This window comes from Flammeovirga sp. OC4 (assembly GCF_000812565.1).
In the GTDB taxonomy this organism is placed as follows: Bacteria; Bacteroidota; Bacteroidia; order Cytophagales; family Flammeovirgaceae; genus Flammeovirga.
The window spans coordinates 173,014-230,684 of record NZ_JTAM01000002.1; the positions used below are offsets into that span (position 1 = coordinate 173,014).

Genomic DNA, 57,671 nt, shown 5'->3' on the forward strand with positions numbered 1-57,671 from the left:
GGGCGAGATAAAATGTAATGTTTTAGCGTGAAGGCAATGACGTCCTATCTCATTTTGAATTTTTCTATCCAATACTAAATAAGGTACCTCATAGCGCACATCTCCAACTAAGGGGTGTCCCATAAATTGCATGTGTACTCTAATCTGATGCGTTCTACCAGTTTCTAACCTACATTCTACCAAAGTGAACTTCGAATAACGCTGTAGTACCTTGTAATGCGTTATAGCCTCTTTACCAAAAGACTTATCTTCTGAAACCTCAATGCTTCTTTCATTTTCTGGGTGTCTCCCGATATGTTGATGTATTGTTCCTTGATCTTCTTTTATATTTCCCCATACTAAGGCATTATAAATTCTGAAGGGTTTCATTTTCTTAAACTGCTGACTTAAAAAATGTCTGGCCTTCTCAGTTTTCGCTAAAACCAATACTCCACTTGTATCTTTATCCAAACGTTGGACAATACAGTCTTTTAAGAGTACCTCTTTCTGATTCGTTTTTCTATAATACGTCTTTAATGCGTTTTGAACAGTATTGCCATAATTCCCTAGTCCAGGGTGCATCGGCATTAGTGCAGGTTTATTGATTACAATACACTCACTGTCTTCATGGAGTACTTCTAAGGGGTAATCATACTCTAGCAGTTCAGTAAGCTTATTGAAAGGCTCATACCATCGTATGACGTCATCAGGTTTTACAAGGTAACTTGCTTTTGACTTTTTATCATTGACAGTGACCATTTCAGTTTTTATTTTCTTCTGAATGATATTTCTACTCTTATTGGGTAAGTTTAAAGAAAGAAAATGATCCAAGCGTACCTGTTTTCCTGCTTTTGGTACGGTAAATTCTTCATGAAGGTGCTTCTTTTCTATCATTCTCTTTTTTTGTTGTATGATCCAAGCTACAAAGTTAACTTGCAAGACTTATTGATGGAATAAAAATATGGAAGAAAATAAAGAGCCGAAGCAAGATATAGAACAACCCCAATTTGAACCTACTCCAAAGGAAGAAAAAGTAGGAATGGTATGGTGGAAACACCTTTTACTATTTGTAGTTACTTTAATGGCAACCACATTTGCGGGTTTGGAGTGGTTATATGGTAAATCCATTCTTTTTTCACCTATTACTCCTGAAGAGTGGTTGGGCGCTCTTTCTTATTCAGTTTCATTTCTTGGAATATTGACAGTACATGAATTCGGACATTACTTTACAGCTAAATACCATAAGCTTAAAGTTACCTTACCTTATTATCTTCCTGTATGGTTTTTTAGTTTAGGTCCGTCAATAGGGTCATTTGGTGCTTTTATCAAAATAAAGAGCATGATCAAAACAAGAAATGCATTTTTTGATGTAGGAGTTTCAGGTCCATTAGCAGGCTTTGTAGCAGCTTTGATCATTTTGTTTTATGGTTTTACTCATCTTCCTCCTGCAGACTATATTTATCAGATTCACCCCAACTATGAGGAATACGGAGCTAATTATGCAGAATATGTTTATGATGAGTTAGAAGAAGGTGAGGATTTTATGCTGGGAACCAATTTATTATTTGAATTTTTCAAGCATTATGTCGCTTCAGATCCATCATTAGTGCCTAATCCGCATGAAATGATGCATTATCCTTATTTATTTGCGGGCTTCTTGGCTTGTTTTTTCACTGCTTTGAATTTACTTCCTTTTGGGCAACTCGATGGAGGACATGCATTGTACAGTATTATAGGTTATAAGCGATTTAGACAGTTATTACCTTTCACATTTGCAGCCTTTTTATATTGGGGAGGGTTAGGTTTATTTTCAGCCAATGATAATCATGAGTACCTTTTGAGTTATGCACCGTTATATCTTCTCTACTTGTACTTTGTTTCCATGAAGTTATTCAAAGATAAAGTAACGATTGCTCTTTATGCAATGGGGATTTTCACTGCACAATTTATTACTGTTACTTTTATCCCTACTGCCATGGGATATACAGGTTGGCTATTTTTTGGATTAATCTTGTCAAGGTTTATCGGATTACATCATCCGCCGGCCTTATATAATAAAGGTGTTGATACCAAACGAAAGATTGTCGGAATCATCACCTTGATTGTTTTTATTTTATGCTTTACACCTACTCCATTTATTATGAATTAATAATTGGGAGTAGAGAATTAAATTACTGAGAATTTTCTTCGTCTACGATGTAGGGTTTCTTTTCTGGATTAAAATATGGGATATCTAACATACCAAATCCATGAGCAGTTAATTCACCAAAACCATTATGGTAAATAAATTCCTGCACTTCTGGAGCTGCGAGTATCTCAAATGGTAAAGTATATCCTCTTGCTTCCTTGATTTCTCCATTTTTAATAACAGAGTAGATTCGGGCAAACTTCTTGTCCATTCGATTAATTCTGGCCAAATAATCTTGATCAGGAATCACTTGGAATCTGAAAAAAGAAGCGATTTGCTCTTGCGTATACAAACCTGAACTTTCCATTCTAAACATTGTAGAATCATACAACATGTCTGAAAAGTCATCACTTATTGGATTGACAAACATCTTATTGTTTAACCCTTGAATATCGTGAAAAGGTACAATGGGAGAAATGCATAGGTATTTCATTGACTCACTGAATTGAGGAACTTCTTCTACCTCAACACTGTCAGCTTGTAACATTAAATTACCTAAGAGAATGTGAGACTCTCTGAATAACCCATTTACGATACTATCAACGAATTCTTTGTTTGGGCTGGTTAATACGATGGTCGCTTTTTTTGAAAAATAATGTAATCCTTCTCGGCCAACTTTAGTCTGCCCTTTAAGTCCAGAAAAAGTAAAATTGGCATTATCAAATAAGTTATTATCAGCACATGCTATCTTTAGCATATTCTGAACAAGTTTTTGGTGGTGGAAGGGTAAAATAGCACCCTTGTTACGGAGATTGAAGATTATTCTTATGCGCACCTTCTAAAAAATTTGTAGTTGGTAACTTTCAATAGGATAAATCCTAGATAGATAAAAAAATTAATAAAGTGTTTAAACACTCGTAAAATACCTCATTGAGGTAGATTACTTAATATCATTAATTTATCCGAATTAAAGTAATTTTTTTGATAAAAATATATTTTTAAGCTTTATTTAACGAAGGATTATATTTTTTCCACCAATTCTGCAATACCAAAATTGACCACACTTGATTTTGATCATAATTGGAAGAATTGAAGATTGTATTTTTTAAACTTTCGGTATAGTTAACGTCAAAGATACCTTGACTTTCCACAAAGTCCTTGTCTAACATCTCATTAACCCAACTCCTAAGTGCTGTTTTATAGCCATTCATCAATGGTACTTCGAACCCATGTTTGGGACGTTTATATAATTCTTCTGGGAGTAAAGTCCTAAATGCATCTTGCAGAATTCTCTTTTTCATGTTACCATGAATTTTGTATTCCGAAGGTAATCTCATTGCAAATTCCACCACTCTATGGTCTAAAAATGGAACACGGACTTCAAGACTATTAAGCATACTCATAGAGTCTACTTTATGAAGCATATCATTTACGAGTAAACCATTGAGGTCAGAGAACAGAACATCATTGATACCATTTCCATCAATGTATTGTGTTAAATGCCCCTTTCTTTCTGCGAATGAGTGTTCATCAATTTGGCTTTTAAAACTTTGTGAAAGAATACTTCTCGTAGTGTCAGTATCTCTCCAACAGCATTGAAACCAATATCTTTCTTGAGGTGAAAGCATTAATCCATCTCCAAATTTAATGGCTTGTCTTATTTTATTTCCTAAAGCCGAATTCCTACTTTGAGGGAGTTGTTTCAATATGGGAAGACCTGCTTTAATTACTTTAGCAATTGTACCCTGATATCTTGATTTCCATTCCCCAAGATGCTTATTATACCCTGCAAACATTTCATCAGCACCATCACCGGATAAGGCTACTGTTACTTTCTTTTTGGTCTCTCGGCAGAGAATGTTCACGGCTAATGCTGAGGCATCTGCGAAAGGTTCAGCATAACTGTCCAACATACCAAATAAATGATTGTAGAAATCATCTGGAGTTAATTTGAAAGCTGTATGATCTGTATTGTATTTTTTTGCGACCAACTCGGCATAGTGGGTCTCATCAAAAAGCGGTTCATCCTTATAACCAATAGAAAAAGTCTGGAGTTGTTCAGTATGTTTTGAAGCCATGGCTACTACTGCAGAAGAATCAATTCCACCGCTCAAGAAAGCACCCAAAGGAACGTCTGAAATCATTCTCTCTTGAATAGATGCTTCCATTACATTCAAAAGTTCTTTTTGAGCCTCTTCATAAGTAAGCTCCAACGGTGTTGAGCATTGTTCTTTGAGTTGATAATAAGGCTCTACAATTACCTCTTTTCCTTTGATGAACATATAATGTCCTTGAGGTAATTTCTTGATATTCTTAAAAATGGAATCAGGAGTTGGAATGTAGGTGAGCTGAAGTAATTGGAAAATTGAAGTAGGATCAACTTCTTTCTCGATTCCAAATTGTAATAGTGAGATCATTTCACTACCAAAAACTACTTTATCTTCATCAACAGCGTATAATAATGGTTTAATACCCATTCTATCTCTCGCTATGAAAAGACTATTTTCTTCATTGTCATAGATTGCAAATCCAAAGAAACCATGAAATTGATTCACGCAGTCCTTTCCGTAATGGATATAAGCATAAAGTAAAACTTCAGTGTCAGAGCTTGTTTTGAAATTAACGCCTTTATTTTTTAATCGCTCTTTTATCTCCTGGTAATTATAAATTTCACCATTGAAGACAATAGTATAACGACCAGAATCATCATGCATAGGTTGATTAGCACCTTCTGATAAGTCAATAATAGAAAGGCGTCTATGCCCCAAATGAACAAAATGACTACTATAAACATCAGATGCATTAGGACCTCTATGGGCAATAACTTCTGTTGCTTTATGCATATGAATTGCTTGCATTCGTCCAATTTCATTGAAGGCAAATAAACCTGTAATTCCGCACATGATCTTCTACTGGAGGTTAAAAAATGGTTGATTAAAGAACTTTACAAAACGAAATTAGCAACAAAAATCAAAAAGCCAACGAATAAAATCCATTGACTCTGATAATTATTAGAAAAGGCAACGACAGACTTAAATAAATGACAACAGATAACCAAGTATACTACCTCCTAAGATGATCCACATACTGTTGATCTTTTTAAATTTGAAAGTGATCACAATACTTAAGATTGCAATAGTAATACTTTGCCAATCCTGTAAAGAGGTAATGGTCATTTCAAAAAGTACTTTCACCATTATAGCAACTGATGCAATATTTACAGCATCTAAGAAATATCCCACTTGTTTTGAGTTTCTTAATTTTGAGATAAATGGATTTAAAATTAAAACAAGAATAAAAGAAGGGAGAAAAATACCCAAAGTAGCCATAATAGCTCCACTTACCCCGCCTAATTGAAACCCTACAAAAGTTGCAGTTGAAAGGACTGGGCCAGGAGTGAATTGTCCAATTGCAATTGCATCCATTAATTCTTGTCTTGAAAGCCAACCATTACCGACCAATTCAGCATCTAAATAGGCAAAAAGTACATATCCACTACCATACAATACCGCACCTACTTTTAAGAAGGTTAAAAAAATTGATGAAGTAGATAGACCTACAATCCCTTTTATTGGACTTGAAGTGAGTAATAAAGGTAAAAAGGCTTTTTTGTCTGTACTTTCCTTATGCTTAACATTAAAATAGAGGATACCCATTAAACCTGTACCTAATAAAGCTACGATTTCATTGACTCCTAAAAATGAAGCTACGAAAGTAATCATTCCTAAAATTCCGATTTCAACACCTTTCAAAGCCTTCTTCCCTAATTTTAAGATTGCACTCATGATGATCGCTAATACGGCAGGTTTAATACCAACAATAAAAGGAGCTACATTGGGAAGTTCTCCATATTCAGTATAAAACCACCCCAAAACCCCAGTAATGATCACAGCAGGGAAAATGAAAGCAATTCCTCCAAAAACTAACCCTAAAAAACCAGCTCTTTCATGTCCCACATGCATGGTCATTTCCGTTGAGTTTGGACCAGGGATTAGATTTGTAGCTCCTATTAGATCTAGGAAGTGCTCACTACTCATCCATCTCCTTTTTTCAACAATTTCTTTTTCTAACATGGCAATATGTGCAGCAGGTCCACCAAAGGCAATACACCCAAGACGAAACATTACGAAAACAACTTCTAGTAGCTTTGATGATTTGTTCATTTATAAAGATTGTTTGATTGATAATTATAGTATTGGTATTTCCTCTATAAGAGGAGTTATTAATGAATGATGCAAAGTAAATACAATTGAATGGGTATTTTGTGGTCTATTTGAAAGGATAATAGTAAAAAAATAGGCATCGAGCACTTAAACCGCCCGATGCCTATCTGTGTCACGCTTTAGAAACTGATTTTTATTATAAAAATATTTTCAGTTTGCTAGCATTATCTCATCTCATAACTTTCAATAACAAATTAAGCGTATTTTAAACACATACAGAGGTGATGTAGATGTAGATAAATGTTGATTGTTGTCATTGTTTTAAGTTAAGTGACTGATAATCTATATTTTTGCTCTGAGTCCTAACTCAACAACTTTTAAATCTTTTGGTTTCCCATCCTCTATTCTTAGTCGAATAAGTGTCCTCATTCTATGAAAACCATGTCTTCCTGCTGCTCCAGGATTGATATGTAGTAATTTCCTTTCTGGATCGGGGATTACTTTTAAAATGTGAGAATGACCACATACAAACAGATCAGGTTTTACCTCACTTAATCGTTTTTTGAGCTTAGCGGTATATTTTGGGGGGTATCCACCAATATGTATGATGTAAACTTTTACGCCGTCTATTTCAAAAAGAGCTTCTTCAGGATATTCAGCTCTGATGGCTCCGTCATCAATATTTCCATAAACAGCTTTAGTAGGGGCTATGCTCTGAAGTTGTTGCATAACATGTATATCTCCTATATCACCTGCATGCCAAATTTCATCGCAACCTTCTAAATTTTTTAATATATGATCATCAATATAACTATGTGTATCGGATAGGATACCTATTTCTTTCATGCTTGAAATGTTAATATGCTTGAATTGAATCAACTCAAAAAACTATTCAATCGTTCAATTGAATATAAAATGATTTGAAAAACTATAACGCTGAAAATACTATGAAGAACTTAATAAAAATATTAATCGTTTCAATTTCTTTTATGATTAGCTCTAACTTATTTGCTCAAGATGCAGCATTTGAAGAGCAGCCATTAACTAAACAGGAGATAAGAGCTCAAAAAAGATTAGAGAAAAAGAAGGAAAGAGAGCAAAGAAAAATGTTAGCAAAACAAATGGAGATGATTGCTCATGAACAAGCGGTTTATGGCATTGATAGCTCAAGTTTTGTTTTGGAAGCGATTCAAGTGTATGATCGATATGGTAATATTGAAAACGTAAATAGTAATATCAACTTTGTTAAAATAGCTGGAGATGTTGCTATTTTCCAATTAGGTTTTGATGGAGTAGTAGGCCTCAATGGTGTAGGAGGTATTACTATGGAAGGTAGAATCTCAGGATATGAGGTTGAAAAACTAGAAAATGGTAGAGTAAATGTAAAATTTAATGTGCAAGGACCAATTATGTCTGCTAGTATGAATTTTACAATGGATGGCGAAGGAAACTTTGCGAATGTAAAGGTAAGAGCACAGACTGAAAACATTGAATTAAATTTTAGAGGTCAAATTAAACACCTCAATCAATCAAGCGTTTATGAGGGTATGAAGTTATTCTAGTGCGTTAGTACAGAGTGAATAAACGTGTAATAAAGTAGGCATATAAAAAAAGAGCAGTTTCTTAGAATCTGCTCTTTTTTGCTTCATTTCATTTCATTTCTTTTGTATAACAAATATAGGATTTAGTTTGATTATCTCATGATGATAAGGAAATTATTTCTAGTGATTTTTGTCATTGAAAGTGAATTTTGATGCTGTTATTTTAGGTGTGTGAATTACACTTATAGTGTGATAGATGCTGAGATTGTGTTTAAAATAAATTGTCAATCCTAATAAAACTGAATCATTATGAAACAATTTGAAGATTTAAGAGACTTATTTATCCATCAAATGAAAGATCGATATGATTCTGAAACACAGCAAGTTGAGGTGTATCATGAATTGAGTGTGAGAGTGAAATCAGTAGGTTTAAAAAGAATTTTAGCAATATGTGAGAAAAGTGCTCAAAAACATATAGACTTTTTAGATGAGTTATTTACTGATCTACATGAAAACCAAGTGGGAGATATTTGTGAATGTAGTTTGGGTATGATCAAAGAGATGAATATGATTTTAGGTAATACCTCTAATCATAATATTACTGATATTGCTATTTTATCTACTATTAGACAACTTCATTCTAACGACCTTACGGGATATCAAAATATTTTGATGTATGCAGATCAAGTACATGATGATGCTATATTGGATGTGTTGAAGCAAATGCTTAAAAACGAAAAAGATTTAGACCAATTACTCGATGAAACGATGTTGGCACTCATTGAAAAAGAACATGTGCTTGAAGCTGATATTTGAATTAAAATATGCTATGGCAACAATTGTTTGTGGGGTTTCCTTGCTTGGTTTTCTAATACAGTAACTATGAAAGCATCAGGAAACCCTTTTTGTCTTACGGAAGTTAAGATCTTCTGTGCTTCTTCTTTTGAATAGGTTTTTCCTACAAGGACCTGATATTTGTAAGCATTTTTTGATTCATCATCATAGAAAAGAAAAACAGGGTAGCCTAAGGATTTAAACTCCCTTTTATTCAGGTTTACGTCATCTACGCTTGACATAATCTGAATTCTATAAAAATGGAGTTTAGCTAATTTTTCACTTTCCTTGTTAGTCGTAATTGAGTCTTTTGGTGTATCATTCTTCACGACTACTATTTTTGCTTCTTTTACTTCTGGTACAACCTCTTTTTTAGGTGTTACAGGAATTGTTTTAGGTTTTGGTGCATCAAACCTTCTTACATAAGCATCTTTAAACCCTTTCTTTTGAATTGTTTTTGCTAATTTATCGGCTACTTTTTTCTCATATTCTCTTCCAACCAAAAGAGCATAGTGCTGACCATCTTTATGAGGGTCAACTTTCATTTTTAAATTTCTAATTTTCTTAGATTTTAAATCAGCTGTTGGGTTCGTAGTAGATCCAATTTGCACTCTATAATAAGGGTATCGATTGTCTTTTGCAGGCCTAGGTCTTTTGTTTTCAAAATCGCGAATGGCTCTAAAAAGAGCAGAAGCAATATAAGTTTGTCCTTTTCCAGAGTTCAAGTAAGCTTCTTCTTTAGCATTACTCATAAAACCACATTCCACTAATACACCAGGCATTTCGGTGTATTGAATTACTTGAAGATTATGTCCTCTATCGTTTCTATCCTTTATTCCTCTACTTTTTCGTCCTGCTCTTACAAAATCTTGATCAATTTGTCTGGCCCAGCCATATGAGGTTGGAAATTTCTTGCTTTGAATATGTACTTGAGTTCCATGGTAACTTTTATGAGCAAGACTATTGCAATGTATACTTATAAAATAATCCGCTTTTACACTATTCGCATAATTTACTCTTTCTTCTAAAGAAACCGTACGGTCCGTTTTACGAGTATACTTTACAACAACATTATTTACCCTTTCTTCTAAATATCCACCTAACCTGAAGGCAATATCTAAATTAAGGTCAGATTCATGCTTGTAATAACTTTTACTTCGAGGTTTACCAACGTCAGTACCACCATGACCCGGGTCAATGACAATCACTACCTTTCTGTCAAAACTATATTGTTTGTAGGATTCACTTTGTCCAAATACAGTGGGACTAAATAGGACAAAAATGGAGACTAAGTTTAAAAAAAGATATTTAAGACGATTGGATAACATAAAAATTCCCTCCGGATATTATTAATTGAATATACGAAATTACTCAGAATGCATTAGTATTTACAAGTATTCTTATTTAGTTCTTTTAATTATTATGCCATTTCGCACAAAATGTCGAACTTTGGTGCCGAAATTAAATAAGAACTCATACAAACGAATGGCAGATAATAACGAACAGCAGGAAATGTCATTCTTAGATCATTTAGAAGAACTAAGATGGCACGTGTTGAGAGGAGTAGCTTCAATTTTTATTTTCTCAGTAATCGCATTTATAGCAAAATCTTTTGTTTTTAACGTCATTATATTAGGACCTTCACGCTTAGACTTTCCAACATATACATGGCTTTGTGAACTTTCACATTATCTGGATACAGAAGCTTTGTGTATAAAAAGCTTACCTTTTACTATTCAGAGTAGAACTATGACAGGGCAATTTGCCATGCACATTATGTCGTCCATCGTGATTGGGTTGATTTTCGCATTTCCTTATACTTTCTGGGAAGTTTGGCGATTTGTTAAGCCAGGTTTATACCAAAACGAACAAACAGCAACCACGGGTGCTACTTTTTTTGTGAGTCTTTTATTTATCACGGGAGTATTATTTGGGTATTATGTAGTTTCTCCGTTGGCCATCAACTTCTTGTCCAATTACCAGATTGATGAGAGTGTACTCAATGAGTTTGATATTTCTTCATACATCTCTACTTTGTCAATGATTGTCCTTTCGGGCGGAGTGATGTTCCAATTACCAATGGTGGTTTTCTTTTTATCAAAATCTGATTTGGTTACTCCAGATAGTATGAAAGATTATAGAAGACATGCTATTGTTATCATTTTGATTGTTTCAGCTATCATTACTCCTCCGGATCCGATCACTCAAATTTTGATTGCTGGGCCAATTGTGATTTTATATGAAATAAGTATTTACATCTCAGCAAGAGTATTGAAAAGTAAACAGAAGAAGGCAAAAAAGGAATTAAGAAAGGTGTAAAACCTTTTTAAGAAGCATAAAAAAAAGCTGGATATATTTTAAAATATATCCAGCTTTTTCTTTGGAAAGAACTTTACCTAAAGGGAGGTTCTTTCAGAAATAGACCTTCCGAGCGTTAACTCATCAGCAAACTCAAGAGCACCACCAACCGGTATACCTCTTGCAATATTTGTTACTTTTAAAGAAGGAATATTTTCTAGTTGTTGTCTTATAAAAAAAGCAGTCGTATCTCCATCCAGACTTGCATTTAAGGCGAATATTACCTCATTTATATCTTCTGAATGAACACGCTCAATGAGATGTTCAATGGTAAGATCCATCGGTGTAATACCTTGTAATGGTGAAATGACGCCATTTAGGACATGATAAACTCCTTTATAAGCACCTGTTGATTCGATTGCCAAAACATCAGACATATTTTCTACAATACATAATGTAGAAAAATCTCTTGATGGGTTTGAACATACGTTACAAAGGTCATCATCAGAAATATTGTGGCATTTTTTACAATACTTTACATTCAGTTTTAATGAAGCTATGGATGTTGCAAGGTCTTTCGCAAATAGCTCATCTTCTTTCAAAATGAATAGAGCCATCCTTAAAGCAGTCTTTTTACCAATGCCGGGTAGTTTTGAAATTTCTTCAACGGCTTTTTCTAAAGATTTTGAAGGTAGGTTGGACACGGCTAAAAGTATTGATATGTAAAAATTATAAAATTTCGCAAGAAATTCCTCTGTCACACAATGCAGTTCGCATAGGTGTTAGTTCATCAAAAGTACCATTCTTAACGGCACATTTTCCATTGTAATGTATAATCCAAGTACACTGTTCTGCTTGATGTGTAGTATGATTACAAACTTGAACCAACGCATCAATCACAGTATCAAATGTATTTACATCGTCGTTAAAAACGACTAACTCTCGGTTAAGTTCAGAATCAACCAGGGTTTCCTCCAGCTCTTGAACTTCAGTATCACTTTGTGTTGAAAACTTAATCATATGAAAGTAAAAAGATTTGATACACAAAAATAGCAATCCTATCATTAATTAGCTAATTGCCTCTCTAATAACATTCGTTCTTTCAAATTAGTTTACGTAATTAGTGCAAATTCTACTAAAATTTATACAAAAATGAGAAAAACAGTTCTGATCACCGGAGCAAATGGATTATTGGGTCAGCATCTTACTCTTCAATTAGTGAAACAGGATAATTTTGACGTGGTAGCTACAGGTAGAGGAGACGATCGGCTAAAAGAAGAAGGCTATCAGTATTTCTCTATGGATGTTGCCGATGAGAATAGTGTAAGAAGTGTGATGCAAAAATTAAAACCTTCAATCATTTTTCATTGTGCAGCAATTTCGAAAGTAGAGCATTGTGAAGATGATCATGAAGAGGCCATTCGCCAAAATGTAACAGCCACTCAGATTTTATTAGAAATTGGAAAAGAAAATAAATTAGAGCAATTCATTTATCTATCAACGGATTTTGTTTTTGATGGAGAAAAAGGATTGTATGAGGAAGATGATCAAAGAAACCCTCCTAACTACTACGGGATAACAAAAATGATGTCGGAGGACTTTCTTTTAAAAGAAAAAGAGGTAAAGGTAGCTATTGTTCGGACTTGTTTAGTTTATGGGCAAGTAAAAGATATGAGCCGATCTAACATTATGCTTTGGGTTAAAAATAAGTTATGTAATGGAGAGGCCATAAAAGTAGTAAATGATCAATATAGAACTCCAACATACGTCGGAGATTTGGCTAAAGGGTGTATCCTTATTGCAGAGAAAAATGAGGAAGGGATATTTCATATTTCAGGAAAAGATTACCTAACACCTTATGCCATTGCGATACAAGTAGCAGAATATCTCGGTTTAACAACTTCTTTGATTTCACCTGTGAATGCTTCAACCTTTAAAGAACATGGTAGACGCCCTTTAAAGACGGGTTTTACTAATCAAAAAGCTTACAATGTGCTTGATTATCAGCCAATTTTGTTTGAAAAAGGAATGAAGAAAGTATTAGGTGAAAATTAAAAAGTTTAAAATTTTCTTAAAAAAATATCTCCTAAAAAGAGTTATAAATAGATACAAAACCTTATATTTGCTAGTGTGTAAACTACTATGCCTAACGTTTTTATACATTAATCCAAACAATTGCTCCTTCAATTAGTGTGAACAGACTGTTTGGCATAAAACATGTAATACTAAAGGTTGAAGAGTATTTCAGTAACGAAAATTGATAAGATTACTCCACCTGATTCATATAAAATATTTTTTCAGAATGAAATTTAAAACTTCACTTCAGGCTGTTTTATTTTTGATCCTTCTATGCTTTGCTTATACTGAAAGTAATGCTCAAGGTATGAGAAGTAGGGCTCGATTTACAACGAAAAAGAGATACATCAGTTTTGGTGGTATGATCACTACAGCCAATTTTATGGGGGATTTATCTCCTGCAAATAGCTTAGGAAGTATTGATTGGTCACATACAAAATTCCAATTTGGAGGTTTTATCCAAAAAAGAATGATGCCAAGAGTTACTGCTCGTTTATCGTTGAATAACAACATATTCTCCGGCAGCGACAAAGATGCAGGCCTAAATGTTGACAGAGGCTTGGAATTCAATACTTATGCTCTTCAGCTTAATGCGATGGGTATTGTAGATTTATTTCCAAACTCTGGGGTGTTCTACAGAAGGCCTAAAGTGCCAATTCCATATATTGGGTTAGGGATTGGAGCCTTATTTGCAACCTCATCTGTAAGACAAAAACCTGCAGCGGATTATCAAGGAAGTATAATCACTGACGAAATTAGGGTAAATACAGTAACTTATGTTGTGCCAGTAGCACTAGGTGTAAGATATAAGTTGACTTCTCATCTTGATATTGCATTTGAAGCTACGGCAAATTATACCGGATCAGATTTAATTGACGGAATTGATAATGAGATTAACTCAAGTCCTAGTACACGTGATGTAAATGATGTGTTTTTAACTCTAGGATTTCAGTTGAACTACATTGTAGGTGGATCTATAAAGATGCCTAAGTTCCGTTAAAGAATAAATAAATAAATTGAAAGTCCGTCAGGAAACTGTACGGACTTTTTTTGAACCTAATCTAAAGTATTAAACAAACGTAATCAGACTTTTTGTACTTCGTTGAAGAAGTGTTTGCCTTGGATGTTTCATAAAAAAGCATCAATATTATCCTTTATAACTTAATTGTGACTTGATAAATTATGTTTGCAAACAAAATGCACGATTGCTTTAGTTGGTACTTAGACTTGATTTTTTTAAATAAACAAAGTATGAAAAAGGAATTGAAATGTCTTTTGATCTCATGCTTCTTAATTACTATCACTTTTGTAAATAGTCATGAAGCAAGTGCACAGTATTGGGTATTAAGTGGCGGTGTTGGAACCACTTTTTATTCTGGAGATGTGTCTCCTATACCTCATCCTGCTGCCTTTAGAGTCGGAGGGAAATTCGCCGCTAAGTATAAAATAAGAAACCATTTCTTATGGAGAACAAGTTTAGATTTAGGTTGGTATACAGGAGATGATGCACTTTATGATAAGCCATTTCATCAAGCCCGAAATGCAAGTTTCGAAAATTTGATGTTCAATGTAGCAACAGGATTTGAATACAATTTTTTGAAGTTTAGAGAACACAAAAGAAAAATTGACAACTTTACGCCTTACTTTTTTATGCAATTGGGAGCGGGTGTTTTTCCAGTTTTAAACACAACTACTACTAATGCCAATAAAGCTTATACTGCAGTGACTCTTCCGGTTGGAATTGGTTTCAAAAAGAGAATTTCTTACTACTTAGATTTTGGTATGGAGTTTAGCATTGTGAAACCGCTATGGAATGATAATACTGATTCTATCTACAGGGGAGCAAGGACAGCTCCAGAAAGAGAACAGACGGTATATCCTTCTTGGAGAGATAATTATTACTTCTTAGGGTTTACATTAAGTTATCATATTTATAATGTTAACTGCCCAGAAGACGGGAAAAGAAGATAAAAAAATAAAGGCTATCAGTAAATGATAGCCTTTATTTTTATGTTTGAAGTTTTGATTATCCACCGAAGAAGTAACCAACACTTAAGATCCATTGAGTAGTTTTGATAGATGGAGTATTTAACTGTTGTGAAATTAACTCTGATCCAGACTCATATTTTACATCCACTGTAAGTTTTTTGATGTCCGCACCAATACCTGCTTGCCATCCCCAAGTGAAATTATTGTAATCTAAATCATCAGCGTCTTCAGGAAAGTTTGATTGAGCAACAGCACCACCAAATACACGGCCACTAATACCTAATAAACCGAATTTTAAACCTACAACGATAGGTACATCAAATCTATTAACATATCCATCATCTGATCCTTGACCTTGGAGAGTGATTGTACCACCAACTCTAGAGTATAATGCTTCAACTTGAGCGTAAATAGGTAATACAGGAATGTTAGTTCTAAACATACCACCAACATGCCAAGAGGCAGTTCCTTCTGTTGACCATCCTGTAACAGGACCACTTAAGTCGTAATTAGAAGCACCAATACCACCTTTAATACCAAAGCTAAATAATCCGTCTTGAGCTTGGGCTGTAGCTCCAATAAGTAATAAACCAATAAAAAGAGTTAAGATTTTTTTCATAATAAAATGATAGAGTTATTGTAAAAATATGTGTAATACCAAGACAATAAGAATTAGTATACAAGTTTAATTAAATCTTTGGACTTATGGTATAGACAATTAACATTAAATGATTGTCAATTATAAATGATAAAATATAAACATCAATCAATAAGCTTTGTTTGATATCATGTACCCTTTATCTTGCACACGATTAGAACAAAAATTTAACCAATCATATCAAAATGCATCGAAATTACTATACTTTATCCTTATTCTCATTACTCCTAATTTTCTTGTTAAATCAATCTGAAGTATGGGCATGGGGACAAACAGGACATCGTGCCGTAGCACATGTAGCTGAAAATCATTTAACAAAAAAAGCAAAGAAAGAGTTGGAGAATATTCTTGGAGACTCTGCTTACCTGCCAATGGTTTCTACATGGATGGACGATATAAAATCGGATAAAAAATATAGCTTCATGTACTCTTGGCATTATATCAATATTGATGAAGGAGAAACTTTTGAGTCTATTGAAAGAAGCCCAAAAGGGGATATTGTTAAAGCAATAGATGATATGACGGCAATTTTAGAAGATGAAACGGCTTCAAAGAAAAAGAAAGCAATGGCTGTGAAAGTATTGACTCATTTGATTGGGGATTTACATCAACCTTTTCATGTTGGTCATAAATCAGATCTTGGAGGAAACAAAGTTAAAGTTACATGGTTTGGTCAACCTTCCAATATCCATAGGGTATGGGACTCTGAGATGCTGAAATCAAAAGAACTATCTTATACTGAGGTAGCCTTATATGTAGATAGAGCGACTAAAGAAGAGGTTGAGAGGTTACAAAGTGCTTCTACTGTAGATATGATGAATGAGTCTTTTGAATTAGCTACAAAATATTATTCTGAAGTAGGAGATGGTAAATTAGGATACCGATACATGTATGATAATTATGCGGTATTGGAAGAGCGTATCAAAATTGCAGGAATTCGTTTGGCAGGGATTTTAAATAGGGCTTTTGCCTAAGTCTCCAAAACAATTCACTAGGGTACATTCTTTATAAGCTGAGGATGTACCCTTTTTTAATGATAAACTAAAAGAACAAATGACTCAAAATCAAAAAAAATATACTCTTAACTTCTGGTTACTATGTAGTAGTTCTCTACTCTTTTTTACCAGTTTTAATATGATCATTCCAGAATTGCCTGATTATTTAACTTCTTTGGGTGGTGAAGAATATAAAGGATACATCATTTCAATATTTACACTTTCAGCGGGTTTATCCCGACCTTTTAGTGGAAAATTGACGGATAGAGTAGGTAGAGTACCTGTCATGGTAGTAGGTGTAGTAGTGAGTTGTGTGTGTACATTGTTTTATCCACTGATAGGAAGTGTTGCTGCTTTTTTACTGATCCGGTTCTTTCATGGTTTCAGTACAGGGTTTAAACCTACCGGCACCTCGGCTTATTTGGCTGATATTGTTCCTTTTGAAAGAAGAGGAGAAGCATTGGGTATATTAGGGTTTTGCTCAAGTACAGGAATAGGTTTGGGACCAATCATAGGGAGTTGGTTGGCTTTAGAAACAGATCTTGACACCATGTTTTATTGTGCCTCTGGCATTTCTTTATTGTCGATATTAATTTTATCAGGCCTAAAAGAAACGCTTGAAAACCCTGAGAAGCTGAGATTAGAGCATTTTAATATTAAAAGAAATGAGATTGTAGATAAAAATGCATTATCACCTTCCATTGTCATGCTTCTATGTACCACATCTTATGGGGTAATCCTCACGCTCATTCCTGATTATAGTAAATCATTGGGAATAGAGAATAAAGGGATGTTTTTTATGTTCTTTACGGGGGCATCAATGTTAGTAAGAGTATTTGCCGGAAGGTTGTCAGATCGTTATGGTAGGTTGCCAGTTTTAAAGTTCTCTACTTTAATGTTGATGATTGCATTGGTATGGATAGGTTTTGTTAGCACAGATTTAGAATTGTATTTGGGAGCGATTGTTTTGGGGTTAGGAATTGGTACTAATTCACCAACATTATACGCCTGGACTATTGATAGAAGTAATCCATTGCATAGAGGGAGAGCAATTGCGACAATGTACATTGCTTTAGAACTTGGTATAGGTTTAGGAGCATTGGGTTCAGGGTACATTTATGCAAATGAGCTTTCACAAATTGGATGGTCATTTATCTTGTCCGGAATCTTTTGTCTATTGGCCTTTTTATATATTACATTTGCACCATTAAGAGAGAAAAAATTAAACTAATGAGATTCGAATATTTATTTTCTGATTGTGACGGTGTCATTATAGACAGTGAGATCGTTGCAGCTAGAGTAATGGTAAAATACATTAACTCGTTTGGGGTTCCAATGACAGTTGATGAGTATTTAAGTAATTTTGCAGGACAAACATTCAGTGGAATTATGACAAAGCTCTCAAAAGAGCATGGTTTTACTCTTCCTGAAGATTTTATTACTCAAATTACCGATCAATATAAGGAAGCTGCAAAAACGGAAGATAAACCCATAAAAGGTGCGAAAGCGGCATACGAAGCCATTGATCTTCCTAAGGCTATTATCTCAAATAGTTACAAAGAGCAAATTAACCATGCTGTTGATTTTACGGGATTGAGAAACGAATTTGGGGATAGAGTATACTCTGGAGTAGAAAGTGTGGATAATCCTAAGCCTGCACCTGATGTGTATTTATTTGCAGCAAAAGATTTGGGTGTAGATCCGAGTAAAGTAGTGGTGATTGAAGATAGTACTAGTGGAGCGAAAGCTGGACTAGCTGCAGGTATGTATGTAATTGGTTTTATTGGAGCTTCTCACTTAAAGAGTGATCATGAACATACCCTGAAAACATTAGGGGTTAAAAACGTTATTCAGGATATGTCTGATTTGCCTGCATTAATTGAAAAGTTAAATGCAGAAGTTGAGAAATAAGAATTAGCTAGCATGTACTTTTGTTTGGATTTTTTCTAAGTGTCTGATGTCATTGGCCTGTACTATTCTAAAGAGGCCATTTTTGTAAACTAAATGATATAAAGCAAGATTAGAATGTTCGTATTGGTCCATTTTACTTAAAGGTTCATCCATTAAATAAGAAACCAATATTTTCATCGCACGACCATGCGTACAAATAAGAACATTTTTTTCATCTGTTTTTGATAAGATTTGATCCATTATTTCCTTTTGACGTTTTACAACATCATTAGGAGATTCAGCATCTTCCAGTTTATAATCATAATTACCATTTTGCCATTCAAATAACAGCTTCATGTGGTTCTTATCATCTTGTTCTGTCAATTTTCGTCCTTCTTTTTCTCCCCAGCTGATTTCATTCAAACCATGGTGAGATTGAACAGGGACTCCTGATGCTGTAAATGGTAGAACTGTTTGATGTGTTCTTTTTAGATTAGAAGTATAAATCTTATCAAATGCGATGTGGTTGTATTTCTTGAAAAAGGCTTCGGATTGAAGCGTTCCTAGTTCATTTAGATTGGAATCTATACTACTACCTTGTACATATCCCTTTTTGTTAAAATCAGTCTCGCCATGCCTGATAATATAGATGTGTTTTGCATTCATAACTTAATTTAGATTTTTCTAATAAAATCATCTGATTAATGATTTAATGGTAAAACATATTTTTAAATTGCTTCCTCAAAGGAAAAGCTACTACCTTATTTTACGTAAAAAATGTTAGTTAAGTATAAAAAAAAATTAACCTTCATGTATGTTTAACAGTAAATTTACAATAAAAAATCTTAATAACTTGAGAGACAACATGCTTGGACACCTTGATATAGAATTTATTCAAGTTGAAAATGGACTAATCAGTGCTAAAATGCCGGTGGACCAAAGAACCAAGCAACCTATGGGTTTATTACATGGAGGTGCATCTTTAGTGTTAGCAGAAACATTAGGTAGTGTTGGAGCTCTAACTCATATAGATGATACTGAATTTGTGCCTGTTGGTCAAGAAATCAATGCCAATCATATAAAAAGTACAAGAAATGGATTTGTCATCGGAACGGCAAAACCTGTTCATCTTGGAAAGAATTCTCACGTCTGGGAAATTAATATTACTGACGAAGACGGCGAATTGGTTTGTATTTCAAGAATGACGGTCGCGATTTTGAGAAAAATGAAAAAAAAAGTTTAGCTTGATTCGTGGAATCAATGTAATATTTTAACCAAAAAAAAGTGCAAATTTTGAACTTTAGTAACACTTTTAGAGTTCTTCTTCGTTTTACGAAATTTGTTTTTTATCACTTATTGAAGATTTAATTTTATGGGAAATACCAAGGTATGGATTGTAATACTATTTATATTTATTTCATTGGGAATAGTAGGAATACAATCAGGTTGGTTTGTTGATATTCAGGTAAAAGAAAGAGATAATGAAGGTTGGGTTTTGTCTGGTTTAGAATATAAAGGTAAACTAGATAGTAAGAACTTTGCACAATTATATGATTCTATTTCGCTTGAAGTTAAAAAGGGTAAATTGAAAGGTGAATTGGCCGCATTGTTTTTTGAGAACCCTAACACCGATCAAGAAGTAAAAGCAATTGTTGGGGTAATTAGTAAAAATAAGCAATCAGAAGGGTACACTTACTTTGAACAAAGCCCTTATAAAGAAGTATATTCGGAAATAGTATTAGGAGAAATGTTAACGCCGAATCCTCAAAATGTGATTGAGGTACTTTCTAATAAAGCCGATAAAGATTACCCTAATTTTAAAAAGTTGTATTTAGAATACTATCCTAATGAGAGAAGTGTTGTTCAATCAATAATTCTACAATAATTAACCTAATTCAACCAAAGAGTGAAAGCACAGATTTATTCAAATAGAGTCACATTAAAAGTATTAGTAATTACTATTGGTTTAATCATTGGATTGACCTCTTTGGTGTATACGGAATTGTTGGTGGATGAATTAAGGTTGAGAGAATATGATCAAATAGACTTTTTTGCTAAGGTTCAGGCAAAGTTAGCTTCAATGGGAGCAGAAGATAATGCAGATGTCACTTTTCTATTAATGGAAGTGATCAAAGGTAACGATCTGATTCCTGTTATTCTTGCAGATGAGAATGGTATACCCATCTCTTCTAAAAACATTACTATTCCTAAAGGTCTCAATGTTGCAGAACAACAAGATTTCCTGATCAATAAAATCGAGGATATGAAGGAAGATTATGATCCAATCCGAATTGATTTTTCGAATGGCGAGATCCAATATATCTTTTATGCCGATTCAAACTTGGTAAGTAACCTCAGATTCGCTCCGATTATCCAACTTTCAGTATTAGGCATATTGGCTTTAACGGCCTATTTAGTATTCTCTACTTCAAGAAGAGCAGAACAAAATCAAGTTTGGGCAGGGTTAGCTAAAGAGACGGCTCATCAACTTGGAACACCGATTTCGTCATTGGTAGCCTGGATTGAATATTTTAAGACGGATGAAGATTTTGATCAATCCATTATAGAAGAACTTCAAAAAGATGTGACTCGATTGGAAATGATTACGCAACGTTTTTCAAATATTGGTTCTGAACCTGTTTTAAAGCCAGTCAATTTGGAACCATCAGTGAGAGGCGCTTTGGATTATATGTCGAAAAGAATTTCCAGCAAAGTAAAATTGGGTGTTCATTATGAAATCGACAGTCCGGTAGAAATCAATGTTAGTCTGCCATTGTTTGAATGGGTAATTGAAAACCTATGTCGAAATGCTGTAGATGCAATGAATGGGGTTGGAGAGCTCAATGTTTTTATTCGACTTACTCAACATAAAACAGCCGTTGAAATTGATGTAAAGGATACAGGTAAAGGTATTCCTAAAAATAAAGTGAGTAAGGTTTTCAATCCTGGCTATACCACTAAGAAAAGAGGTTGGGGTTTAGGGCTTACATTGGTAAAAAGGATTATTGAGGAATATCATGGAGGAAGAATCTATATTCTTGAATCTACACCAGGTGTAGGTACTACATTTAGAATAGTAATGCCAATTGTAGTCTGATAACTTGTGTTCACTACTGTTAATAATAGAATTTATGTTGTGAATTATCCTATTATTTATGACCTTTGTCTTGGGTCGGTCACATATTGGATTTTTCAACGTGAACTCATATAAGGTGTACTGATTTTTGAAGAGCAGGCCTCAACTTTACTTCGGTAAAGTCATTCCTAGAATGTTAACAGTGGAAGGTCGACATTGTTCAGGAAACCTAATCTTGTTATAAAAGGAAGAATTCCAACCGGCCCTTTTTTATAGACAAAGCGATGCAATGCATGGCTTTTTTTATTGTTCTGTTATTACTAAACGATCAAGCATTTCAAAGAATTTATATTTTTCTTTTGTAAGATGGATTATATCGTTGAACAATAAATTCAATTGATTACTTTTGTGTCCGTGAAACCGAAATATTTAACAGAAGAAGCCATCAATGCGTTTATTACAACGGCATTGAATGAAGATATAGGAGATGGAGATCACTCAACGCTTTCTGCAGTGCCAGAAGATGCTATTGAGTCAGCACAAATGATCTTCAAAGACAATGGTGTAATCGCAGGAATAGAAATTTCTAAGCGAATTTTTTTACACTTAGATCCTACAATGGAAATCGAAACTTTTGTAGAAGAGGGTGACCTTTTAAGCAAAGGTGATATTGTAATGAAAATTAAAGGTAATGCTCGTGCTATTTTAATGGGTGAGCGTCTAGCTTTAAACTGTGCACAACGAATGAGTGGTATTGCCACGCATACTCAAAGAGTTGTTAGCCTAATCAAAGATTCATCTACAAAAATTCTTGACACAAGGAAAACTACTCCCAATTTCAGATTGATGGAAAAATGGGCAGTGTTTATTGGTGGTGGACAAAATCACCGATTTGGTCTCTATGATATGGTAATGCTTAAGGATAATCATATTGATTATGCAGGAAGTATTGCAAAAGCAGTCAGCGAAACAAAAGCGTACTTAAAGGCGAAGAATAAAGACTTGAAAATTGAAGTTGAAACTCGTAACCTTGATGAAGTACGTCAAGCAATTGAAGCTGATGTAGATGTGATCATGTTAGATAATATGGATGTGCCAACAATGAAGGAGGCTGTTAGTATTATTAATGGAAAATCAGATACAGAAGCGTCAGGAGGTGTGACTGAAGAAAAAGTAGCCGAAATTGCTTCAACAGGTGTTGATTTTATCTCGTTAGGTGCATTGACACATTCAAGTTTAAGTAAAGATATCAGCCTTAAAGCTGTAAAATAAAGCATATTATGACAATTAAGACAAAAAAATACCAACTAGAATCGAGTACTTATGTAAAGTTGGGCCTAATGGGTGTGATGAAAGAATTATGGTGGTTTTGGTTTATTCCTGCTGCTATCATCATCATTCCATCATTAATATGGTCGTCTTCTATCTGGTGGATGGTAGGTTTATCCGTATTCATTTCCGTTTTATACATTTTATTTTGGTGGGCACAATTTATGGGTGCAACTCAAATGGAACAAAGTAAAATGTTCTTTGAGAAGTTATCTTACGAAATTGATAGCCGTTTTATCATGATGAAGCGTAATGCTAAAGAAGGTATGCCAGTAAAATGGGAAATGGTGAAAAGCGTAAAAGTAACGAAAGAAGCTTTCGTATTGATGCTTGGTAACGATAATATTGAGGCCAATAAAGTACAACGTTTCTTTGCAAAACGTTTAGGTATGCCTTTATACTTACCTTTCTCGATTTTCCCTACAGAAGTTGCTAAAGGTTTTATGTTTAAATTATTAGAGCGTAAAGGTTTAATTGAAGCGACTTCATCAGCTGAATAAAAAGAACTTTTATGTCATAAAAGACCTCATAGAGTTTACATCTGTGAGGTCTTTTTTTCAGTAATCCATTGTATACTTTCAATGAATACTTGAGAATGATTAGCATCAAAATAGATGATTTGATCATTGGGAAGTTTTCGTGCTACATCATTTACTTTTCGAACTGTAATGATTTTGTCTTTTTGGCCAACAAGTAAATACAATTTAGTATTATGTTGGGCAAGGATTGTGAGTAACTTTTTGTTTTCCAACTGAGTATCTTTCAACGCAATCCATGTGTTGGCAACTTTTTCACTTTCTTGTGGAGAACCTAAGCTTTTTGAAGCAAATTGAAATAAACTTCTTTTAATTAACTTCATGTTTGTCAAATATGTCAGTGTATTGTGAATAACTTTTTGATTTGACATTGCAAACCTAAAAAAAGGGGATACGAAAGTGTGAGTAACAATAGGAAATATTGGATTTTTTGCGATTCCATCAGGGGCAATGAGGTATATTTCCTTAAAAAGTTGAGGGGCTTGTGAATAAAAAAAAGTAGCAAGTCGGGAACCAATTGAGTAACCAATTAAGTTTATTTCATGAAAAAGTTCTTTTTCAAGATATACTTTAAGGTCGCTCCAAAGAAGATGAATATTGTGGTTAGAATTGCTACTACCATGAAATGGTAAATCTATGCTTAATATTGCAAATTGTGATAGTTTATTGGATAAGATCTTGAAAATCTCAGCACGCTGACCGTAGCCGTGTATGCATATAATGATTCTTTTATTATTTTGATCTGAATTATAATAATGAAATGATGGATTTTTAAGTAAATGATCTTTCAAAAGTTAAAACAATTTTAATGACAAAATGTTATTGGAGTACTAATTTAGAATATGTAAAGTAATATGAGTACTTACACAATAAAAGATTTAGAACACCTTACTGGAATAAAAGCACATACTCTAAGAATCTGGGAACAACGCTACAAAATAATTATTCCCAAACGTTCGGAAACAAACATACGCTACTATGATGATGATGACCTAAAATTAATGCTTAACGTATCGTTGCTTAATTCACATGGTATTAAAATCTCAAAAATAGCAAAGTTAACGCAAGAGCAAATTCGAGAGGAGGTTTTTAATGTCATGAGCTCAAGTGACAATTATTCCGATCAAATCACGCAGCTAACTACTTGCATGCTTAACTTTGATGAATTTCAATTCGAAAAGGTGATTTCAACTGCAATATTGAAATACAGCTTCGAAGAAAGTATGATCAATATAATATTCCCTTTCCTTACAAGAGTGGGTTTTCTTTGGCAAATTGGAGCTATTTCGCCTGCACAAGAGCACTTTATCTCCCATCTAGTACGACAAAAGATTATCGTAGCACTAGATGCGATTATGTTGAAGGATGATAAGGGTAAACCGCGATTTACACTCTTTTTACCCGAAGGAGAGTTACACGAAATTACTTTACTTTTTGCTTGTTATATCATCAAGTCTAGAGGTTTTAAAGTAACTTATTTAGGACAGTCGCTACCATTAGAAGAACTGCAAGAGGTTTACAAGACTACACCTTGCGAGTATATGCTAACGGTATCTACTTCACTTATCAAAACCGGTAATTTACAGGAGTATATTTTAAATCTTGGTAAGGCATTTCCAGACACAAAGGTCCTTCTTACAGGAAGACAGATCATTGGTATGGATTATGAAATGACCGACAATGCAGAGCTCTTACCTAGTTTACCAGGTTTTATTGGTTTGATTGATAATTTAGCTAAGAATTTTTCACTGAGTGATGCTGATGCTTGATGCATAACATACACCGCCAATAGGAGGATTATATTTTTTGACTTTTACGGTAACCTGAAAAGCTGTTTTAGGCCATTTTTGATATATTCTATCGACAATCTTTTGCCCTAGATGCTCTAGAAGTTTGCACGAAACACTCATTTCGCTATTCACTATATTATATAAATCCATATAATTGATAGTACCTTCTAGATTGTCAGTTTGTGCTGCATCATCAAAGTTAGTGTCCACAAAAAGGTCAACTCCGTATTTATTACCTATTTTTTGTTCTTCTTCAAAAAAACCATGGTAAGCAAAAAATTCTAGCCCTTCTAGAGCAATAGTATGTTTCATTATGAATTGATTAGTCAAGATTTAAATCTTCAAAAAAGTTGGTGTTTAAAGAATCGTCAACGGCAATTTTGTCCTGCATTTTCTTAGTTTGTTCTTTTTGAGCTTTTACAGCTTCTTGATCACTATATGCCAACTTTTTGATTGCTTTTAATCTTCTTGCTTCACCCAAAGTTTTCTCGGCCATATCACTTAGGGCTTCTAAAAGCTTATCAGAATAATTATCAATCGCTTGATAATCCCTTTTGATCATTTTAGTGTTTTTGCGTAAGGTATCCATTTCATGTTGATACCTTTTTTGCACCTCTTCCATTGCTTTTTGAGCTCTATCTTCCGCTTCTTGAACAATAAATTGAGCACGTTGCTGAGCATTTGCGAGCATGGCAGAAGTTTGAGATTTAGTATCATCTATTGCCTTTTGACGAGCATTTTCGGCATTATTGATACTATCTATCATCTTATCTTCAAGTTCTTCGAATTTTTGTAGCCTCTTTCTATTTTCTTCTAATTGTTGAAGCATTGTATCATTCTGAGATTTTAAATCTTCTACTTCTTTGGCTACTTTGTGTAAAAGTCTGCTAACATCTTTGGTGTCATACCCGCCAAAGATCTTTTTTTTGATATTACTGTTGATGATGTCGTTTGGTTCAATACTCATGATGATAGAACAATTCCGTGCAGTTTTTTATTTGTTTCCCTTAAATTAGTCTTCATCAAGACATTTTTCCAAATTTTTCTCAATATCTTCCCAATAAGAAGTATTTGTTTCTGGTACAGGGATAGGTTCTTCACCTGTTTGTACTCTCCAATAATTAGAATTGTACAGGCATTTTTTTTGGTATTCAGACAATTGATTAAACTTCGCGTAGTTTGTACTCTTGCCTTTTTGTGCAATTAAAGTTTGGTATATTTCTTTGCTCTTCATTTTCTAAAATCCTTTATTTTTCAAATTTAACTCTTCGTAGCCCACTTCATAAATGCCTTCTTCGATCCAAAAACCAATTGCTTTTTTATCATTAATGAAACAATATATGACCTCTCCGCAATATTGATTTTCTTCATCTCGATAATTGAATTGAATATTTAAGAAGTTATGATATAAGAAGCCTTTTCCTGATTGAATTTGACCGCTAATACCTAAATCCCATTTCGAAAACCATTGTCCATCGTTGAGTAAGGATAGATTTAAGTTTCCATTGTAAGTGCTATCAGTAGCCCATGTATTATGACCGTTTACAGCGTAATTTCCTTCGATAGAAGTGATCTTTTGTTGCGGAATTACTGCTGCAATTTTACCATGAAGTGAACAATAAGCATTATATAATTCATGAAAACGTTCTTCTATATTTTCTTCAGAAATTGCTTGTTCCCAATAATTTATGGATGATTGTGGTTTGAATATTTCTTTAATCCAATTTAAAAGTCTCATTCTGAAGATTGTCCAATATTGTAAGTAAACCCAAGGAATAGGCTTAGAGTATTCTCGCGTATTCCCATAGAGTGATCTCTTTTGCCTTGCAAAACTATACGATCTTCTGGAGAAAATTCAACAGGATTAGAAAAATTAGCAACTTGCTTTAGATTCTTTCCTCTAGAAAGGGAGTATTGGAGTCCTGCAATTATATCTGTTTTGAAAATTTTAAATTGTGCACCACCTGTAAAGTGATATTGATCTAATGAAAATGTAGTAATTTCTGAAGGGAATTTATTATCTCCTCCTCCAGTATAAGGTGTGTAAGTAAAGTCGGTTCTAAAACCTCCAATTAATTCAATATTTTGATTGATATTACCTCTCATTCCTACTGCAACATTTGTGACATTGCGATGCTGTGCTTTGTAGTTCAGCCAATTTTCAGTTTTAAAACCAATAATATTATTGGTTACGAATGCTTCTGGTGGCATATCAGTGATTAGATTATACTTTTTGATAGGAGCAAAATATTCAACCGTAAAATATAAAGATGATTTTTTTCTAAAATAGGTGGCACCAAAAGCAACACTAAATGGTTCTTTAAATCGAGTTTCTAATTCTTCTTGTTGTTCGGTTGCCAACATATTTGGAAGAGGCTGATGGTCTATATTATTTACATTTTGTACACTCACTTCTCTGTAAACCTTTGATGTGCCAGCATAAGCCATTGTTGGAGTTGTGATATTCAACCCTAAATGAAGGTCATTTACTGTATATTTAAATCCTATTTTAAGTAAGAATCTGGAAGTGTATCCTTTGATATTTTGAACATTAGCAAAATTAGCAATGTAAAAATCTTCAATATCAGCTGCAGCACCTTTCTCAATGTTGTAGGCTTTTGTTTCTAGGTTGTAATCGTAGTTAATGACTGCATAAGAATGAAATGCGCTAACACCGAAGCTAAATTTATCAGAGTATTTTTTGGCCATTCCTATTCCTATCCAATAGTCTTCATATTCCATTCTATAATAAAAATCTCCGATGTATTCTTCAATTCCTGGAAGAGACTTTATGACATCTATTTGTTGTGCCGTTCTGCTTCTTATTTCAGAGGAAATATTATCTCTCGTAAAACTGGCTAATTCAATGCTCGTTTTGTCCCAATTTTTGGGTCTAAGCAAAAAGGCAACAAAACGAGGTTGTACTTTAAAGTCCCAATCAGAGTAACTATCCCCACCTCCAAGTGCATTATCATATCTGAAAATATAGGTGCTAAATATATTCGCAGAAATGGAGAAGGTTTTATAGTCTATATCGGCAATTTGTGATGGATTGTAAAATATTGAGGCAATACCGCTACCTCCTCCAACCACAGCACCGGATAGTAAACTAGCGTCAGTGTTAAAACTATTACTCCAATATCTACCTGTTTGAGCGTTTAGTGTGGAGGAAAGGAATAATAAAAAAAAGGAAATCAGTAGCTTGTATGAAAGAGAGTGAGACATAAAAAACTATTGCTTTTAAGTTCTGATAGTAAGAAGAGATATGAATGATTTCAATAGAAAGTTAAAAGAAAGATAAAAAACAACTTTTCTTTTGCCTTAATATTCAAAATAAAATTAAGTATAAATCATGAATATTTTCCTTTTTATATATGAAAAAGGTTCATTAAATTGATAGATGATAATTACTTTTTTATCTATTCATCTAAATCAATTGAAATGAGTCTCACCAAGAGCTTACGAACACTAAGTGTCTTCTTATTGCTCTCTTATTTTACTTTACCTTTCGCTTATGGTCAATCTGACTCATTAAGTAATACCTCAAAGTATAGAGAACAATTTTTATTCTTCGGAACAACCCTAAACGTCTCCTCTAAATCTAGGGATGCAGCATTCTCTCCTTTATTGTATGGAGGTGCAGGTATAGGAGGAAACGGCGGTTTTATTACTAGAAATGAAAAGTTTGAATTCCTTTTTGATGGAGGTTTTACATTCGGAATAATGCGAACTGATTTAGCTGGTGATACCGATACAGGTGGTAATATTTTTTATACAGTTCCAATTCATACTCACGCCTTATGGACTATTAATTCAGTGTTTAAAGGTACACCTAATGCATTTTTAAGAGTGGGAGGAGCCGTTGATTTTACTGGTAACTTCAGAGGTAATTTTTCATACACTAACTCAGCACTGAATTTTGAATATATTTCTGGTATTGGTCCTGGAGCACAATTAGGGTGGGATGTACACCTCAACAAAACGGGTAAGTTTTTTAGGAAACGTGATAGAGATTTGACGTTTTTGTGGACTGTTTCACTTCCGATAATGGGAACTTATATGCGCCCTAGTTTCAACACAATTAGTGATTTTACAACTGGAGCTAATTTTATTTCAGGAGGTGCAAAACAAAATTTTGCTTTTATTGGAGACCTTGTTCAATTTAATTCAAGGCTAGATATGTACTATAGGTTGCATAATAAAAATGCTTTTAAGCTTTTTTACGAATGGAAGTATTTTGCAGTCAATGAAGGAAGTAGCGGAAATACTCAAGGTGCATATCATCAATTAGGTTTAGCATTTATGTTTAATGTCACGGGAAATAAATAAAAATGAAAACAAATCAATTTAAAACTGTTGTCTTAAGTGTTTTTGTAGCTGTTTTTTTATTTAGCTGTGAAAACTTATTTATAGAAAAAGATCCAGGAAGTAATCATAGAGCTTCCTTTGAATATTTATGGAATAAGGTCAATGAGCAATACTCATACCTTGAATTAAAAAATATAGATTGGGATAGTGTCTACACTGTTTACAATTCTAAGGTGGAAGATGATATGCCTCAAGAATTGTTTTTTAGTTTAATGTTTGACATGCTAAAAACATTAGAAGATGGTCATGTTAATTTGTACTCGCCATTTAGTGTTTCTCGATACCCTGAGTTAGCTGTTCCTGATTCTAATTACAGTACAAGAATTGTCAGAGCTTCCTATTTGAGTGAGCAATATTTTGTAACAGGTCCTTTACAACATGACTTTATTCATAGAATAGATGATAATGGTCAAAAAGTGATTGATACTTTACATGTAAATGGAAACCCCAATGATATTCGAGGAATTGGCTATGTGAGGTATAGTAGTTTTGCTTCTCTGATATCCAACTATGATATTGATTATGTGATCTCAAGGTATGGAAGGTCAACTGCAGGGTTGATCATTGATGTCAGAAGTAACGGAGGAGGTTCACCACTCAATATATTCCAGTTGTGTGAACGTTTTATTCCAGCTGATGCCGGAGAAACAACCTTGTATTATAGTAGAAATAAGGTAGGACCTGGTGAAGATGATTTTGACGATTGGGTATCTGCTACAATATCACCTTCTGGTCTTTATTATCCTGAAAAAATTATAGTACTGACCGATAGAAGCTGTTACAGTGCAACTTCTTATTTTGCAACAGCAATGAAAGCTGTTCAAAAGTTGAGAGATGTAAAAATTATTGGAGTGCCAACGGGAGGAGGGTTAGGTGCTCCAAGGGGGGGGCAGTTGCCTAATGGATGGTATTATAGAATGTCAGTGACTCAGACTAGATCCGTAGACGGTGATTTGGATTTTGAATTAGGTGTTCCTCCCGATATCTATCAAACTCAGAATCCTGCTGATACTCAGAAGAATATTGATACAATTTTAGAGATGGCAATTGAAGAAATAAAGCACGGTCAATGGTAGTTATTTTACATTTTGTTATACAGAAATGATCTTTTTTGTAAAAAATAAAATAAAAATCATTTTTCCTGTAACATTTTTTGTTCACATACCGTTAATATAATTGCGAATAATACTAAAGATAAGCTGTCTAACGACAGAGGACGATTAATCCAATCACAAAAAAAGCACAACATGTTTTTGTATGTTGTGCTTTTTTGTGTTTAAACCTATTTGAGATATGAGCTATATTTTCAAAAGTATAGTCATAAAAAAAGCAGCTTTACCAAAGTAAAACTGCTCTTAAATTTATTTTGAGATCTTAATTAAACTAAGATTCTAACTGGATCTTCCAATAAACCTTTCAATGTATGTAAGAAGGCTGCACCGATAGCACCGTCAACAGATCTGTGATCACAAGTAAGTGTAATTTTCATTACATTACCTGGTACGATTTGACCGTTTTTCACTACAGGAACCTGCTTAATACCACCTACTGCTAAGATACAAGAAGCAGGAGCATTGATGATTGAAGTGAATTGCTCAATTCCAAACATACCTAAGTTTGAAATAGTGAACGTTGCACCAGACATTTCATCTAAAGAAAGTTTCTTGTCTTTTGCTTTACCTGCCATTTCTTTCACAGTGCTAGAAATCTGAGATAAAGACATTAAGTCTGTATTTCTGATTACTGGAACTACTAAACCGTCAGGAATTGCAACTGCTACACCAACGTTTACATGGCTAGCAACTTTGATTGAATCACCTTCAACTAAAGAGTTTACCATAGGGTGTTGCTTCAATGAAGCTGCAACAGCTTTTACTACGATATCGTTGAATGATACTTTAACGTCAGGAAGCTCGTTCATAGACTTTCTTGCTTTAATAGCATTGTCCATGTCGATGTCCATTGTCAAGTAGAAGTGAGGAGCACCAAATTGAGAAGCAGTAAGGTTTCTTGAGATTGCCTTACGCATGCTGTTCATTGGTTGATCATCAAAACTCTCTACACCAACTGGAGCTGCTACAGCTGCAGGAGCCGCAGGTGCTGTTGTTGGAGCAGGAACATAAGCTTCAACGTCTCTTTTAATTACTCTACCGTGCTCGCCAGAACCAGGAATCATTGCGATGTTGAAACCTTTGTCTTCTGCCATTTTCTTTGCTAATGGAGAAGCAAAAACTCTCTTGCCGTCATGTTCAGGAGCCGGAGCTGCATCACGTGATTGTGGAGTAGAAGCTACTGGAGCTGCTTTAGGAGCCGGAGCTGCCGCTTTTGGAGCTGGTGCCGCTACAGGAGCCGGAGCTGGTGCTTCAGCTGTAGGAGCTGCCGCCGGAGCCGGAGCTGCTGATTTAGCTTCTTCAGCTTTAAGAAGTGTTTCAAAGTCAGCGCCCTCTTCACCAATGATAGCGATTACGCCATCAACAGGAACAGAACCACCATCTTCAACAGCTACATATAATAACTTACCTTCATCGTAAGATTCTAATTCCATTGTAGCCTTGTCTGTTTGAACTTCAGCAAGGATATCACCAGCCTCAACGTCGTCACCAACTTTCATTAACCATTGTGAAATGGTACCGTCAGTCATGGTATCAGACATTTTAGGCATTTTAACTACAACAGCATTAATACCTGAAGTATCAATTGCCTCTGCAGCAGGTGCAGGGGCTGCAGCTGGAGCTTCAGTAGGTGCTGGAGCTTCTGCAGCAGGAGCCGCATTACCACCATCAAGAAGAGATTGGAAATCTTCTCCTTCTTCACCAACAATAGCAATAATTCCATCTACAGGAACTGCTTCTTTTTCTTGAACCGCAATGTAAAGTAGAATACCATCTTCATAGTTTTCTAACTCCATAGTTGCTTTATCAGTTTCAACCTCTGCGATTACATCGCCTGAAGCGATTTCATCGCCTACTTTTACTAACCAAGATGCTATTACGCCTTCTGTCATCGTATCTGACATCTTAGGCATTCTGATTACTTCTGCCATAATCTAATTAAGACTGTATTTTTTTATTGTCTTTTACCAATTTTTCGTTTTCAAGCCAAAAATAAACAGATTATTTGAGAATATCAGAAAAATATTAGGTTTAAGTCACCAATAAAAAATGATCAAAAGCAGAAAATGGTCATCTTTTGTATTTTTTAGTAAACATTCGTCAATTTTTTTTATTAAATTAATTGTAGTCAATCTCGAAAAATATCTTAATTTCGATTTGGCTGATAGTAAGCTATCTTTTTATTAACTCTTTTTGTGATGTGCGGGATTAAGTTAAATCGTGTGCAGCATTATCTATCTATTTAAATATCTGACAGCTCCTAGAACGGGCAACCTTTATAATATGAACCGACACTGCAAATTATTTATTTCAATCTTAGTATTATTCTTGTTTGTTACAACAAGTATAAATGCTCAACATTTTTTCCGTTTGGAGAATTTCGGGAAAAATAGGGTACAATATGAGATTTTTGATTGGAGTTTCATCGAAACAGAACATTTTGAACTCTACTATTATGGCTATGGTATTACAATTGCCAAAATAGCTGGCGAAATAGCCGAAAGGGAATATCAAGATATTACCGAAACAGTAGGTTATGCTCCTTACTTTAAAACAAAGATTTTAGTTTATAATTCTATTCAGGATCTTCGTCAAAGTAATATTGGTATCAATCAACAAGGATACGCGATTACTGGACAAACAAGCTTTATCCGCTCGGAAGTAGAAGTGGCATTTAGTGGAGCAAAGTATCTTTTCGAAGAAGATGTTAAAAGGAGTATTGCTGATGCCCTTATTTTTGAAATGATGTATGGTGGGTCATTGAAAGATATGATCAAGTCGAGTTATCTGATGAATCTTCCGAATTGGTTCATAGTGGGAGCTTCAGATTACATAGCTCGTGGTTGGTCTAGAGATATGGACGATAAAGTCAGAGATTTCTTTTCGAGACATCCTAAGAAATTTCCTAACATTCGATATTTAGAAGGTGAAAATGCCAAAATAGTGGGGCAGTCTATTTGGAATTATCTTGTAGAGAAATATGGGAAAAGTAATATGGCATCGATTCTAAACCTTACAAGAATTGTAAGGGATGAGAAGATTGCTATTCAAAATACTTTAGGTTTGTCTTATGAAGAGTTTATTGAAGGGTGGAAAAAGTTTTATTTAGATGAACATGAATCTTTAGAACAAAACTATAAAGATATTGACGCAGATGAGGCTATCTCCAAAAATAGGAAGTCAAGAATATATAATAAAATAAATATTAGCCCTGATGGAACACGGTTAGCCTATACCGAAAATGAGAGAGGGAAATATAAAATCAATATTTATGACCTTCAGCAGAAAAAAATACGAACGATATTCAAAAGTGGTTATAAGGTAGTAAATCAACAAATAGATTATGATGTGCCGCTTGTAGACTGGATCAGTCGAGACGAGTTGGTTATTTTCTCACAGAAGAAGGGGCAGAACTACATGTTCATTTATAATTTATCAAAAGGTGGTTTCAATACATTCTTTAGATATCTGAAAAGGGAGATCGAATTTAAGTTTGATCATATCAATGATATTTCCGTTTCTCCGAACGGAAAGAAAATCGCAATGAGTGCTGAAAGAAGAGGACAAACAGATATTTATGAACATAACATTGCAAGACGTAGAACAAGGCAAATTACCAAAGACTACTTTGATGATGTAACACCTTCCTATCTTCCCAATGGTTCAGATATAATATTTAGTTCTAACAGATCAGTGGATTCTACTAGAACCAAAACAGGAGAATTAGAAGATATTACAGGTACTTTTAATTTATTTGTCTATTCTAAATCCAATCCTCAAAAGTTAGAAAGAATTACAAATAATTTAGGAAAGGATTTTAAACCTTCCATTTTAGATGAGAATCATGTTCTATTTCTCAGTGATAGAAAAGGGATTACTAACTTTTTTGTTTATGATTTAAAAGATTCGTTAGTAAGACAGGTTTCAAACTTCAAATACAGTGTTAAAGATTATACGACATATAAGGGTGACATTGCATATGTTGCTTACAATGAAGAAAAGGAACATATATATGTTGGAAGCCTTAATCCAGATAAGACCATTTTTACTCCTAAAACGAAGAGACAGCAAATAATGGATCTTCGAGAATTGAGAGAGATTAAAAAGAAGAAAGAGTTACAAGCAAAACGTAAACGTGAGGCAGAAGCGAGAATGGCTCTATTTAGAGAACAGCAAAGGCAAAAGGAACTAAAAAGAATTCAAGATTCAATTTTCCAGGCGAAGCAAGAGGAAGAGCAGCTCAGAAAGATTTTAGCAGATACAGTAGATACTGTTTATGAAGGAGATGATATTGTTTGGGATGATTCGATTCAGGTCGAAGATAAATCTTTGCCAGTGGTATTACAGGATACTGCAAAAAAGGTGAACGATCAACCTGATGTTGAAGTGGCAAAAAAAGAGGCTGAGCCGGTTGTAGAGGGAGATCCTTTTGATGAAGAAATTGATTTTGATAATTATTCTTTCGTTACTACAAAAGGAACAGGTAATAAGGGACCTGATATTGGTATACTTCCTCAGAAACCAACTTATACTAATAGTGAAGAAGAGGATAAAGCTAATACTGATAATTATAAGTTCTTCTCCTACAGTAAAAATAAAAGAGATGCATTTTGGAGTAAATACAATGATCGATTAAAAGCCAAACAAGAGGCTTCAGCAAGAAAATCGATGTTCTCTAAATCACAAGATTATGAGATACGTTTTTCTGTAGATGGATTCAATACAAATATGAGGTTTGACCCATTAATGGGGTCAGGTTTACAGTTTGAGGTAATGATGACAGATGCAATGGAAAACCACAAGATCAACGCTGGTTTGTTTGGCACATTCTCATTAAATAATGGTAACTTCTTTGCAGAATACCTTTATTTAAAACATCGATTGGATTATAGTGTAAGGTATGAAAGACAGTCTTTAGAAATTGAGCAGTTGCAACATCGTTATAGTAAAAACTATTATGAAGTGGGTGTAGCTCTGCCTGTTAGTATTAGAAGTAGAATAGAAGTACTTCCTTTCTTGACAACAACTCGTTTTACAGATACATCTATAAACGGTCTGAGTAATAATGATATCAATCGTTATTGGACAGGTTTTAATATTGAATATATATTTGATAATAGCTTAGAGAGAGGGAAAAATATGTTGATAGGTACGAGAGCTAAAATTAGATACGAAAACTATGTTGGTCTCAACAGTGTTTCTGACAATTTCCAAAATATCTCCTTTGATATAAGACATTATCAGAAAGTTTTAAGATCAATGACTTTAGCATTAAGAGGTTCGGCGGGATCATTCTTTGGAGAAAGTCCTAAAACATATCGTATGGGAGGTATGGAAAATTGGGCATTTGGTAGTATGGATAATGATCCAAGAGGCATACCGGAGAACAGCAATAGTATTCCAGATTTAACTGATCTGATGTTTACAAAATTTACAACACCGCTCAGAGGTTTTAACTGGAATAAATGGGAAGGCGAAAACTATATGGTTTTCAATGCCGAGTTAAGAATGCCAGTGATGAAGTTTTTGACTAAACGTCCAGTCAAATCAAAATTACTGAGAGATTTACAGTTTACAGTTTTCTTTGATATTGGATCAGCTTGGACAGGTGTTAACCCATTTGAGGAAGATAACAGTTTGAATACAGAAGATATTGGTCCAGTAGGGTCGTTTGATGCAACAGTGAAAAACTTTAGATATCCGTTTTTAATGGGACATGGTGTAGGTGCACGTACCACATTATTAGGATATTATCTGAAATTAGATGTTGCATGGGGAATTGAAGATGGATTTAGACAAACAGATCCTAAGTATTATGTATCTTTAGGACATGATTTTTAAACTCTAATTTATCTTTTTATGAAAACAACGAACTTACTATCAATTTTATCAGGGGTTATTTTATTAATTGTGACATCTAGTTTTAATGTCATCCCTAAATCTGAAAGCCCATTCGCTTTGATTGGTCTTCAGGTGACTGTATTAGATGAGAAAGGAAATGTGGTAAAAGGGGCTGATGTAGTTCTTTATTCTAACGAGGATGATGCATTTGATGAAACAAATGGTATCAAAGCCAAATCAAAGACTAACGATAACGGTAGAGTGAAGTTTACAAAAGGCCTAAAAGAAATATCTTATTATATAGTTGCCACTAAAGGTGATATGAGAAGTGAGGATGATTTGAAATCGTCAAAATTGAAAAAAAATAAAATGAACAAGGTAAATGTCATTATTTCAAAAGGCAATGGTATGTCAATGCCTAAAGTGACTGGAGGTAAAAAACAGTAATTTTATTTTTTATAGAAATATCTTGAATTCAAAAAAGGTCCTCTTAGTTGTATAAATGCTAAGAGGACCTTTTTATGTGCAAATTCAAAATTAACTATGATTTATTTTTGAATTTGTACTTATTTTTAAAAGCTAATATCAATTATTTGATATATCTGAAATCATGCTCATTAGGCAATTGTTTCAAGAATTCAGTCATCAGTTTAATTGTATTTTCAATATCATCAGCATGTGCTGTTTCTACCGTTGTGTGCATATATTTCAATGGTAATGAAATAAGAGCAGAAGGGACACCACCATTAGAGTAAGCAAAAGCATCAGTATCAGTACCTGTTACTCTAGAAGATGCAGCACGTTGGAAAGGAATTTCTTTCTCTTTAGCTGTATTTACAAGCATCTTAAAGAGGTTGTTTTGTACTGCTGGAGCTACTGTTAATACAGGTCCATTCCCACCTTTTGTATCACCTTCTAGTTGTTTGTTGTACATTGGAGCAGAAGAATCATGACACACATCAGTAACAATTGCAACATTAGGTTTGATAGTTTGTGTAATCATCTCGGCACCTCTTAAACCAACTTCTTCTTGGACTGCATTCACTACATATAATCCAAAAGGAACTTTATGGTTTTCTTCACTTAATCTTCTTGCTACTTCAGCAATCATAAAACCGCCTATACGGTTGTCTAAGGCTCTACCTGAGAAATAACGTCCTTTGTTAAGCTCACGAAGTTCATCTTCATAGGTGATGACAGTACCTACCACAATACCCATCTCTTCTACTTCTTCTTTAGAAGCCGCTCCAACATCGATAAATATATTATCTAATGAAGGATTTGCTTCTTTACCTGGCTTTCTTGTATGAATTGCGGGCCATCCAAAAATGCCTTCTACAACGCCATTTTCGCCATGAAGTAATACTCTCTTGGAAGGAGCAATTTGATGGTCTGAACCACCGTTTCTAATGACATATATATATCCTTCAGGAGTAATATAATTGACATACCAAGCGATCTCATCTGCATGTGCTTCAATGACAACTTTATAAGGAGCTTCCGGATTGACTACAGCTACAGCAGTGCCATAGTTGTCTACGAATGAAGAATCAACAAAGGGTTTTACATAATCTAACCAGATTTTTTGACCTTCTGCTTCGTGTCCTGTAGGTGATGGGTTATTTAAATATTTATATAAAAAGTCTTTACTTTTTTTATCCATTTTTCAAAAAAATTAATGGTGTATAATAGAATCAATTACGTTTATAGTTGTAGTCGTTTTTACTTTTAGGTATGATTTTGCTAATAGTAAAGTGACAAACCTATTTCAAGTTACATAGATACATTTATTCTAATAACAACTTTGTGCATTTTTTTAAATGTTATTGTAAATTGTCTTATTATTAAAATAAAATATTCAAACTTACATATGCGTGCATTGTTAATTGTTGATGTACAAAATGATTTTGTTTCGGGTGGAGCTTTAGAAGTACCAGAGGGGGATCAAATCATACCAACAATAAATAAAATATCATCAAAATTCGATCTTGTAGTAGCCACAAAAGATTGGCATCCTGAGGAGCACCTGAGTTTTGCCGATAATCATGATGGTAAAGAATTAGGGCAAATTATTGACTTAGATGGTCTTCCTCAAATTTTATGGCCTATACATTGTGTTCAAAACTCTGAAGGTTCAGAATTTGTATCGTCATTGGACACTACTCATATTGATGCTGTTTATAAAAAGGGAACAGATATTAGTATAGACAGTTACAGTGCTTTTTTTGATAATGGAAAAAGAAAGGACACCGGTCTTAGTCAATACTTGAAAAATAAAGAGGTAACGGAGGTCTATGTCACTGGACTGGCCACTGATTATTGTGTCAAATTTACAGCCTTGGATGCAGTGTCTTGCGGGTTTAAAACTTTTGTGATTGAAGATGCTACTAAAGGCGTCAACTTAAAACCGAATGATGTCCAGAATGCTTTCATAGATATGAAAGTTTCAGGAATAAGAGTGATACAAAGCACTGAGGTTTAAGCCTCTTTATGCACTCGAAATAATAAATAAAACAGAGGTAGCTTACGATTTTTGTTTTCGTAAGCTACCTTTATTTTTATGCTTCTGCAGATGGATCCTCTTCTGTTTGCTGTCCAATACGACCAATTTCTTGATCAATTAGCCATAAACCTTGTGGACTATCCTCACCAATTAAATCAAAAGCATCTAAAATTGTACGAGCTGTTTCTTCTTCTTCACGTTGTTCTGCAACGAACCATTGTAAGAATTGGAAAGTAGAAAAATCCTTTGCTTGAAAACAGCAATCTACAATTTCATTAATTGCCTTGGTTACTTTTACTTCGTGCTCTAGCACTAGTTCAAAGATTTGGCGTAACGATTCAAACTCATGTGGTACTGTAGTGATTTCAGCGGCTAAGGCATGACCTCCTACAGCATTGATATATTTAAAAAACTTCAACATATGTTGACGTTCCTCTTCTGCATGATCGTATAAAAACTCTGCTGATTTTACGTACCCCTCACGTTCACACCAAGAGGCAAATGAAAGATAAAATTGAGAAGATTGATCTTCAAGCTGAACTTGTTGGTTCAACATTTTTTCAACATTCCCATCTAACGCGGTTTGTAATCTTTTTTTTGCAATTCCCATTTGAATTTTTTTTTGAGTGTAAATGTTATTCTTCTTAACTTCTTTTCAGAATTCGATGGTTTTCGATTGATACAAATATATATGTTAATATAATTTTTTGTGTTTGAAAATGTTTAATACTATATCGAGAAACCACTTTTTATACAATCTTTTATATTTATTCTAAATAAAACTTGCAATTTATTATGCTTGCATACTATTTTAGCTCTACCAATAAAAGAATTTAAGATAATTATTGCTTTCTACCACAGAAAGTAATCACCAATTAATAACACAACACATGAAAATTTTAGTTTGCATTAGTCACGTACCTGACACCACTACTAAAATCAAGTTTGCAGATAATAAGCTTGACACTAACGGAGTTCAATTTATCATCGGACCTTATGATGACTTTGCGTTGGCAAGGGCTGTAGAAATAAAAGAAGCTACAGGCGGAACTGTTACTGTTCTTAATGTAGGAGAGGCAGACACTGAACCATCAATCCGAAAAGCATTGGCTATTGGAGCTGATAATGCCGTAAGAGTAAATGCAGCACCTACAGATTCATTATTTGTGGCGCAACAAATTGTAGAGCATGCAAAATCTGAAAACTATGATATGATTTTGATGGGACGTGAGTCCTCAGATTATAACTCAGGCCTAGTTCACGGTTTAGTGGGTGAGTTGATGGGGTGGCCTTCAATCGCTCCTGCTATGAAGTTAGAAGTAGATGGAACTACAGCGAAGCTAAGTAGAGAAATTGAAGGTGGACATGAAGATGTTGAGGTGACAATGCCATTTGTGGCAGGTTGTCAAGAACCAATTGCAGAGTGGAAAATTCCGAATATGAGAGGAATTATGATGGCTAGAAAAAAGCCACTTCAAGTTGTAGAACCTGTAGGAGTTGAAGGAGTTACTACTTACAAATCATTTGAATTACCGGAAGCTAAGGCCGAATGTAAAATGGTCGATGCAGGGCAAATGGATGAACTTGTAGGTTTGTTGAAAAACGAAGCTAGAGTCCTTTAATCATTATTATCTCAACTTAACACATAAAATAACAAAAGACATGTCAGTATTAGTATTTATAGAGGCAGACAATGGAGTCATTAAGAAATCTTCATTAGAAGCAGTAACATATGGATCAAAATTAGGTGAAGTAACAGCTGTTGCAATGGGAAGCATTGACGCTTCTGAATTAGCAGGAGTTGGTAAATATGGCGCTACTAAAGTTTTACACTGTTCTGATGAACGATTAAACGATGGTGTAATTTCAGCTACCGCCAAATTAATTGCAGAAGCAGCAGGTCAAGCAGGTACAGACGTAGTTATTATGTCTCGTTCTTCTTTAGTTGATGCTGTTGCGGCAAGAGTAGCCATTAAAATGGGAGCAAGTGTTGTTGCAAACGTACAAGAACTACCTGATACCTCTAATGGTTTTGTAGTGAAACGTGGTGTATTTACAGGCAAAGCCTATGCATTTGTAGAAGTACCAGAAGGTAAGAAAGTGCTTACTGTTACTAAAAATGTAGTGCAATTAGAAGAGACAGGCTCGGATGCACCTGTAGAAGAAATTTCAGTGGCATTTGATGATGCTGATTTCGGAGTGAAAAGAGTAGGTGTTCATAAGCAAGAAGGCGATATTTTATTACCAGAAGCGGATTTAGTAGTCTCTGCGGGAAGAGGGATGAAAGGACCAGAAAACTGGCAAATGATAGAGGATTTAGCATCTACTCTTGGAGCGGCAACTGCTTGCTCTAAACCAGTCTCAGATATGGATTGGCGTCCACATCACGAGCACGTAGGACAAACAGGAATCAAAGTAGCTCCTCAGTTGTATATTGCTGTTGGTATTTCTGGTGCTATCCAGCATTTGGCAGGGGTAAACTCTTCAAAGGTGATAGTCGCTATTAATAAAGACCCTGAAGCTCCTTTCTTCAAAGCGGCTGATTATGGGGTAGTTGGAGATGCTTTTGAAGTGGTTCCAAAATTGATTGAAGCACTGAAAAGCAATCAAAATTAATTTATAAGTGTAAAAGAAGAACTATTTTTAAGATTTATTTGTTAATTAACATTTCATCTGTTGATAATTATTAATAGTTCTATATCTTTGTAATACTTCGAAGGATTAATTGTCTTTTACGAAGATTTTTTAAACTTAGTCGGAACTTTTTCCTCATTCTGGCAAAACTACTGATGAAAATCGTATAAGAACCTTACCATGAAAGTGGTAAGGTTCAGTCATTTATAATGGTTTTGGTTTAATTTTTACCTAAGATATTATATCATTGATCTATTTGTTTTTTTGAGCTCAAAAGTCTTCTAATACTGATAGCTTTTGTTTGAAGCGATTTTAATTGATGTCTTTTTTTAATGTCAAAGACACAAAGTTGTATCGCTTTTTGATATTGCTCAAAAGCACTATTCAAATCACCCATTTTAGTGTAGTAATCTCCTTTTATTTCTAGGTTGATTGGATTGATTTGTAAATCCAAACTTTGATCAATCAGCTCAAGAGCATCTTGTAGGTTTTCATTTTTTAAAATTCTTTGTTTTGCAGACTCAGCATAAAAGAGCCACTCTGATTCATCGGAGAGTTTATCTTTTCTGCGTTCCTTGTCTTGCTTTGTTGTATCGTTTTTTGATGATAATGGAAAATCGGATTTAACGGGAGAGAATGAAAATAAAGAAACGATAAGAGGTAACAGTAACAGAAGTGAGACTCGGTGTTTCATGATGTTTTAAAGATGAGTGTTTAATTACAACACTATCATTTATACCAAAAATCACTTAATATTATATAAGTGTCTCATAATTAGAGTTTTATATGGTATTAAGTGATTTGGTAAATGTACGTTAATGAACGTAATCTTAAAATATGGACATCTATGAAGTAAATGTTCTAGTAATCAAGGACTTATTTTGATGTAAATGCATCCAATTGAGGTGTGTTTCTAATATCAACAGGTACTACAGTTGTTACACCTTGTTCGATCATGGTCACACCGTAGATGACATCAGTACTCGACATTGTTCTCTTGTTGTGAGTGACAATGATAAATTGAGAATTAGAAGAGAATTTATTGATAATTTTATTAAACTTATCAACGTTAGCATCGTCTAATGGGGCATCGACCTCATCAAAAATACAGAATGGAGCTGGTTTGATGAGATAAATCGCAAATAATAATGCTGTTGCAGTTAGCGTCTTCTCTCCTCCTGATAATTGGTTGATGGTTAATGGTCTCTTTCCTTTTGGTTGTGCCAAAATCTCAATTTTTGCATTCAAAGGATCACTATCATCCGCCAAGCGTAGATCACAGTTATCTTCATCGGTAAATAATGATCTGAAGACTTCCATGAAGTTTTCACGGATCTGCACAAAGGCCTTCATGAACTTTTCTTGAGCTACAGCATCAATATCTTCAATGGTCTGTAATAATTGTTCTTTGGCTTTGTTGAGGTCTTCTCTTTGCCCTAAAATAAATGAGTTTCTTTCTTTGATTTCATTAAAGGCATCAATGGCTGTATGATTAATAGCCCCTAAAGAACCTAACTTTCTTTTTGAGTCTTCACTGATTTGTTCCAATTCAGCAATACCCATTTCCTTGTATGGATTTTCTTCTTCCTCTACTTTTTCTTCTTCATTATTTTCGGCTGGAACAGCATCAGGCTTGAAAAGTAGCATTTGTTCAATATCTACTTCAAACTCAACAGCAATTTTTTCTTTTACTGACGTTAAAGAAAGTCGTAATGCATTGATTCTCTCATTGGCTTTTAAAAGCTCTTGATCGATTTCCTCTTTGTGAACTTGTTTTAGTTTAATATCAACTTCTGTATCAGAAATCAAATCTTTGGCGTCCTGGTAAGCTTTTTCTGCCTCTTGAACACCTCGTTCTATATTTTGTTTTTCTTCTTCAAGTTTTATGAGCTCTTGATCTCCTTCCTCATCCATAGAATCAGCACGCATTAGATCTTGCTCTACCTTTTCTATTTCTTCAATATTTTGATCTATTCTATTTTGAGCTTTTACCAATTCTTCATCTTTAAAATCAATCTCTTTTCTCAAACCATTGTATTGGTTTTCCTGCTGAAGGAAATTGATATGAAGTTGATTGTATTTACTCGAAAATTCCGTTTTTTTATCTTTTTCGATCGTAAGATTCTCTTGCATTTCCTCCAACTGTTCTACCATATATTCCATGGCATACGTTTCATCTTCCAGTTGAGGTTTTCCTTCGCTAATCGCGATTTCAGCGTCACCAATTCGTTCAAGAATTTCTTCTTTTTTATTGGCACTAGCCTCTAAGAATTTAGCAAATTCTTCTTTCTGCGTTTTAATCTTAATCAACTCTTGAGAAACGACTTGCAAATTATGCTGAGCACTTTCCAGCTCATGGGAGAAGTTGACCTGAAGTAAATCCTTGTGTAGAGCTTGTTTCTCTACTTTTTTAATATGTATTTCTTCTGCTTCCTTTTCTAAAGCAGTGATTTCTTCGGTCAAGTTTTCAAGGTGTCTGATTCTACCTAAAGATTTACCTTCAAAAGAGCCAATAGACCCACCGGTAATTGCTGACTTTCTACGAATGGCTTTACCATTTTTAGTCACCAAAATAACACTGTCATTTTTAGGAAGGTTATTTTGATTTCTATGAACGATGTACACACCATCTAATAGGTAAGTAATTAGTGAAGCATATTTATTATCAAAATCCACTACATCAATTGCACAAATAGCGTCTTCAATAGCTTTACGAGGAGAAGCGGAATACCCTTCAAACTTATCTAACAATAAGAAGTTGGCTTTCCCTTTTTTCATTTCTTCCAAAAGGTTTACGGCTCTCCAAGCTTCCTCTTCATTTTCAAGAACGAAATAGTTAAGATAAGGAGCGAGGTAACCTTCAATGGCTACTCTATAGCCATCTTCACAATGTAGCGTATCCGAAAGCATTGGAGCTTCTTTGGCCCAGTCCGTTTCCTGTTTGAGGTATTTGATCGCTTCTGGATATCCTTCCAAATTATCCACCAATGATTTTGTCAAGGTATGTTCATTGCGTTTTGCATCCAATGAACGAAGAATTTCAGAAGACCTATCTTTGATGGTTTCTAATTCCTCTCTACAGTCATGAATTTTCTGTTGGTGGAGGTCATGTTTTTCTTTTACTTCTTCAAATTGCATACTAGCACTGAGTCGCTCACCTTCTAAAGAAGCAAACTGCGTATCAAACTCTGCTAAACTTGAAGATTTCTCAGAAGATTCGACATGTGCTCTTTCTAACTCTTGCTTGAGTGCAGAAAGCTGTACTTCATTAATTTCAACCTTTTGTTTGAGTTGAAAAATGATAGATTGTTTATTTTTTACCTGTTGCTCAAACTCTTTTGTTCTGACTTCGAGTTCATCCGATTTCATTGTTTGAGCATCACGTTCTTGTTGTGTCTTTGATAATTCAGCTTCTGTTTCATTGACCATTCTTTCAATAGAATTCAACTGAATTTGCAAACTCTCAATACCTTGTTGAGCTAAAGCTACCGCTTCACGATCAAGAGTAGATTGTGTTGTCAGCGTTTGCTTTTTTTCTTCCAGAAAACGTTTTCTTTCCCCTTTAATTCTCTTTTCACTTTCTATCTGACGCATCTTTAAGATGTGCTCATTAAGAGTTTTTTGTCTAGAGGCGAAAAGTGTTTCTTTATCAATAGATTCTTTTTTCTCTTTAGCAATTGAAGCTTCCAGTTCCTCAATAGTTTTAATAGTGAGGTTTCTTTCTTCATTTTTGGCAGTCATGTTATCTGCCAGTTCGTTTAATTCTTTTGCTTGAGAATCTACCTTTTTGAGGGCTAATTGAATGCTAGACTCTTTGTAGGTCTTCTTAAGTTTGATGTAACGTTGAGCCTGCTTGGCTTGACGCTCCAACGAACGCATATTTTTTTCTACTTCAAAAAGTAAATCGTCCACACGCTCTAAATCAGCATCGGTATCTTTAAGCTTTTTGAGGGTTTCTTTTTTACTTTTCTTGAATTTTGAAATTCCAGCAGCTTCTTCAAAAAGGGTTCTTCTGGCATTTTGGGTATCATTCAAGATTTCGTCAATCATCTTTAGCTCGATGATGGCATAACTATCTGAACCAATACCTGTATCGAGGAAGAGACCGTGAATATCTTTTAAACGGCAGGGGACACCATTCAGTGAATATTCACCTTCACCTGATCGGTAAAAACGACGACCAATAGTCACCTCAGTATATTCTGTTGGGAGTAAGTTTTTATTATTGATAAAAGTAAGGTATACCTCCGCCATTTGTAATGGCCTCCTGCTTTTGGTGCCATTAAAAATGATATTATCCATTTTTTCAGAACGCAATGCCTTTGTACTTTGTTCACCAAGTACCCATCGAATCGCATCCACTACGTTGGATTTACCACTACCATTCGGCCCTACTACAGCCGTAATACCTTTGTCAAAGTTTAGTGTTACTTTTTCACCAAAACTTTTAAAACCTTTTATCTCTAATTTACTTAATAACATTATTTAGACCCCCGATCAAAAAATGAAGCAGAATGAGTATTTGACCACTCATAAAAAGTTTGCTAGATAGCAATTCTAGAATTTTGCCTAAGATAAATAAAATTTTAAAACTTCTAAGGGTAATACAGGGGACAATAGGGTAGAAAAAGTGATTTATTATCTTAAAATAATTCAACAAAAAAGAGATACAGTTTGAAAAACCGTACCTCTATCTTTTGACTATTTGTAGTGGAATTCAGATTATTTTGAAAGGTCGAATTTCAATCCTAATTGAACTCTCGCATTATAATATTCTGATTGCATAGTATATTGCTCTGATCCTTGGTAATATCTTAGTGGAGTGTTAAGCAAGTTATTTGCTTCAAGATAGAATCTTAATTGATCAGTAAATGCATAAGAAGCATTTGCATCTAAGAATAATTGTTGGTCGTAGTATCTGTCTTTGAATGCCTCGTCACCTAATTCATCGATGTAAGCAGCAGTATAGTTTAATGAAATTCTAAAGCTTACTTTTTTAGAATCAAATGAAAGCGATCCGTTTACCGTATGAGGAGCTGTACCTGGTAATGATAATTTTTCGTCTTCTCTTTCCTCAATTCCAAGATCTTGAATTTCTGAAGCAGTGTAAGTATAGTTTGTGTAGATACCTAAACCTTTTAGTACACCTGGCAAGAAGTCCAATTGACGTTGGAAGGCTAATTCGAAACCTGTTAAAGTCGCTTTTGCACCATTACGAGGTTGAGAATAACGATCGTAAACGTTACCGCTTACAGGGTCAGTGTAGTTACGTGCTTGGTAGTTGTAGATGAAGTCATTTAATGTTTTGTGGAAAAGACCACCAGAAATGATACCTACCGATTTGAAGTAGTGTTCACCCATTAAATCAAGGTTCATTGAAGTTGTTGGTTTTAAACCAGGATTTCCTTCTGATAACTCATTGTCTTCTCTGCTGATTTCACGGTAAGGCACTAAGTCAAAGTAACGAGGTCTTGCCAAAGTGTTGGTCCAAGCTGCTCTAATAATTGTATTTTCATTGATATTGTAACGAGCTTGAATGGATGGAAGAACGTTTGTATAGCTGTTTGTTCCTTCAATTGTTTTAGAAGCATCTGGATCAAAATCACCGTCTTCATTAAACTCAACTTGGTATCCTGTATAATCTACTTGTGTATTTTCAATTCTAGCACCTGCAATAAAGAACCATTTTGTCCCAAGGCTTTGTTTCAACATGGCGTAACCAGCAGTGATTTGCTCTTTTGCGTTGTAGTTACCTCCTAAGTACTCTTCGGGTAAGTCCGTTTTATCGAATAAAGCAGTATTGCTTAAGTCGTACTTACCAAGAGCAGATGGATCTGTAAATAGACCACCTTTATATTGATCACCCGCTAAGAATGGATCTCTTGATTGATCTTTTGTAGGTTGCAGCGTCATGTTGTCAAATGGAGACTCATCAATTGGTTCAAACTCATTGTATCTGTTGTCTCTCATTTTTTCTTTTCCTCTATAACGACCACCAATTTTGATGATACTTTTGTTACGAGTATTATTCAATGGAATTTCTAAGTTGATTTTCGCATTTCTATCGATTTCCTCAGTGTATTGATACTCTTCAGTGATTTCTTTCAACCCAAAAGAAGTATAATCAGCACCAGCACCATTGTCAAGTACATTTGGCTTTTCAGGATTGGAAAGGTCTTGAGTTAATACTACGTCCTTTTGTCTCCAGCTGATATAACGTTCGTGAGGTCTTTCTTCAGAAGCTTTAGCAAGAGTTCCTGACCAGTCTAACTTAAAGCGATTAGCGATCAAGTGCTCACCACCTAAAGTAACATTGTAAGTTCTTTGGTCTTCTAAACGAGTATTTTTATTGTTTTTATCATCTAAACCACCTTTAGTTTGTCTTCTGATTTCGGCAGTATAAGTTCCGTCATCGTTTGTTTCGATATCCTTGTATCTTAAGCGGTATCTATTTTCTCTGTCATCTCTGTGGTTGTAAATACCACTAACATAAATTTTAGAGTTAGTACCTAAAGCATAATCTAAAGTAGTTGAGAATGATCTTCTAATTCTGTGTACATCATAAGTTCTTACTTGGAAGTCAGTCATTTCAGGGTTAGATTCATTGTCCCATTCTGCTTCGATATTGTGAGAACCTAAGTTGTGATCAAAGTATGAGCCACTTACAATTACACCTAATTTATCATTGAAGAAACGGTTACCAATAACAACTGCACCGTTGAACATTGCTTTTTCAGAAAGGAAGTTATAGCCAGTACCTAAAGTACCCGATACACGTAGGTCATTTGGAGCCGATCTCAATACTAGGTTAGCAGAACCACCAATTGCATCCGCATCCATATCTGGCGTTAGTGTTTTAGAAACCTCAATAGATTGAACCATATCAGCAGGGATAAGGTCTAATTGTACCGCTCTAGTTTCTCCTTCAGCAGATGGAACTCTTTCTCCGTTGATTGTAATTGAACTTAAATCTGGAGATGTACCTCTGATCAAACCAAATCGAGCTTCACCTTGGTCATATTGCATTGTGATACCAGGAACTCTTTTAAGAGCGTCACCCACATTTGAATCGGGGAACTTACCCACTTGGTCAGCACTAATAACGTTCATAATATTATTAGCATTCTTTTGTTGACCGAGTGCTTTAGCCTGGCCTTGAAGGTTAGTACCTAAGATGACCACTTCATCACCAAGAAGAATACTACCTTTCATTTTTAATACTTTCAAGTCAGCTTCTTGATCTGATTTTAATTCTACACTTTGTTTTAAGGTTTCGAAACCTAAGTAAGAAATTTCTAATTCTTGTGTTCCTTCAGGTACGTTTACTAAGATAAATTTACCAGATGCATCAGTCAATGAACCAAGGTGTTCATGGTTTATTACACGGACAGTTGCACCAATTAAAGGGAGATCATTGTTATCCACAATAACTCCTGTAATAGATGAATTTTGAGCGTTAACATAAGTTGATAATAAGACTAAAATAGTCATTACCAATAGCTTGAAAAAATGTTTCATGTTGTACTAGATTGAAAATTCGTTGATGGTGCAAAACAACAATCCAAATATTATTTAGGTATTGTTCATATATGAAGAATAGATGATTAAAGGAGAAGGAAGGAATGATGATTATGAAGAAATTATGACTTTTTTGAATTTCAATTCAACGCAATATGAAGTAAATAAAAAGCCATATTCATAGGAATATGGCTTTTATGCGGATAAAACATTCTAATTCAAAGAACTAGAATTCTTCAAAACTATTTCTGTAGTACGTATTGTAGGTACGTTCTCACTATTTTTCTTTTGAAAAATGAGAAATTATCTCTAGTTTGCAGGTACACAGTTATTTAAGGTTACTCAAATATTTAAATTATCAGAATGAAGAAATTTGATGCATTTGACAAAAATGACAATTCTTCAATGAAGCCAACCAAAAATTCAAGCTACTTAGACAAACTCATGCTTGCCCAATTAGAAGTAGCAAAACAAAAGTTGTATCCTCAGTCTAGCAAGACAAAATGATTAACTCTCTTCATTGAAAAAAAATGCTTTATATCTAGGAAGGATATAAAGCATTTTTCATTTATTGTAATGTATTGATTTACATTGATATAAGGTTAAATTATAAAAGAGGTTGTGATGTGATTTTGAGATAGTAGGTCTCTTAATTCACTGTTGCTTTTATTCTTGTTTCAAAAACTATAGGATCGATGTATTCATTCACCCATGGAATCCCTGAGTATTTCTCTTTTGCAAAATCAACCATTTCAGTGATTTTATTATTTATCACTCCCTTGCGAAGGTTTTTGTAAGAGTTTCCTTCTCTGATATAATTTGAAAATCCTGTTTCAAGAATAGTATTTGTATAGCGATCTTCTTGGTTTATATATTGTCCATTGTCTACTACAACTTCGTAATTCATTGGAATGTCATTTTCAAATTTCATTTCATATTTTTCAACCTTGAAAGTATTATCTGGATAGAAAATATAATTCTGAACAAATAGACTCTCCTTGGTTTCATGAAATAACCCTTTATACAAAATAGCTTCTGTACTTTGTGATTTACCATTTACACTACCGTCATTTTTTCTTAAAACATTAGAAAGTCTATGGAGTGTTTTGAGGAGTAGTCTGGAATAAAAACTGTTATTCATGAGTTTCTTTATTTAAACAATAATACAATGTGTTTCCCTGCTTTTGTTATTTAAATTCTACAAACAAGAGCTTTACATTTTTAGTAGTGGATTTAAGTATTAAAACACCTATTTGATTTAAAATTATTTAAATAAAAAAGCTCATGAAGTGTATTCATGAGCCTTTTGAGATCTAATGATTCGATTATAAATCAATCATTAGTTGAAGTAAATCTTATCACCCACTTTAGCATCTGATTCTTTAGACATCTCATTTAGTTTTTTCAATGCTTTTAGATCTATACCATATTTAATGGCGATAAAGTTGAGTGATTCCCCTTCCTCAAAGATGTGGTAAGAGACAGGAATAGAAGCTGGTAAAGGCTCAATATAATAGTGTCTGTCCTTCATCAACATATCTTTACCCTTGATATAATTGTATTTCTTTAATTTCCCTTTTGAAATCGTTCCTAAAGATTTTACGAGCTCTTTTTGTGTCATTTCTTCTTTAAGAATAACAGCTTTTACACCATTGACAATCGCAAAATCATATTTACTATCCTCACTTTCCATTTGTGTTGGTAATACAAATGGATAATCGTCTTTAATACTATCTGCATAGAATTGGAAAATAGAACGTGCAGCTCTTGTTTTCTTTGGTTTGGCATAAGGAGAAAGCTTTGCCACCATTTGATTGATTTCTGTAGGGTTAGCCTCAATCATTACAGAGTAAACTTTATCCTCAGGGATATAGCTTCCAGATAACCAAATATTATTGGATGAAATAATGCTTAATGGTTGCCCCGTGAACTTAGAAACTTGTGATAGTGAATAACCATTGGTAGGTAATTCAATCAAAACAGTGTGCTCTTTGTCTTGTCCAACATTATCTTTGAATGCAAAATAGTGTGCTAAATAATGAAGAACATACGGGTGCGTGTTTTCATTAATCGTCACTTGAGAATAATAATTCAGTTTATTCTTTTTGATGTAATTCTTTGCACCAGTCAATCCATCATGGTATGAAATCATGGCATAGAACCAGTTTCCAAGATAGTAATGACTTTTTGAAAGATAGTCAGCAGCACCAATACTAGCCGCTACCACATTTTTTCTTTCATCTATATTTCTATCGATCTTCATACCTCTTTCTTCAGCAGTAAAGTCTTTGAATTGCCAAAAACCTACAGCGGGAGGAGTAGCATTTGAGATGGCATTACCATCTAAAAGAGACTCTTGTAAGGCAAGGTACTTGAATTCTTCTGGTACACCTCTTGTTTTCAGCTCACGAGCAATAAAAGCAAAGTAGGTATTACATCTGTCCAAAAGAATATCATAGTGCTTTTGTGAACGAGTAAGACTATTGTACTTAACCATGATCTTGTCCATACCACCTTTGGTGACAACAACCTTTGAGCCCATTAAATTAAATGAACTTGGAATGTTTGCCTCAGGCTTGGCAAGTAGCGGTTGAGTAAAGAAAATACCCAAAAGGATAATACAAAATAGTTTTTTGCTTGTTTTCATAAACGAGTTAAGTCATTAATTTCGCAATAAAGATATTGCGAATTCTATTTAATTTCAAACAAAGTTTAAAGGAATACTTTTTTGGTAATAAACAAGATAATAGTTAAAGCTTAAAAAATCACCTCTTTCGACATAAAAAAAGGCCATTCTAATAAAAGAATGGCCTGAATTATTGGAATAGATCTATTGTTCTTTTTTCACTCTTGGTTTATTGTCATATCCAAAGAGATCATTTAATGACAACTCTTGAACTTCACCGTATTGTGCTAAAGTTTCCATGTTAAGTTTTTCACGATCACCCACCACACAAACATTGTAGTTATTACCTTTGATAAAGTCACTATGGAATTTCATCACATCATCAATAGTCATTGTTTTCATGGCTTCATAAACATCTTTACGAATATCATGATCATTTCCTTTTTTCAATGCTGTTTCATAGTTAAATAACACGCGACTTTTTGTGATACGCTCACTCTCTAGCTTACTTAGGATAGCCTTTTTAGCGGCATCAAAAGATTGATCATTTTTAGGAGGATTTTCTAATAAATTTTTCATCCCTGCCATTGCTTCAGTCAATTTATCAGATTGAGTACCGATATACGCTAAAGTATAATCACTTTTACCTTTTTCTGATGCTACGCCATATTTACTAAATACTGAGTAGGCTAAACCTTGTGCTTCACGCATTTCTTGGAATACGATAGCGTTCATACTACCACCAAAATACTCGTTGAATAATGTAGCTGCCGCGATTCTTTTTGGATCATACTTCTCACCTTTTGCTAAGAAGATGACTTCTGCTTGCACCATGTCATAATGAGACCAATATACTTTTGGTTTGTCAACATCTTTAACATAGAATTTTTTTGCGGTAGGTACAGGTTGTAATGTTGAAGGAACTTTGTGTTCAGCATTCAATGTTTTCACCACTTGATCTAATGTCTCAGGTCCATAGTAAAGCACTCTGTGTTCCATTTTTGTTAATTGATGGATTCTAGAGATAAGTTCTTGTGGCTGGATTAGATCAAGTTCTTTATTGGATAACCCGTTAGTGACAGGGTTATTATTTCCATAAAGACCATAATTCATTAAGCCAGTAAACAAAATTGCTCCTTTGTTTTTCTTTGTATCTTCTCTGTTTTTCTTTTCAATGGCAATCATATTTTGAAGTACTGCTTCATCTACTTTCGCATTATTCAGAAGGTCTTCGAATAGTTTCATTGCAGGTACCATATTTTCAGTCAAACCATTCAATGAAACATAAACTTGATCAGCAGAGGTATTGACACTAAAGCCAGCTCCAAGTTTGTAGAACTCTTGCTTGATTTGAGCAGAAGTCAATTTATCAGTACCTAGATACTCAAGATATTGAATGGCAGTGCTAAGTGTAGGATCAGTATCTTTGCCAACATTGATAATGTAGTATAGATTGAAAAGATCATTTTCAACATTTTTCTTGTAACGAACAGTAATATCACTATTCATTTTCGCTTCTTGAATATCTTTCGAGTAATCCAAGAATAAAGGTTTCAATGCTTCAACTTTTTGTCCTTCAATTTTCTTAAAGAACTCAGACTTTTCACCTCTATTTAATTCTACCTTAGTAATCGAAGGCTTTTCAACTTTTTGTTTATTAGGATCTTCTCCAGAACGCTTGTATACGACTACATAATTGTCTTTGTAGTTTTCATTGGCAAATGCAACAATCTCTTCTTTTGTAATCGTCTGCATTTCCTCAATATCATCAATGTAGTTTTCCCAAGGAATATTTCTTGTAAATGCTTGCACAAATGCATCTGCACGAGCATTATTACTTTCAAGTTTCTTGATTTCAGATTTCTTGAAATCATTTACAATAGCGTCAATTAACCAATCTTCAAAGTCACCTGCCTTTAACTTTTCAATTTCTTCTAAAAGTAAAGCCTGTGCTTCCTCTAGTGTTTGGCCGTTTCTTGGAATAGCATATAAAGTGTGGATTGTGTAATCATTAAACGGATACACAAAGCTACTTGCGTTCAATACCTTTTGTTGTTGATTTAAATCCAAATCAATTAATCCAGCGCTACTGTTGGCCAAGATCATATCACAAAGTTGCTCTTTTAGAAGGTCTCTTGAGTTGGTTTTTAAACCTGGCATTCTGTAACCCATAAATACCATGGCAGTTTGTGGACCAAACACTTCTTTTTTAATAGGAGTCGTGATAGGTTTTTCTTCTTGGTAAGTAAATTCAGGAATATCGTTTGCTTTCCAAGAACCGAAGTATTTATCTATCAATTGAATGGTTTTATCAGGATCTAAATCTCCACTCAAACAGATGGCAACATTATTAGGTCTATAATAATTATTGAAATACTTTTTAATTTCTGTGATTGAAGGGTTCTTTAAGTGATCAATCGTACCGATTACAGTTTGTGTACCATAAGGGTGGTTAGGGAACATAGATGAGAACATCGCCTCAAATACTTTGCGTTGATCATTATCTAAAGCTCGGTTTTTTTCTTCGTATACAGCTTCTAATTCTGTATGGAATAAACGAGGAACAATTTCTCTAAAACGATCAGATTCGATCTCTAACCAACGATTAAGCTCATTGGCAGGAATATCATTTACATATACTGTACGGTCTTCTGTAGTATAAGCATTTGTTCCTTTGGCCCCAATCATTCCGATCATACGGTCATACTCATTGGCAATAGAGAATTTAGAGGCATCATTAGACACTTGGTCAATTTGGGCATAGTATGCTGTTCTCTCTTCAGGATCTGACAATGTTCTATAGTGTTCGAACATATTCTCAATACTATCAAGATAAACGGATTCTTGTGCCCAATCCTTTGTACCAAAGTGAGACGTCCCTTTGAACATAATATGTTCTAAATAGTGAGCAAGACCAGTAGAGGTCGCTGGATCATTTTTACCACCAGCTTTAACAGCGATGTAAGTTTGAATTCTTGGAGCATCTTTGTATTCTGATAAATACACTTTCAATCCATTATCAAGTGTATAAATCCTAGTGTTAAGTGGGTCATTCTTTACCGTTTTATAGGGGAAAGCGGATTCTCCTGTACCCATTTCAGAGGCATTACAGCCACCAAATAAAAGTGCACCTCCTAAAAGTGCTGTCTTAATGACATTCGTATAAGTCATGCTTAGTTAATTTATGAATATAATTGACTTGAGAAGTTATATTTTACAACCTGTATTATTTGACACTACTTGATAATTGGTTAGGCGTAAAATTATCTTTACGTGAAATTACTGAAAATTATTTAATACTTTAAAATTGGCTTGAAAAAACCTTGGTTCTGATTGTTATTTATTATTTGATAAGTATCAAAAGATCATTTGAGAAGGGTTCATAATGTTTAAAACGTTCCGTTCGTTGTTATATAGTTTTTAATGGGTAAATTATCGAATGTTTTAAGTAAACTACAAGTACTAACGTATGGAATCAACTTCTCATTCAGTAATGATGTATCCGCCAGGAAATCAGTCATTACACTATCTATCCAAACTAAAAAATATCATTGCCGCTAATAAAAACAGCTATGTAATTAATCCAATTACATAGCTGTTCTTTGATTATGAAGTGACTAGAATGTGGCATCATCATAATACTCGTATTGAATGTTTTTAGTGTAGACAGTTTCTTCTATCGCTCCAGTGTGATGATTCTTATTATAATAGGTAATCGTGTTTTCTGCAGAAATAGGATAACCATTTTTATAATTATAATGATAAGTAGTCAAACTAAAAAGGTGGTCATCTTTCTTAAATTTTCGCTCTTCTCTTAATACGTTTCCCATTTTTTTTCGAGCTTCAGGTTGATGTGAGTAAGTTGAAGCGATTAGTGATTTTTGATCATCTAATATACTAGTTAAAATGAGAGGGTCATCATCTATTGTTTCACCTTCTTTGAAGTTATAATTATACCATATTGAACTTCCATTTCCATCAGTAAATTCACATTCAAAAAGATATTTTAGTGTACCATCTTCATAGTACCTCTCCTGTTTATTGTATCCAAATGTCGGATGCTCTGTATAAATGAAAACTTCATCATCCTCACTAGAAGGATCGGTATAATTTCTTTCTATTTTATACTTGTTTTCTGATATCTTACTATAAATTCTAGTCAGCGTAAGCATATCGTCAGCATTATAGGTCCTTTGGTAAATAGAATCATTGGAATAGGTATACAAAATATATGAATTGATGGAAGACTCACGATAAAAGTTTGCTCTCGCAATTAATCCTTCGTCGTTATAACTGTAATCTCTCATGAGCTCGCCATTTTCATAATAGGCTTTAAGTTTTTGATCATTGGTTGAAACTTCGTCTGTTGAGCATGAAAAAATGAATAGTGCTGAAAATAAGATTAAAAAATTTGTTCTTAGCATAATCTATAAAATAAGTCTAGTTGAATACAAGCCAAAGATCAATACTTCGTCGTTTAGGTCAAAGAAATACAAGTGTTATTTTGATACTATCTTTTATAACACTTTTCAAATCAAATTTCTAATAGTTATTAATACTGTCTTCGATCATTTTTATTAGCTTGTAAGAATGATATACTTGCAGTTCATTATCGAACTGCTGAATACTAAAACAGATGATCTATTTCGAATTATTTTACAGTTTTTTCAAAATTGGGTTATTTACCTTCGGTGGAGGGTATGCAATGATCCCTCTTCTGGAAAAAGAATTAATAGAAAACAAAAAATGGTTGACAAATGATGAATTGTTAGAAATCATGTCAATCGCACAGATGACTCCCGGTACAATTGCGATCAATGCAGCTACATTTGTAGGGTACCGAGAAAAAGGATTTTTAGGAGGGTTATTTACTACAGCCGGAGTAATTGCTCCATCTTACTTGGTAATCACAATTATCTACCATCTTTTCTCACATAGTTTCGAACATCCCATCGCTCAAAAAGCATTTATGGGAGCGAGAGCTTGTATTGTCGCCTTAATTGGTCATTCAGTATGGAAAATGTTCAAAGGAAGCGTCACTGATAAATATGGCTTAGGCATTTTTATTATTGCTTGTGTATTATTGTTTGCTTTTAATATTCATCCTATTCTATTAATTGTAACAGGGGCGGTATTAGGACTAGCCTTGTATGTATTTTTTCCAAAACAACTCAAAGATTTATTAAAATAATATGGAAGCGTTTTCATTAGAAGCATTAAAAGTATATGCTGAATTATATTTAGTATTCTGTAAAATTGGATTTTTCAGTTTTGGAGGAGGTCTAGCCATGGTACCACTTTTTGTTGTAGAATTTCAGAAACAAGGCTGGATGACAGCAGATCAGTTTTTTGATGTTCTATCATTAGCACAAATGACTCCGGGAGCTATTGCCGTAAACTCTGCAACTTTTGTCGGTAATGAGGCTGGAATGGCTGTAGGTGGAAGATTAGGAGGAATTATTGGTGGTGTATTTGCCACGGCAGGTTTAGCAACCCCTTCTGTAGTTTGTATTATTGCTTTATCAGAGATTCTAAAGAAATTAAAAACCAACAAATTCAAGCAAGCTTTCTTCTTTGGCATAAAGCCAGTTACTATTGCCTTGATCTTGTTTGCGGGTTGGAAAATCGCCGAAACCACTTTCTTTGAGGAAGGTTTTTCAGAGATACATTGGACAAGTATCATTCTCTGTTTGATCGTAGGGATTGTTCTTAAGTTTTATGAGAAGAAAGTGCACCCCATAGCTTTGATTGCTGTGTGCTCTGTTATAGGTATTTTTATCTTCTAGT

General features: G+C 34.3%; 52 protein-coding genes (1 of these 52 running past the window's edge). 26 read left to right on the top strand and 26 right to left on the bottom strand.

The features are described from left to right. Positions 1-873 carry the 5' portion of an RluA family pseudouridine synthase gene (locus PL77_RS02360; protein WP_156152219.1) on the bottom strand. The gene continues 69 nt to the left of window position 1, outside the view, so the window shows 873 of its 942 coding nt (coding positions 1-873); it begins with the start codon at positions 871-873; its stop codon lies beyond the left edge, outside the window. A 67-nt stretch (positions 874-940) separates the two neighbouring features. Between PL77_RS02360 and PL77_RS02365 the strand changes: the two genes are divergently transcribed. Next, a complete protein-coding gene (locus PL77_RS02365; RefSeq protein ID WP_253273954.1) occupies positions 941-2,128 on the top strand; it encodes a site-2 protease family protein in 1,188 nt (395 codons plus the stop codon). A 22-nt stretch (positions 2,129-2,150) separates the two neighbouring features. Here PL77_RS02365 and cas6 read toward each other — a convergent pair whose 3' ends face one another. The 4 genes from cas6 to PL77_RS02385 form a co-directional block, all read right to left on the bottom strand. Continuing rightward, positions 2,151-2,864, bottom strand: coding sequence for a CRISPR-associated endoribonuclease Cas6 (gene cas6 / locus PL77_RS02370; RefSeq protein ID WP_052444106.1), 714 nt, complete (start codon positions 2,862-2,864; stop codon positions 2,151-2,153). A gap of 241 nt (positions 2,865-3,105) precedes the next feature. After that, entirely contained in the window at positions 3,106-5,010 is a 1,905-nt protein-coding gene (gene asnB, locus PL77_RS02375) for an asparagine synthase (glutamine-hydrolyzing) (RefSeq protein ID WP_044201275.1), read from the bottom strand. 129 nt (positions 5,011-5,139) lie between these two features. After that, positions 5,140-6,270: a chromate efflux transporter gene (chrA, locus tag PL77_RS02380; protein WP_044201277.1), complete on the bottom strand. Its 1,131-nt coding sequence runs from the start codon at positions 6,268-6,270 to the stop codon at positions 5,140-5,142. 342 nt (positions 6,271-6,612) lie between these two features. Beyond that, complete coding sequence (locus PL77_RS02385) at positions 6,613-7,116, bottom strand: metallophosphoesterase (protein WP_044201279.1); 504 nt, start codon at positions 7,114-7,116, stop codon at positions 6,613-6,615. Between the two features lie 101 nt (positions 7,117-7,217). On the opposite strand from PL77_RS02385, the gene PL77_RS02390 reads away from it, so the two are divergent. Together PL77_RS02390 and PL77_RS02395 are read left to right on the top strand one after the other, a co-directional pair. Continuing rightward, positions 7,218-7,832: a DUF4251 domain-containing protein gene (locus PL77_RS02390; RefSeq protein ID WP_082026362.1), complete on the top strand. Its 615-nt coding sequence runs from the start codon at positions 7,218-7,220 to the stop codon at positions 7,830-7,832. Positions 7,833-8,120: 288 nt separating this feature from the next. Further along, on the top strand, positions 8,121-8,627 hold the full coding sequence (locus PL77_RS02395) for a ferritin-like domain-containing protein (RefSeq protein WP_044201283.1): 507 nt from the start codon (positions 8,121-8,123) through the stop codon (positions 8,625-8,627). An 11-nt stretch (positions 8,628-8,638) separates the two neighbouring features. Here PL77_RS02395 and PL77_RS30130 read toward each other — a convergent pair whose 3' ends face one another. Next, a complete protein-coding gene (locus PL77_RS30130; RefSeq protein ID WP_172665790.1) occupies positions 8,639-9,853 on the bottom strand; it encodes an N-acetylmuramoyl-L-alanine amidase in 1,215 nt (404 codons plus the stop codon). A gap of 277 nt (positions 9,854-10,130) precedes the next feature. Between PL77_RS30130 and tatC the strand changes: the two genes are divergently transcribed. Next, positions 10,131-10,964, top strand: coding sequence for a twin-arginine translocase subunit TatC (tatC, locus tag PL77_RS02405; protein ID WP_044201285.1), 834 nt, complete (start codon positions 10,131-10,133; stop codon positions 10,962-10,964). Positions 10,965-11,041: 77 nt separating this feature from the next. On the opposite strand, the gene recR is transcribed toward tatC, so the two are convergent. Then, entirely contained in the window at positions 11,042-11,602 is a 561-nt protein-coding gene (gene recR, locus PL77_RS02410; RefSeq protein WP_253273957.1) for a recombination mediator RecR, read from the bottom strand. Here recR and PL77_RS32450 point away from each other — a divergent pair. Continuing rightward, positions 11,547-11,669, top strand: coding sequence for a hypothetical protein (locus tag PL77_RS32450; protein ID WP_256380324.1), 123 nt, complete (start codon positions 11,547-11,549; stop codon positions 11,667-11,669). The two genes, recR and PL77_RS32450, sit on opposite strands and share 56 nt — an antisense overlap. A gap of 3 nt (positions 11,670-11,672) precedes the next feature. On the opposite strand, the gene PL77_RS02415 is transcribed toward PL77_RS32450, so the two are convergent. Then, entirely contained in the window at positions 11,673-11,963 is a 291-nt protein-coding gene (locus tag PL77_RS02415; RefSeq protein WP_044201289.1) for an ATP-dependent Clp protease adaptor ClpS, read from the bottom strand. Between the two features lie 132 nt (positions 11,964-12,095). Between PL77_RS02415 and PL77_RS02420 the strand changes: the two genes are divergently transcribed. The 3 genes from PL77_RS02420 (at position 12,096) to PL77_RS02430 (ending at position 14,990) form a co-directional block, all read left to right on the top strand. Beyond that, positions 12,096-12,998, top strand: a complete 903-nt coding sequence (locus PL77_RS02420) for an SDR family oxidoreductase (RefSeq protein ID WP_044201291.1) — start codon at positions 12,096-12,098, stop codon at positions 12,996-12,998. 247 nt (positions 12,999-13,245) lie between these two features. Beyond that, positions 13,246-14,019, top strand: a complete 774-nt coding sequence (locus PL77_RS02425) for a DUF6089 family protein (protein WP_044201293.1) — start codon at positions 13,246-13,248, stop codon at positions 14,017-14,019. 251 nt (positions 14,020-14,270) lie between these two features. Continuing rightward, positions 14,271-14,990 carry a DUF6089 family protein gene (locus PL77_RS02430; protein WP_156152220.1) on the top strand — a complete coding sequence of 240 codons (720 nt, stop codon included), beginning with the start codon at positions 14,271-14,273 and terminating at the stop codon, positions 14,988-14,990. Between the two features lie 55 nt (positions 14,991-15,045). Here the strand turns inward: PL77_RS02430 and PL77_RS02435 are convergent, their stop codons facing one another. Next, positions 15,046-15,627: an outer membrane beta-barrel protein gene (locus PL77_RS02435; RefSeq protein ID WP_052444108.1), complete on the bottom strand. Its 582-nt coding sequence runs from the start codon at positions 15,625-15,627 to the stop codon at positions 15,046-15,048. 224 nt (positions 15,628-15,851) lie between these two features. On the opposite strand from PL77_RS02435, the gene PL77_RS02440 reads away from it, so the two are divergent. From PL77_RS02440 to PL77_RS02450, 3 genes are all read left to right on the top strand, one after another. Then, the gene (locus PL77_RS02440) at positions 15,852-16,640 is read left to right on the top strand and encodes a S1/P1 nuclease (RefSeq protein ID WP_044201297.1); all 789 of its coding nucleotides are present in this window, start codon (positions 15,852-15,854) and stop codon (positions 16,638-16,640) included. 79 nt (positions 16,641-16,719) lie between these two features. Continuing rightward, a complete protein-coding gene (locus tag PL77_RS02445) occupies positions 16,720-17,892 on the top strand; it encodes an MFS transporter (RefSeq protein WP_044201300.1) in 1,173 nt (390 codons plus the stop codon). Further along, a complete protein-coding gene (locus PL77_RS02450; RefSeq protein ID WP_044201303.1) occupies positions 17,892-18,572 on the top strand; it encodes an HAD family phosphatase in 681 nt (226 codons plus the stop codon). Before PL77_RS02445 ends, PL77_RS02450 begins: the two co-directional genes overlap by 1 nt. Positions 18,573-18,575: 3 nt before the next feature. Here PL77_RS02450 and PL77_RS02455 read toward each other — a convergent pair whose 3' ends face one another. Continuing rightward, positions 18,576-19,217, bottom strand: a complete 642-nt coding sequence (locus PL77_RS02455) for a histidine phosphatase family protein (protein WP_044201305.1) — start codon at positions 19,215-19,217, stop codon at positions 18,576-18,578. A 148-nt stretch (positions 19,218-19,365) separates the two neighbouring features. Between PL77_RS02455 and PL77_RS02460 the strand changes: the two genes are divergently transcribed. The 5 genes from PL77_RS02460 (at position 19,366) to PL77_RS02480 (ending at position 23,456) form a co-directional block, all read left to right on the top strand. After that, a complete protein-coding gene (locus PL77_RS02460; RefSeq protein WP_044201307.1) occupies positions 19,366-19,794 on the top strand; it encodes a hotdog fold thioesterase in 429 nt (142 codons plus the stop codon). Between the two features lie 129 nt (positions 19,795-19,923). Next, positions 19,924-20,436 carry a hypothetical protein gene (locus PL77_RS02465; protein WP_044201309.1) on the top strand — a complete coding sequence of 171 codons (513 nt, stop codon included), beginning with the start codon at positions 19,924-19,926 and terminating at the stop codon, positions 20,434-20,436. 21 nt (positions 20,437-20,457) lie between these two features. Further along, positions 20,458-21,648 carry a PAS domain-containing sensor histidine kinase gene (locus tag PL77_RS02470; RefSeq protein ID WP_044201310.1) on the top strand — a complete coding sequence of 397 codons (1,191 nt, stop codon included), beginning with the start codon at positions 20,458-20,460 and terminating at the stop codon, positions 21,646-21,648. A 393-nt stretch (positions 21,649-22,041) separates the two neighbouring features. Continuing rightward, positions 22,042-22,899, top strand: coding sequence for a carboxylating nicotinate-nucleotide diphosphorylase (nadC, locus tag PL77_RS02475; RefSeq protein WP_044201312.1), 858 nt, complete (start codon positions 22,042-22,044; stop codon positions 22,897-22,899). 8 nt (positions 22,900-22,907) lie between these two features. Next, entirely contained in the window at positions 22,908-23,456 is a 549-nt protein-coding gene (locus tag PL77_RS02480) for a hypothetical protein (protein WP_044201314.1), read from the top strand. Positions 23,457-23,491: 35 nt separating this feature from the next. Here the strand turns inward: PL77_RS02480 and PL77_RS02485 are convergent, their stop codons facing one another. Further along, entirely contained in the window at positions 23,492-24,283 is a 792-nt protein-coding gene (locus PL77_RS02485; RefSeq protein ID WP_044201315.1) for an alpha/beta fold hydrolase, read from the bottom strand. A gap of 63 nt (positions 24,284-24,346) precedes the next feature. Here PL77_RS02485 and PL77_RS02490 point away from each other — a divergent pair, with 63 nt between their 5' ends. Continuing rightward, positions 24,347-25,261 carry a MerR family transcriptional regulator gene (locus tag PL77_RS02490; RefSeq protein ID WP_044201318.1) on the top strand — a complete coding sequence of 305 codons (915 nt, stop codon included), beginning with the start codon at positions 24,347-24,349 and terminating at the stop codon, positions 25,259-25,261. On the opposite strand, the gene folB is transcribed toward PL77_RS02490, so the two are convergent. The 5 genes from folB to PL77_RS02515 are packed head-to-tail and all read right to left on the bottom strand — an operon-like array spanning position 25,238 to position 28,507. Continuing rightward, positions 25,238-25,594: a dihydroneopterin aldolase gene (gene folB, locus PL77_RS02495; protein WP_044201319.1), complete on the bottom strand. Its 357-nt coding sequence runs from the start codon at positions 25,592-25,594 to the stop codon at positions 25,238-25,240. The genes PL77_RS02490 and folB overlap by 24 nt on opposite strands. A 10-nt stretch (positions 25,595-25,604) precedes the next feature. Then, positions 25,605-26,249 carry a DivIVA domain-containing protein gene (locus tag PL77_RS02500; protein WP_044201321.1) on the bottom strand — a complete coding sequence of 215 codons (645 nt, stop codon included), beginning with the start codon at positions 26,247-26,249 and terminating at the stop codon, positions 25,605-25,607. A 45-nt stretch (positions 26,250-26,294) separates the two neighbouring features. After that, positions 26,295-26,516, bottom strand: coding sequence for a hypothetical protein (locus tag PL77_RS02505; protein WP_044201324.1), 222 nt, complete (start codon positions 26,514-26,516; stop codon positions 26,295-26,297). 3 nt (positions 26,517-26,519) lie between these two features. Then, positions 26,520-27,020 carry a hypothetical protein gene (locus PL77_RS02510; protein ID WP_052444111.1) on the bottom strand — a complete coding sequence of 167 codons (501 nt, stop codon included), beginning with the start codon at positions 27,018-27,020 and terminating at the stop codon, positions 26,520-26,522. Further along, on the bottom strand, positions 27,017-28,507 hold the full coding sequence (locus PL77_RS02515; RefSeq protein WP_044201326.1) for a hypothetical protein: 1,491 nt from the start codon (positions 28,505-28,507) through the stop codon (positions 27,017-27,019). The genes PL77_RS02510 and PL77_RS02515 overlap by 4 nt, the downstream gene beginning before the upstream one ends. 216 nt (positions 28,508-28,723) lie before the next feature. Between PL77_RS02515 and PL77_RS02520 the strand changes: the two genes are divergently transcribed. Together PL77_RS02520 and PL77_RS30135 are read left to right on the top strand one after the other, a co-directional pair. Beyond that, on the top strand, positions 28,724-29,611 hold the full coding sequence (locus PL77_RS02520; RefSeq protein ID WP_044201328.1) for a hypothetical protein: 888 nt from the start codon (positions 28,724-28,726) through the stop codon (positions 29,609-29,611). 2 nt (positions 29,612-29,613) lie between these two features. Continuing rightward, positions 29,614-30,726, top strand: coding sequence for a S41 family peptidase (locus PL77_RS30135; protein WP_052444112.1), 1,113 nt, complete (start codon positions 29,614-29,616; stop codon positions 30,724-30,726). A gap of 302 nt (positions 30,727-31,028) precedes the next feature. Here PL77_RS30135 and PL77_RS02530 read toward each other — a convergent pair whose 3' ends face one another. Beyond that, the gene (locus PL77_RS02530) at positions 31,029-32,693 is read right to left on the bottom strand and encodes a 2-oxo acid dehydrogenase subunit E2 (protein WP_044201330.1); all 1,665 of its coding nucleotides are present in this window, start codon (positions 32,691-32,693) and stop codon (positions 31,029-31,031) included. A 352-nt stretch (positions 32,694-33,045) separates the two neighbouring features. Here PL77_RS02530 and PL77_RS02535 point away from each other — a divergent pair, with 352 nt between their 5' ends. Together PL77_RS02535 and PL77_RS02540 are read left to right on the top strand one after the other, a co-directional pair. Beyond that, positions 33,046-36,603, top strand: a complete 3,558-nt coding sequence (locus PL77_RS02535; RefSeq protein WP_082026364.1) for a PD40 domain-containing protein — start codon at positions 33,046-33,048, stop codon at positions 36,601-36,603. A gap of 18 nt (positions 36,604-36,621) precedes the next feature. Beyond that, positions 36,622-37,050 (top strand): carboxypeptidase-like regulatory domain-containing protein, encoded by a 429-nt coding sequence (locus tag PL77_RS02540; RefSeq protein ID WP_044201333.1) that lies wholly within the window; start codon positions 36,622-36,624, stop codon positions 37,048-37,050. A 142-nt stretch (positions 37,051-37,192) separates the two neighbouring features. Here PL77_RS02540 and PL77_RS02545 read toward each other — a convergent pair whose 3' ends face one another. Then, positions 37,193-38,266: a M42 family metallopeptidase gene (locus PL77_RS02545; RefSeq protein ID WP_044201335.1), complete on the bottom strand. Its 1,074-nt coding sequence runs from the start codon at positions 38,264-38,266 to the stop codon at positions 37,193-37,195. Positions 38,267-38,473: 207 nt separating this feature from the next. Between PL77_RS02545 and pncA the strand changes: the two genes are divergently transcribed. Further along, positions 38,474-39,085 carry a bifunctional nicotinamidase/pyrazinamidase gene (pncA, locus tag PL77_RS02550; RefSeq protein WP_044201337.1) on the top strand — a complete coding sequence of 204 codons (612 nt, stop codon included), beginning with the start codon at positions 38,474-38,476 and terminating at the stop codon, positions 39,083-39,085. A 76-nt stretch (positions 39,086-39,161) separates the two neighbouring features. Here the strand turns inward: pncA and PL77_RS02555 are convergent, their stop codons facing one another. Next, entirely contained in the window at positions 39,162-39,716 is a 555-nt protein-coding gene (locus tag PL77_RS02555; RefSeq protein ID WP_044201339.1) for a ferritin, read from the bottom strand. 280 nt (positions 39,717-39,996) lie between these two features. Between PL77_RS02555 and PL77_RS02560 the strand changes: the two genes are divergently transcribed. Both PL77_RS02560 and PL77_RS02565 read left to right on the top strand, forming a co-directional pair. Then, entirely contained in the window at positions 39,997-40,728 is a 732-nt protein-coding gene (locus tag PL77_RS02560; RefSeq protein WP_044201592.1) for an electron transfer flavoprotein subunit beta/FixA family protein, read from the top strand. Positions 40,729-40,768: 40 nt separating this feature from the next. Further along, complete coding sequence (locus tag PL77_RS02565) at positions 40,769-41,722, top strand: electron transfer flavoprotein subunit alpha/FixB family protein (RefSeq protein ID WP_044201342.1); 954 nt, start codon at positions 40,769-40,771, stop codon at positions 41,720-41,722. A gap of 262 nt (positions 41,723-41,984) precedes the next feature. On the opposite strand, the gene PL77_RS02570 is transcribed toward PL77_RS02565, so the two are convergent. The 7 genes from PL77_RS02570 to PL77_RS02600 all read right to left on the bottom strand — a co-directional run bounded on the left by PL77_RS02570 (position 41,985) and on the right by PL77_RS02600 (position 56,308). Then, complete coding sequence (locus PL77_RS02570; protein WP_044201344.1) at positions 41,985-42,434, bottom strand: hypothetical protein; 450 nt, start codon at positions 42,432-42,434, stop codon at positions 41,985-41,987. Positions 42,435-42,616: 182 nt separating this feature from the next. After that, positions 42,617-46,222: a chromosome segregation protein SMC gene (smc, locus tag PL77_RS02575; protein WP_044201346.1), complete on the bottom strand. Its 3,606-nt coding sequence runs from the start codon at positions 46,220-46,222 to the stop codon at positions 42,617-42,619. A 240-nt stretch (positions 46,223-46,462) separates the two neighbouring features. Then, entirely contained in the window at positions 46,463-49,258 is a 2,796-nt protein-coding gene (locus PL77_RS02580) for a TonB-dependent receptor (RefSeq protein WP_052444113.1), read from the bottom strand. 649 nt (positions 49,259-49,907) lie between these two features. Beyond that, positions 49,908-50,399: a hypothetical protein gene (locus PL77_RS02585; RefSeq protein ID WP_044201348.1), complete on the bottom strand. Its 492-nt coding sequence runs from the start codon at positions 50,397-50,399 to the stop codon at positions 49,908-49,910. A 198-nt stretch (positions 50,400-50,597) separates the two neighbouring features. Continuing rightward, positions 50,598-51,905: a transglycosylase SLT domain-containing protein gene (locus PL77_RS02590; protein ID WP_044201349.1), complete on the bottom strand. Its 1,308-nt coding sequence runs from the start codon at positions 51,903-51,905 to the stop codon at positions 50,598-50,600. A 183-nt stretch (positions 51,906-52,088) separates the two neighbouring features. Next, positions 52,089-55,055 carry a pitrilysin family protein gene (locus tag PL77_RS02595; RefSeq protein ID WP_052444114.1) on the bottom strand — a complete coding sequence of 989 codons (2,967 nt, stop codon included), beginning with the start codon at positions 55,053-55,055 and terminating at the stop codon, positions 52,089-52,091. Between the two features lie 446 nt (positions 55,056-55,501). Beyond that, a complete protein-coding gene (locus tag PL77_RS02600) occupies positions 55,502-56,308 on the bottom strand; it encodes a hypothetical protein (RefSeq protein WP_044201351.1) in 807 nt (268 codons plus the stop codon). A gap of 212 nt (positions 56,309-56,520) precedes the next feature. On the opposite strand from PL77_RS02600, the gene PL77_RS02605 reads away from it, so the two are divergent. Both PL77_RS02605 and PL77_RS02610 read left to right on the top strand, forming a co-directional pair. Continuing rightward, positions 56,521-57,075 carry a chromate transporter gene (locus tag PL77_RS02605; protein ID WP_044201353.1) on the top strand — a complete coding sequence of 185 codons (555 nt, stop codon included), beginning with the start codon at positions 56,521-56,523 and terminating at the stop codon, positions 57,073-57,075. A gap of 1 nt (position 57,076) precedes the next feature. Then, the gene (locus PL77_RS02610; protein WP_044201355.1) at positions 57,077-57,670 is read left to right on the top strand and encodes a chromate transporter; all 594 of its coding nucleotides are present in this window, start codon (positions 57,077-57,079) and stop codon (positions 57,668-57,670) included. Position 57,671 lies beyond the last annotated feature (1 nt).

Bases quoted from the DNA above. Each gene is read 5' to 3' on its own strand.
- PL77_RS02365 (WP_253273954.1), top strand. From the start codon at position 941: ATGGAAGAAAATAAAGAGCCGAAGCAAGATATAGAACAACCCCAATTT.
- cas6 (WP_052444106.1), bottom strand. From the start codon at position 2,864: ATGCTAAAGATAGCATGTGCTGATAATAACTTATTTGATAATGCCAAT.
- asnB (WP_044201275.1), bottom strand. From the start codon at position 5,010: ATGTGCGGAATTACAGGTTTATTTGCCTTCAATGAAATTGGACGAATG.
- chrA (WP_044201277.1), bottom strand. From the start codon at position 6,270: ATGAACAAATCATCAAAGCTACTAGAAGTTGTTTTCGTAATGTTTCGT.
- PL77_RS02385 (WP_044201279.1), bottom strand. From the start codon at position 7,116: ATGAAAGAAATAGGTATCCTATCCGATACACATAGTTATATTGATGAT.
- PL77_RS02390 (WP_082026362.1), top strand. From the start codon at position 7,218: ATGAAGAACTTAATAAAAATATTAATCGTTTCAATTTCTTTTATGATT.
- PL77_RS02395 (WP_044201283.1), top strand. From the start codon at position 8,121: ATGAAACAATTTGAAGATTTAAGAGACTTATTTATCCATCAAATGAAA.
- tatC (WP_044201285.1), top strand. From the start codon at position 10,131: ATGGCAGATAATAACGAACAGCAGGAAATGTCATTCTTAGATCATTTA.
- PL77_RS32450 (WP_256380324.1), top strand. From the start codon at position 11,547: ATGAATAGAGCCATCCTTAAAGCAGTCTTTTTACCAATGCCGGGTAGT.
- PL77_RS02415 (WP_044201289.1), bottom strand. From the start codon at position 11,963: ATGATTAAGTTTTCAACACAAAGTGATACTGAAGTTCAAGAGCTGGAG.
- PL77_RS02420 (WP_044201291.1), top strand. From the start codon at position 12,096: ATGAGAAAAACAGTTCTGATCACCGGAGCAAATGGATTATTGGGTCAG.
- PL77_RS02425 (WP_044201293.1), top strand. From the start codon at position 13,246: ATGAAATTTAAAACTTCACTTCAGGCTGTTTTATTTTTGATCCTTCTA.
- PL77_RS02430 (WP_156152220.1), top strand. From the start codon at position 14,271: ATGAAAAAGGAATTGAAATGTCTTTTGATCTCATGCTTCTTAATTACT.
- PL77_RS02435 (WP_052444108.1), bottom strand. From the start codon at position 15,627: ATGAAAAAAATCTTAACTCTTTTTATTGGTTTATTACTTATTGGAGCT.
- PL77_RS02440 (WP_044201297.1), top strand. From the start codon at position 15,852: ATGCATCGAAATTACTATACTTTATCCTTATTCTCATTACTCCTAATT.
- PL77_RS02445 (WP_044201300.1), top strand. From the start codon at position 16,720: ATGACTCAAAATCAAAAAAAATATACTCTTAACTTCTGGTTACTATGT.
- PL77_RS02450 (WP_044201303.1), top strand. From the start codon at position 17,892: ATGAGATTCGAATATTTATTTTCTGATTGTGACGGTGTCATTATAGAC.
- PL77_RS02455 (WP_044201305.1), bottom strand. From the start codon at position 19,217: ATGAATGCAAAACACATCTATATTATCAGGCATGGCGAGACTGATTTT.
- PL77_RS02460 (WP_044201307.1), top strand. From the start codon at position 19,366: ATGTTTAACAGTAAATTTACAATAAAAAATCTTAATAACTTGAGAGAC.
- PL77_RS02465 (WP_044201309.1), top strand. From the start codon at position 19,924: ATGGGAAATACCAAGGTATGGATTGTAATACTATTTATATTTATTTCA.
- PL77_RS02480 (WP_044201314.1), top strand. From the start codon at position 22,908: ATGACAATTAAGACAAAAAAATACCAACTAGAATCGAGTACTTATGTA.
- PL77_RS02490 (WP_044201318.1), top strand. From the start codon at position 24,347: ATGAGTACTTACACAATAAAAGATTTAGAACACCTTACTGGAATAAAA.
- folB (WP_044201319.1), bottom strand. From the start codon at position 25,594: ATGAAACATACTATTGCTCTAGAAGGGCTAGAATTTTTTGCTTACCAT.
- PL77_RS02500 (WP_044201321.1), bottom strand. From the start codon at position 26,249: ATGAGTATTGAACCAAACGACATCATCAACAGTAATATCAAAAAAAAG.
- PL77_RS02505 (WP_044201324.1), bottom strand. From the start codon at position 26,516: ATGAAGAGCAAAGAAATATACCAAACTTTAATTGCACAAAAAGGCAAG.
- PL77_RS02510 (WP_052444111.1), bottom strand. From the start codon at position 27,020: ATGAGACTTTTAAATTGGATTAAAGAAATATTCAAACCACAATCATCC.
- PL77_RS02515 (WP_044201326.1), bottom strand. From the start codon at position 28,507: ATGTCTCACTCTCTTTCATACAAGCTACTGATTTCCTTTTTTTTATTA.
- PL77_RS02520 (WP_044201328.1), top strand. From the start codon at position 28,724: ATGAGTCTCACCAAGAGCTTACGAACACTAAGTGTCTTCTTATTGCTC.
- PL77_RS30135 (WP_052444112.1), top strand. From the start codon at position 29,614: ATGAAAACAAATCAATTTAAAACTGTTGTCTTAAGTGTTTTTGTAGCT.
- PL77_RS02530 (WP_044201330.1), bottom strand. From the start codon at position 32,693: ATGGCAGAAGTAATCAGAATGCCTAAGATGTCAGATACGATGACAGAA.
- PL77_RS02535 (WP_082026364.1), top strand. From the start codon at position 33,046: ATGAACCGACACTGCAAATTATTTATTTCAATCTTAGTATTATTCTTG.
- PL77_RS02540 (WP_044201333.1), top strand. From the start codon at position 36,622: ATGAAAACAACGAACTTACTATCAATTTTATCAGGGGTTATTTTATTA.
- PL77_RS02545 (WP_044201335.1), bottom strand. From the start codon at position 38,266: ATGGATAAAAAAAGTAAAGACTTTTTATATAAATATTTAAATAACCCA.
- pncA (WP_044201337.1), top strand. From the start codon at position 38,474: ATGCGTGCATTGTTAATTGTTGATGTACAAAATGATTTTGTTTCGGGT.
- PL77_RS02555 (WP_044201339.1), bottom strand. From the start codon at position 39,716: ATGGGAATTGCAAAAAAAAGATTACAAACCGCGTTAGATGGGAATGTT.
- PL77_RS02560 (WP_044201592.1), top strand. From the start codon at position 39,997: ATGAAAATTTTAGTTTGCATTAGTCACGTACCTGACACCACTACTAAA.
- PL77_RS02565 (WP_044201342.1), top strand. From the start codon at position 40,769: ATGTCAGTATTAGTATTTATAGAGGCAGACAATGGAGTCATTAAGAAA.
- PL77_RS02570 (WP_044201344.1), bottom strand. From the start codon at position 42,434: ATGAAACACCGAGTCTCACTTCTGTTACTGTTACCTCTTATCGTTTCT.
- smc (WP_044201346.1), bottom strand. From the start codon at position 46,222: ATGTTATTAAGTAAATTAGAGATAAAAGGTTTTAAAAGTTTTGGTGAA.
- PL77_RS02580 (WP_052444113.1), bottom strand. From the start codon at position 49,258: ATGAAACATTTTTTCAAGCTATTGGTAATGACTATTTTAGTCTTATTA.
- PL77_RS02585 (WP_044201348.1), bottom strand. From the start codon at position 50,399: ATGAATAACAGTTTTTATTCCAGACTACTCCTCAAAACACTCCATAGA.
- PL77_RS02590 (WP_044201349.1), bottom strand. From the start codon at position 51,905: ATGAAAACAAGCAAAAAACTATTTTGTATTATCCTTTTGGGTATTTTC.
- PL77_RS02595 (WP_052444114.1), bottom strand. From the start codon at position 55,055: ATGACTTATACGAATGTCATTAAGACAGCACTTTTAGGAGGTGCACTT.
- PL77_RS02600 (WP_044201351.1), bottom strand. From the start codon at position 56,308: ATGCTAAGAACAAATTTTTTAATCTTATTTTCAGCACTATTCATTTTT.
- PL77_RS02605 (WP_044201353.1), top strand. From the start codon at position 56,521: ATGATCTATTTCGAATTATTTTACAGTTTTTTCAAAATTGGGTTATTT.
- PL77_RS02610 (WP_044201355.1), top strand. From the start codon at position 57,077: ATGGAAGCGTTTTCATTAGAAGCATTAAAAGTATATGCTGAATTATAT.